The following is a 56726-nucleotide window of genomic DNA, read 5'->3' as shown; positions in this document are numbered from 1 at the left end:
TTCGACGACTTCCGCCCAGCAGTGCACGACAGCGAGGGTCTCCTGGTCGTGAACGGCAACGGCGAGACCCTGTGGCGGCCCCTGGCCAACCCGAACCGCCTGCAGGTCTCGTCTTTTGTCGACACCAATCCGCGCGGCTTCGGCCTGATGCAGCGGGCCCGGAAATTATCGGATTTCAATGACCTGGAAGCCTTTTACCACAAGCGCCCCTCGCTTTGGGTCGAACCCAAGGAAGACTGGGGCAAAGGCGCTGTCACTCTGGTCGAGATCCCGGCAGACAAGGAAATCTACGACAATATCGTCGCCTACTGGCGCCCGCGCGAACCCTATGCGGCCGGGTCCGAGATCAACCTGAATTACCGCCTCACCTGGGGCGAGGAGCCGGTCCTGTCAATGCCGCGGGTGATCAACTCCGCCACCGGCGAGCGGATTTTTGGCGGCGATGGCCGCATCGTGACCGTCGACTTTGAAGCCCACCCGCTGTTTGACGGCGGCCCGGAGACGCTGGATATCCATGTTTCCTCGCCGCAGGCCGAAACCAGCGAGGGCGTCTTGCAGCGCAACCCGGAAACCGGCGGCATGCGGCTGGCATTCTACTTCGACCCGGGCGAACGCACCCACGCCGAGCTGCGCGCGCAGCTGCTGAAGGACGGCAAGCCCGCCTCCGAGGTCTGGCTTTACCGGTGGACGTCATGAGCAAACAGGAGCTGATGCCCCCGGAGCAGCCGCTGGAGATGCCCGCACAAGACTTCTCCGCCGACTTCCGCGATGCGGCCGCACCCGGCGGCCAAGCCCCGCGCCAGGTGGCGCTGTGGCGCATCCTCGCGTTTTCGCCTGCTATGGCAGCCACAGCGGCACTCACTTGGGTGATGCAAGGCTGGTTCATGGAAGGCGGTTTCTCGGCGCTTGAGCTGGTGCTGCTGGCGCTGATTGCCTTCAACTTCTTCTGGATCGCCTTCACCGTTTCTACTGTGCTACTGGGGCTTTACGGACTGTCACGCAGGGAACGCACCACCGCCCGCGGCCCCGCACGCCCGATGAAGGTTGCGCTCTTGATGCCGGTCTACAACGAGGTGCCCTGGTATGTTCTTGGCAATGCCCAGACCATGCTGCAGGAACTGCACGGGCGCGGCGGTTTGCACGACTATGCGATGTTCATCCTGTCGGACACCCGTGACGACGCCATTGCCGAGCAGGAGCGTGCCAGCGTCGAGGCGCTGCGGACCATGCTGCCGCCGGGGGCCGAGCTCTACTACCGCCGCCGCCCGGATAATGAGGGCCGCAAGGTCGGCAACATCTCCGACTGGGTGCGCCGCTGGGGTGCGGATTACGAAGCGATGCTGGTGCTGGACGCCGACAGCCTGATGACCGGCCGTGCGATTGCCCGGCTGGCGGATGCGCTGGCGCGTGACCCCGGCGCGGGCCTCATCCAAAGCTACCCGCAGCTGATTGGCGCGCAATCAGTCTTTGGCCGCATGCAGCAGTTTGCCAATGGCGTCTACGGGTTGTCGCTGGCCGAGGGGCTGGCCCGCTGGGCCGGGCATGAGGGCAATTACTGGGGCCACAACGCCATCATCCGCACCCGCGCCTTTGCGGCCTGCGCCGGCCTGCCGCTGCTGCGCTCGCGTTTCGGCGGCGGCGAGAAGCTGATTATGAGCCATGATTTTGTCGAGGCGGGCCTGCTGCGTCGCGCGGGATGGTCGGTGCGCTTCCTGCCCCGAATCCGCGGCTCCTACGAGGAGACGCCGGCAACGCTGATCGACCACATCCTGCGCGACCGCCGCTGGTGCCAGGGCAACCTGCAGCACCTGAACCTGCTGGGCGCGAAAGGCTTTAGGGCGGTCTCTCGCTTTCATCTGTTCCACGGCGCCATCGGCTATCTGATGGCCCCGGTGTGGTTTGCCCTGCTGGTGCTCTGGGCGGTGATCGGCCTGGGTGAAGAGGCTTCCGTCATCAGCTACTTCAGCGAATCCAATCCCCTGCGTCCCAGTTGGCCGGACATGTCCGAGCCCAAGCATGTGCTGGTGATCCTGCTGATCTACGCCATGCTGCTGGCGCCCAAGATGCTGGCGGCTGCGGCCTTGCCGATGACAGGCAGCCGGTTCTCGGAGTACGGCGGAGCGGTGCATTTTGTGCTCTCCTTCCTGTCGGAAGTGGCGCTGGCGATCCTCTATGCGCCGATCCTGATGGTGCAGCAGATGATCGCCGTGTTCCGCACTGCGCTTGGCCTGCAGCGCGGCTGGGCCCCGCAGGCGCGCGACGGCGGCAGCTACTCCCTGCGCACGCTGGTGGTGTGCCACGCGCTGGAAACGGTGAGCGGCGTGGCGCTTTGGGCGGGGATCCTGTCCGGAACCGTGTCGCTTTGGCTGGCACCGATTGCTCTATCACTTGTCCTGGCCATTCCGCTTTCAGCGCTGTCCGGGGTGAAAACGGTCAACCGCATCCGCAACTGGATGGCCACCCGCGAAGAATTCACCGAGCCGCAGATTACCCGCGCCGCCCGTGCTGCCCGTGCCGATTTAAAAGCGCTTCTGGAGGGCACCGGCGCCCGCGGCACCCCGGCTGAGTAAGCGCCCCCAGTCGCAACGGAACACTCCCGCGCCCGCAGGCTGCCCCGGCTGCGCCGGACCTGCCCTGGCGGCCTTGGGCCCGGCGCCGCGCTGACGCGCGGCGCGGATGCACCCTCACCTCGCCTCAGCTCCTCATACGGCACCAAGGAAACAATAGCGCCGCAGCGCGCCCGCAGGGGGCGCTGCCTGGCCCAACGCTTTGCCGGAAATCTTTGATTTACGGGCAAAGGGGCGGGAGAGCTGCCCTTGCCGCAGCGGTTCGCTTTTCAGCGCACCGCCGGCTCAGCCTCGAACCAATCCGCCATCAGACCAGCCCAGCCTTTTGGCACCGAATGGCCTCCGTCAAACAATACCAATTCGATCGTGGCTCCCGGACCGCAATCCCAGCGGCGGCGCAGCTGATCATCCTCACTCCAAGCCCTGCCGGGGGCATGGGACGCACAGCCATTGGCCTCACGCCAGGTCTCAAGCGCCGCAAAGACGTCGCCCTGCTCCCAACGCCCGCCGCCGAGGATGCGGCCTTCCAAAGGAACCACTTCGTCACGCCAGCCATGCACCTGCAAGAGCCGCACCGGCCCTTCGCAAGCTTCAGGCTGCGGCCGCCAGAAAGCACCGGACACTGGCGCATAAGCCGCAAAAGCTGCCGGGTCGCGGCAGGCCAGATAATGCACCATAAAGGCACCGGCCGAGAACCCAGCCAGCACAGTCTGCGCCGACGAAGTGCCAAACCGCTGCGACGCATCGGTCAGAACCGATGCAAAGAAAGCACCCTCGTCCCGGCCTTCATCAAAGGGGCCGAACCCCCAGTTCTGCGGTCCGGTGCCATCGCGCTTGCGCCCCTCAGGCGCAACCACTGCATAGCCGCGGCCGGTAAGCCCCTCGACCAGAGCCTTGTTGCGCAGCACCTGGCTGCCGCTGCCGCCATACCCGTGCAGGAACATCACCACTGGCGTGCCTTCCTCTGCAGCTTCCGGAAGCACGATATGGTAGCTGCCCTGATCGATCTCGCAGGCCCCCGCTTCGGCACCGCAGGCGGCAGCAGCGGCCCCGCCCCACAAGGCGATCAGACCGGCGGCAGCGCTGGCTTTCAATCCCTTCATCATCCCTCCCATCGGGCCACAGGCAGGTTGCTGGCAATCCAGCCAGGCCCGGCACTGGAGCCAAGCATGCCCTCGGGCACATCAATCACATTGGTGAAACCCGCCTGTGTCAGGGCCAGTGTCAGCCGCGCCGAGCGCACGCCGCGGGCGCAAATCAGCGCCACCGGCGCAGACGGATCCGGTCCTGCCACTTCTTGCAGTGCCGCAATGAAATCCTTGCGCCGCATGTCGATCTGATGACTGCCGACCGGCACGCCGGAGCTGCGCCATTCCTGCGGCGTGCGGATATCCACCAGGGTAATCTCGCCCTTTTGCGCTGCCGCAAAGGCTTCGGCCGTTGTCAAACGCGGGTTGTCGTGATCCGGCGGCTGCCGGCGCTGCCACCAGAGGCCCGCTGCCGCCGCCGCGGCCGCACCGCCCAGCACAACAAACCGCCGGGACCATCGTGGATGTTCCATCTGCGATCCGGCCATGAACCCTCCTAGCCAGCTTGCCGCACCGGCCTGCCGCCAGTGCTTTCCCCTGCTCTAGCAGGCTGCGCCGTTTCATTCACCACCAAGCCGCCGATTCCGCTGGTCAAGTTCTTGTTATTGCGCCGCGCCTGCCCAAGTATGCCGGTGAAAAGCGTATTCGATCCGCGCCAGCCTGCGGCAAACTTGCCGCAACCCGGGCTGCGGGGGTGGTTCTGGGCGCAAAAATTGCTTAGCACTGGTTCAAAAACGACGCGCCAACCCGACAGGAGACCTGCACGTGTCCCTATTCCTGATTGCGGCCCTGCCTTTCCTCGGAGCCGTTTTCCCCGCTCTGCTGATCCGCGCGGGGCGTAATGCCGCGGCCTCTGCTGCCGGGCTGACAACCTTTCTCGCCTTCACTGGGCTGATGCTGCACATCCCTGCCATTTTCAGGGGCGAGACCGTTTTTGCCGCCGTCGACTGGCTGCCCGCCCTTGGGCTTAATGCCCATTTCTTCCTGGACGGGCTGGGCTTCCTGTTTGCGGCAATGATCTTAGGGATTGGCCTGCTGATCATCCTCTATGCACGCTTCTACCTGTCGCGCGAAGACCCGATGGGGCAGTTCTACAGCTATCTCCTGCTGTTCCAGGGCGCCATGGTTGGGATCGTTCTGTCCGACAACATCCTGCTTTTGCTGGTCTTCTGGGAGCTCACCTCGCTCAGCTCCTTCCTGCTGATCGGGTACTGGAAGCATCTGCCCGAAGGCCGACAGGGCGCGCGGATGGCGCTGACCATCACCGGCTCGGGCGGGCTGGCCATGATCGCGGGCATGCTGATGCTGGGCCATATCGCGGGCTCCTACGACCTCAGTGTCATTCTGCAGAACAAGGAAGCGATCCAATCCTCGGACCTATACCTGCCGGCGCTGATCCTGATCCTGCTGGGTGCCTTCACCAAATCTGCGCAGTTCCCGTTCCATTTCTGGCTGCCGCACGCAATGGCCGCGCCGACGCCGGTCTCGGCCTATCTGCACTCAGCCACCATGGTGAAGGCCGGCCTGTTCCTGATGGCGCGGCTTTGGCCCGTCCTGGCCGGCACGCCCGAGTGGTTCTATATCGTTGCAACCACCGGCTTGGTCACAATGCTGATTGGCGCGGTGATTGCGCTGTTCAAAGATGATCTCAAGGCGCTTTTGGCGTTTTCCACTGTCAGCCACTTGGGCTTGATCACCATGCTGTTGGGCTTTGGCACCAAAATCGCCGCCGTGGCTGCCGTCTTCCACATCATCAACCACGCCACCTTTAAGGCTGCGCTGTTCATGACTGCAGGGATTGTTGACCACGAGGCCGGCACCCGCGACATCAAACGGCTGGGCGGTTTGCGTCATCTGATGCCGGTCACTTTTACCATCGGCATGGTGGCGGCGCTTTCGATGGCCGGCATCCCGCCGCTGAACGGCTTCCTCTCCAAGGAAATGATGCTGGAGGAAGCGGCCCATACTGTCTGGAACGGCTCGCACCTGATCGTACCGGTTCTGGCAGGTATCGCAGCGCTGTTCTCGGCAGCCTATTCCTTCCGCTTTGTCGTGCATGTGTTCCTGGGACCCAAGCGCGACGACTACCCTGGCCACCCGCATGACCCGACGCCGGGCATGTGGATCGGCCCGGCCTTCCTGGTGGTGCTGGTGGTGCTGATCGGCCTGGCCTCGGCCTATATTGCCGGCCCCATGGTTGCCACCGCTGCCGGCGCTGTAATCGGCGGTGCAGAACTGCCCTACTACTCGCTGAAGCTGTGGCATGGGCTAACCCCGGCGCTCTACATTTCGATCTTTGCGGTCGCTGGCGGCGCGGTTCTGCTGGCACTGCATAAACCGCTGGAGAAGATCTGGAACGCCCTGCCCCGCCCCGAGGCCAAGACCATCTTCGAGGCGGCTATCCGCGGTTTCACGCTGCTCAGCCGCGCCCTGACCGAAGGGCTGCACAATGGCATGCTGACCCGCCACGCGACGGTGATGGTCACCTTCACCGTGGCAATCTCCTATCTCGCCTATCAAAGCGGTACCCTGGGTGCGGCGACGCGGGCAGTGCAGCAGCCTGGGCTTCTGCCGCTGGTCGGCTGGTTTGCCCTGGTCGTGGCCACGCTGTTCATCGTCGCCAAGCACCGCAACCGCCTGCTGGCACTGGTGCTGATCGGCGTTGTCGGTCTGGTGGTGTCGCTGTCGTTCAACTACCTTTCGGCGCCTGACCTGGCGCTGACCCAGATCTCGGTCGAGGTGGTCACCATCATCCTGATGCTGCTGGCGCTGAACTTCATGCCCAAGGAAACCCCGGTTGAAACACCGGCCTTTATCCGCATGCGCGACGGCGCCTTGTCGATTGTGGCGGGCCTGGGCTCGGGCGGGCTGATCTATGCGCTGATGATGCGCGACTTTGCCTTCCCGACAATCTCGGACTTCCACCTCGCCAACTCCTACAAGGGCGGCGGCGGCACCAATGTGGTGAACGTGATCCTGGTCGACTTCCGCGGCTATGACACCTTTGGCGAGATCATCGTGCTGGGGATTGCCGCCGTGGTGATCTTTGCCCTGACCGAAGCGGTGCTGGGCTCCAAGGTGCGCGCCTATCTCTTGAACCGCGAGCCCGACCTGCCGCAGGCCGGTGATGCGCATCCGCTGATGATGGTGGTAGTGACACGGGTAATGATGCCGCTGGCGCTGATGGTGGCGGCCTATATCTTCTTCCGCGGCCACAACCTGCCCGGCGGCGGCTTTATCGCAGGCCTGATCGCCGCGATTGCAATCATCATGCAGTATATGGCATCGGGCTTCAGCTGGGCGGCGGAACGCCAGCGGTTCTTCTACCACGGTATTATCGGCTCCGGCGTGCTGATCGCTGCGGCCACCGGCATCGGTGCCTGGTTCAACGGCATGCCGTTCCTGACCAGCGATTTCGGCTACATCCACTGGGCGCCGCTGGAGGAGTTCGAATGGGCCACCGCGGCACTGTTCGACCTGGGCGTTTTCCTGGCGGTGGTCGGCGCAGTGCTCTTGGCGCTGGAGAGCTTGTCGCGCTTTGCCTGGCAGCCTGGGATGAGCAGCGAGCACGCGATGGACATCAACCCGGCCCGCGACGACGCGGCTGAAAAGACCGGGACGGAGGGATAAGCATGGAACTTCTCGTCGCCTCTGCCGTCGGCATCCTGACCGCGGCCGGCATCTACCTGATCCTGCGCCGCCGCAGCTTCCCGGTGATCCTGGGGCTGTCGCTGCTGACTTATGCAGTGAACGTGTTCCTGTTCGCCACCGGGCGGCTGGTGTCCGGCGCACCGCCGATCCTCAACAAATACGAAGAGGTCGCCTATACCGACCCGCTACCGCAGGCGCTGGTGCTGACCGCCATTGTGATCTCGTTCGGCATGACCGCGGTGGTGGTGATGGTGGCGCTTGGCGCCTACCTCACCTCGAAGAATGACCGCACCAATATGCCGGCCGAGCCCGAAGGCGCAGGAGACGATCTATGAACCACCTCCTGATCATGCCGGTGATCCTGCCGGCCCTTGTTGCGCCTTTCATCATCATGGTGGTGCGCCATCACCTCGACCTCACCCGCATCTTCTCGGTCGCCAGCACCGTGCTGCTGGCCGCGGTGGCGCTGGCACTGGCGGCACAGGCCGCCGACGGCACTGTGATGGTCTATGAGCTGGGCGACTGGCCCGCGCCCTTTGGCATCGTCCTGGTGCTGGACCGGCTGTCGGCGATGATGATCGTGCTGACTTCGCTCCTGGCGCTGCCGATCCTGCTTTACGCCATCGGCTCCGGCTGGGATGCACGCGGCGCCAACTTCCATGCGCTCTACCAGTTCCAGCTGATGGGCATTATGGGCGCGTTCCTGACCGGCGACGCCTTCAACCTGTTTGTCTTCTTCGAAGTGCTGCTGATCGCCTCTTATGGTCTGATGATCCACTCTGGCGGCGGCCGCCGGTTTCAGGCCGGCGTGCAGTATGTGGTCTACAACCTATTGGGCTCGACCCTGTTCCTGTTTGCGCTTGGCACGCTCTATTCAGTGACCGGCACCCTGAACATGGCCGACCTCGCGGTGAAAGTAGCGCAGATGCCTGCTGAAGACACGGCGCTGCTGCGCGTTGGCGCGGTGATGCTGCTCTTGGTCTTTGCCATCAAGGCCGCCCTGCTGCCGCTGCACTTCTGGCTGCCTTCGGCCTATACCAACGCGCCGATGCCGGTGGCGGCGCTGTTTGCCATCATGACCAAGGTCGGCGCCTATTCGATCCTGCGCATGTACACGCTGGTCTTCGGCCCCGAGGTCGAGGCCACCGCGGGCCTTAGCGAAGCCTGGCTGCTGCCCGCAGCCCTGCTCACCCTGATGGCAGGCGCCGTCGGTGTGGTCGGCTCCAAGAAGATCGGCCGGGTCGCCGCCTTTGGCGCCATCGCCTCGATGGGCACGCTGCTGATTGCGATCTCGCTGTTCACCCAGACCGCCGCAGCCGCCGCTCTGTACTATCTGGTGCATTCCACCCTGGCCGCGGCGCTGCTGTTCCTGGTCGCCGATCTGGTGATGGAGCGCCAGGGCCATTGGATTACCCCTCAGCTGCCAATGCCGCAGATCGGGCTGATCTCAGCGCTGTTCTTTGCCGCCGCCATCGCGCTCACCGGCATGCCGCCCCTGTCGGGCTTCCTGGGCAAACTGCTGGTGCTGGATGCTACCCGCAGCGCCGACCTGGCCACCTGGATCTGGGCGGTGATCCTGATCGGCTCGCTGATCACCATCATCGGCATGGCCCGTGCGGGATCGCTCTTGTTCTGGAAAGGCTACGGCCTGCCGCATGAGGTCGAACCAGAAGGTGAAACCGGCGCAGAAGCCGTTGCCGCCCGCCCGGCACAGCTGCCCTTTGTGGCTTGCTTCGGCCTGCTGGCAGGCCTGGTGGGGCTGACCGTCTTTGCCGGTCCCGCCACGCATTACGCCGAAGAAACCGCAGCGCAGCTTTATGCGCCCGCAGTCTATATCGAAGCCGTACTTGGGGAGGAAGCGCAATGAAACTGCTCAGACGGCTGGTGCCGCATCCCTTTCTGACCCTGCTCCTGACCGGAACCTGGCTGCTGCTGGTCAACGGCTGGTCGCTGAACTCGCTGGTGTTCGGTTTCATGCTGGGGCTGCTCATTCCCTTTGTCACCCAGCCCTACTGGCCCGACCGCCCGCGGATCAGCCGCCCGTTCAAGGCGGTGGAGTACGTCTTTGTGGTGCTCGCCGACATCATCCAGGCCAATATCGTTGTTGCCCGCATCGTGCTGTTCAAGCCAAACAGCCAGCGGCAGCCGAACTGGATCACCGTCCCGCTGGACCTCAAAACGCCTGAGGCGATCACCGCGCTGGCGGGCACCATCACCATGACCCCCGGCACCCTGTCGGCGGATGTCTCGGACGAGGGCCACTGCCTGCTGGTGCATTGCCTGGACGCCCCCGACCCCGAGGCAGTGCGCGATGAGATTAAACAGCGCTACGAGCGCCGGCTGATGGAGATTTTCGAATGATCGAAACAGCTTCCCAACTCGCCTTCGGCTGCTTTGCCCTGGCGGTTCTGCTGAACCTCTGGAAAGTGATGACCGCGCCGGAGATCGCCGACCGGATCCTGGCGCTCGATACCATGTTCATCAACGCCATCGCGCTGATGGTGCTTTATGGCATGGCGCTTGGCAGCGCGATCTTTTTCGAGGGGGCGATGATCATCGCCATGCTCGGCTTTGTTTCCACCGTGGCCTATGCGCGCTTTATTCTGCGCGGCAATATCATCGAGTGAGGACGCACCATGGCAAGCCTGTTTGAATTCCTTGTTGCAGCCTTTCTGGTGATGGCCGGGATCTTCGGCCTGGTCGGCTCTTATGGTCTGATCAAGCTGAACGACCCGATGTCGCGGCTGCATGCCCCGACCAAAGCCACCACTCTGGGGGTCGGCGGCGTCCTGCTGGCCTCAATGCTCAACGCGGCGGCGTTTGGCAAATACTTCTCGGTGCACGAGCTGCTGATCACCCTGTTCCTGTTCCTGACCGCGCCCATCACGGCGAATTTCATTGCAAAGGTGCATATTCACCGGCAAGAGAGCCGCGAAACCATGCCCTCGGCGGGCGAGGATGACCATTGGGCCACCCATGACACGCCTGAGGACGAGGAACAGAGAAACGCAGGCCGTCCCGACGCAGCCCAGTAAGGGCCGCCGCTTTGCAGATGCCGGCCCGCTGCAGAGGCAGATAGAGATATGGACACCTCCCGCTTGCCGCTGACCCGCGATCTGGTGCTGGTGGGCGGCGGCCACACTCATGCACTGGTGCTGCGCAAATGGGGCATGAAGCCGCTGCCCGGCGCCCGGCTCACCGTCATCAACCCAGGCCCCACCGCGCCCTATTCCGGAATGCTGCCCGGTTTTGTGGCGGGCCACTACGAACGCGACGAGCTGGACATTGACCTGGTGCGCCTTGCACGTTTTGCCGGCGCGAGGGTGGTGCTGGGCGCGGCCGAACATATCGACACCTCGGCCCAGCTGGTGCATGTGCCTGGCCGCCCGCCAATTGCCTATGACGCGGCCTCGGTCGATGTCGGCATCACCTCGGCAATGCCAGACCTGCCAGGCTTTGCCGAACACGGCATCCCGGCAAAACCTTTGGGTTGGTTCGCGGCCCAATGGGACATTTTTAGGGGAGGCCATGGTCCGCTGCTTGTTAGGGAGATCGGCAACGGATGGGATACCTACAGGGAAGGTGAAGGCCCGGCTCATGTGGCCGTGATCGGCGGCGGTGTTGCCGGCGCGGAGTTGATCCTCGCCATGGCCTACGCTCTGAAACAGCGCGGCCGGCTGGCCCAGGCAACCCTGATCGACAGTGATGATGCCTTGCGCGCCATTGGGTCTACGGCCCGCGCCAAACTCCACCGGGCCCTGGCAGAGCATGGTGTCCGGCTGGAAGAGAATGCCCGGATCGAGCGGATTGAAGACGGCTTTATCCTTCTTCAGGACGGGCGCGAGATCCTCTCGGACTTCACCACCGGCGCTGCCGGCGCCCGGCCCTATGAGTGGCTGGCGGGCAGCGGGCTGAAGATGCAGGACGGGTTCATTCGGATCAGTGATACCCTGCAAAGCTCTGTCCCCAATGTCTTTGCCACCGGCGATTGCGCCCATATGGACTTTGCCCCGCGCCCCAAGGCCGGCGTTTATGCGGTACGCCAGGCCCCGGTGCTGTATCACAATTTGCGCGCTGTGCTGACCGGCGATCCGCTGCGCAGATACAAGCCGCAGAAGGACTACCTGAAGCTGATCTCTATGGGGTCCAAAGAGGCGCTTGGCGAACGCTTCGGCACCACCCTTGCAGGCCCGTTGATGTGGAGCTGGAAGGACCGTATTGATCAGGCCTTCATGGAGAAATTCCGCGACCTGCCGGCCATGGACACGCCGCCTTTGCCGCCCGAGCACACGCAGGGCATGGAAGAGGCGCTGGGAGATAAGCCCATGTGCGGCGGCTGCGGTGCCAAAGTGGGCCGCGGCGCGCTGCTCTCCACGCTGTCCGGGCTGGAAATTTCCGGCCGCGCAGACATCACGCCCCTTCCCGGCGACGACGCCGCCCTGCTGGCAACCGGCGGCGCTCAGCAAGTGATCACCACCGACCATCTGCGCAGTTTCTGCAATGACCCGGTAATGATGGCACGCATCGCCGCGGTGCATGCGCTTGGCGACATCTGGGCCATGGGCGCCGAACCGCAGGCCGCCACTGCCAATCTGATCCTGCCGCGGATGTCGCCGGATCTGCAGGCCCGCACCCTGCAGGAGATCATGGACGCCGCCTCCGGGGTCATGCAGGCCGCCGGGGCGGCCATCGTCGGCGGCCATACGTCTCTGGGGGATGAGCTGACCATCGGCTTCACCGTCACCGGCCTCTGCCGCCGCCCCGCAATCACCCTGGCAGGCGCCCAGCCGGGCGATGCGCTGATCCTGACCAAGCCGCTGGGTTCCGGTGTTCTGATGGCCGCCGAAATGGCCGGAGAGGCCAAAGGCGGTTGGATTTCTGCCGCGCTGGAACAGATGAGCCAGCCTCAGGGGCAGGCTTCGCACCTCCTGCAAGATGCCCATGCCATGACCGATGTCACCGGTTTTGGCCTTGCCGGCCATCTGCTTGGGCTTTGCGAGGCCTCAGCGGTGGGGGCCGAACTGAGTTTGGGACAAGTTCCGCTGATGCAGGGGGCCGCCGAACTTGCTGAGCGCGGTATCCGGTCTTCGCTGTTCCCGGCCAACCAGGCCGCCCTGCCCGAGCTGAAAACACGGGGCTGGCAGGATCTGCTGTTTGACCCGCAAACCGCAGGCGGGCTGCTGGCGGCGGTTTCTGCTGAGCAAGCGGACCAGCTGCTCGGCCAGCTTAGCGCGGCTGGGTTCCCGGCGGCCATAATTGGCAGGATCACGGAAACTCCGGGCGCCATAACGCTTGGAGCCTAGCGGCAGTTTTATATTGCCCCCGTCTCCAGCTGCGCAAGAACGGTTGCATCAGCGGAACGGATCAAAGCGCTCCCCGGCCGGCGGAAACAGGATCTCGACATTTCCCTCCGGCCCGGAAGCAAGCTCCCTCAGATGGGCAAGAACTTTGCTGTTCGGCTCAAAGAACGTGGGAACCAGCGGCTCGCCCGGCTCAGGAAGCTTCTTTTGGTGATTGTCCCAGTGGATCAGGAAAACACGCTTTGCACCTGCCGCTTTGACAGTGTTGGCCCAATAGGCCGCCCGCTCCTCCCTGTCCTGGCTGCCAAGGCCGCCAATGCTCAGGAAAACCACGTCAGCCTTTACCCCATTGCTGCTGAAGACGGCACCGGGATCGCCTGCACTTCCGGCAAACAGGATCTTCTTGCCATTCGGCGCCTCGGCCAGCACCGAGACGCTGGTGCCTTCGCCCATATCCCAGATTGAGGCCGGAAACTCAAAAGTTGCAGGCGTTTCCGGCTTGATCCTTCTGGAGATAGGGTTCTCGTTGTGCCTGGTTTCGTAGAGCTTAAGACCAATGGTGGAGACCGGCAGCGGTTTCGGCGGGTTGCCCAGATACGCCTTGAGGTCGACACGCCTGTCCGGCTGCCGCTGAAAATCCGCGCCGTTATCGCTCAGCAGTTTCCTGGTCGCCTCCCATTGCACGTCCAGAGAGCTGTCCCTGACAATCGGAGCTCCTGCCCAGGCGGCAAAGTAGGAGGCATCCATGGCATGATCATAGTGGCCGTGCATCGTCAGGACCAGCGCCAGCCCCGGCTTGCCAGGGCTGCTGCACGCCTCGGGTTGGCCCTCTGTATTCCCTGCATCCGGAGATTTGCAGATTCCAAGCAAATCGATCCAGCGGTGGATCTGTTCCGGATTTGGCTCAATCCACCGGAACAGGTAGTGCCATGGGCGGCTCACATACCCGTCAATCAGCACCTGCTCCTGCGCGGTTTCCAGCAAAAAGGATGACGTCCCCAAAAAGGTGACAGTAAACCCGCTGTCCGTCGCTCCGGCCGGAAAGGTCTGTTTGGCGGCACGCCGGAATTCCGCATTGCTGCAGGCCGCAGCGCTCAGCAAAAGCGCTCCAAGCAGCAAAACCCAGCAGGCCGCGCGGCCAGTTGAAAAGACTGTTCCCCTTGATGCCATTGCCGTCCCCGCTTCCCGATCCTTGGGTCAGATTTTGGCCCACCATGAGATATCCTCAGGCCGGAGCGAAGGGTCCCGGTCCGGGTCTCCGGGATTTGCCCGGGGATTGTTTTTGATATCCGGCGCCCTGGCAAAGAACCGCTCCAGCCTCTCAAGATTGGGCGTACCGGGCCGCAAGCCAAAGAGATCAGCAGCCCTTTCCCCCATGATTTGCCGCCGCGGCTCTCCCTTCGGCAGCAGGCTGCGCAGCCGGCCGAAGTAAGCCTTGCCAACCAGTGCCGTCCCCGGCATATGCCAATCCGAACCATAGACAAGCTGCCGCGTCACCTGCGGATTTCCGGCCAGGAAACGCTTGAACGCCTCAGCATAGGCCGCGCCGTTCTTTTCAGAGAAAAAATTCGACAATTCAGACAGGTCGACATAGAAATTCCTGTTCGTCCGGACCAGTTCAGCCGTGCTTTTCAGCCAGGCCGACGGAACTGCGCGCAGGGTTCCGCCGGCGTCGCGTTCCGCAACAAACGAGCCCGAGAAATGGCCGAAGATGACCCGCGAGGCCGGCAGATCAGGCGCCCGGGCATCGGCTGCCTCCATAGCCGCGATCCAAGCCTTGGGCGAGGCGGTGTAATCCTCAGGCGGTCGGTAGTTCACACCTTTGAGCGCCGCCGTTTCCAGCCTGTCCTCAGCCACGCTGGGAACCCGGTGCGCGGTGCCGAACGGATAGAACCACTCCCCTTTGGCGGGATCTCCGATCAGCCCCTCAGGGCGCTTGCGCGGCGTGTCCGCCTGAGACGGGCGCCAGCCGGTCATGCAGCCCTTGTTCGCCACGGTCAGCCCGATATTGCCATGGCTGAGGATCGGAACATTCGCCTCTTTGCAAAAGTCCAGCAGTTCCTCCATGTATTCGTCGTAGGCTGTGAACCGGTCGTACAATTCGCGGTCGGGCTTGTTTTCATACCGGCGGGAGCGGTTGCTGCAGCCAAAGGCAAGGTTGTCGATTGGGGAGAACCCCGAGGACGGGTGCACCTTCACGCCAACAAAGCCCAGATTGGTGATGGCATGTTTCAGCCACCAGAATTGCGACTTTTTACTATCCGTATCCCTCGGCCCTCTGCCCTGGCGATGCCGGTCGTCATACTCGCGTTCCGGGCTGAAGGACGCCAGCGGCAAGAAACGCCCGCGGGTGACCAGGGCAAGATTGGAATAGAACGCGATCTGATTGCGGTAGTTGATCCTGGTTCTGCCTTCGTAGAAATCGACCATCGACGGCAGGAAAAGGTCAACATCTGGAAACAGCAGCATCATCTGTGCTGCGTTGCGCAGCCGGTTGGAAAAGAACCCGGTGATCTGCCGGTCCCGTCCGGCGCGGATCAGCCCGGCCTGATAGCGGTCGGCAAAGGAGCACAGATCGTGGCCCGACGCCCGGGCAGGCAGGTTGTGCGGGTCGCCGAGGGGCTTTCGAAGCTCGTAGTCAATCTGGTTGCTTTCCGAGCGGGCGGATTGAGTTGCAACACCAAGAACAGAGCTCAGCGCCTGCGCCAAGGTCCCGACCATCCAGTCCAGCCCCGGGGCGGTATGCGTCTCATCAAGGTTCAGCACCCGGTTTGCAACAAGTTCACGGGCCGAGCCGTCTTTTTGATTTAGAAGATGGCAATGCGCGTCAATCACCAGTTCGCGGCCGTCCGGCGGATTGCACACCTCATAGCTGCCGTATGATCTTTCCAGGCTTGGGCCGCAGCCGGCCAGAAGCGCCAGGCTGCTGCAGCGGCCAATGAAACCTCGGCGGGAAAATGGCATCTTAAATCTCCTGAAAAATGTGCAGTCAGGCTATTCAGCGGCCGCCACCCGCGCAATCAATAAGTGTACCCGCCTTCGGCCCACGCCGGCCGGGATCGCCTGACCAGTGCCCGCCTTCCAGCCGCACGGCATCCCCGAAGCGCCGCGCCCCGCATCTTTCTGGTTGCAAATACTCCCGCCGGAGGCGCGCTGTGCGCCAGCACAGCGCCATGCCCAACGGCCGCGGCGCATCGGCAGATGCGCCAGCGGCGGGCGGGAGAGCCCGGCCCGGCGCAGCCCGGCTTCAGAGCCCGGCCATAATCCCGGCAATCCGTTCGGCGGCTGCCGTCAGCCCGGCTTCGTCCAGCGAGGCCGCCTCCACACCGGCAATGACCTCAGCGCCGATGGCGGCCCGGGACTTGCGGTAGGCCGGATCATAATGCTCGGCCATCAGCGCCTCGGTCAGCCCGGGCTTGTCGCCCTCGGCAATGCGGGCAAACCAGCCATCCACAACCGCCCCCGAGCGATGTGCCCGCAACGGCCCCAGCTTATCGCGCAGCCGGTCCGCATCCGACAGGATATCGTCATAGGCCTCAACCAGATAGCGGCAGCGTTCCGCCGCCGGAACCTGCAATTCGATCCGCGGCGCGGGCTTCATCGCGTCCCAGACCGCCGGCGGGATGATCCGCTGGCCGATCTTGTTCGACTCCGCTTCGACCAGCACCGGACGGGAAGGATCCAGCCGCATCAGCACCCCCGCCACCGCAGATTCAAAGCCTTTCTGAGAAGGCTGCGGCGACGGCATATCCCCCAGCAGCGAGCCGCGGTGGTTGGCCAGCCCTTCCAGGTCCAGCACCTGCACCCCCAGTTCCCCGGCCCGTTTCAGCACCTCGGTCTTGGCCGATCCCGTATAGCCGTCCAGCGCCACCAGCCGGTGCGGCAGTGCGGTCTCATACATCGCCTTGTGAACCAGGCGGCGGTAGCTTTGATAGCCGCCCTCCACCACTTCGGCGCGCCAGCCGATCTGCTGCAGCATCCAAGTGAAAGACCCCGAGCGCTGACCGCCGCGCCAGCAATAGACCAGAGGCTTCCAGCTGCCCTCGTGATGGCTCAAATGCTGCTCGATATGGTTGGCCGCATTGCGGAACACCAGCGCCGCACCCAGCTTGCGCGCCTTGAAAGGGCTATCCTGGACGTAAATTGTGCCAACCTCGGCGCGTTCGTCATTGTCCAGTACCGGCAGGCTGATCGCGCCGGGAACATGGTCTTCGGCAAATTCCGCCGGGCTGCGCACGTCGATCACGGTGTCGAACCCGTGGCCGTAGAACTCTTGCAGGGATGTGAATTTCAACGCCATGCCCTGCTCTAGCGCGCACCATGAGCAAGGAAAAGCCGCAAATGCCGCAACCGCGGCAATAAGGCTTGCGCGCAATGCGCACCGGGCTTTAAGGCAGGCGGAGCAAACAGACCGGCCCGGGCAGAACGCCCGCGGCGCCACAGCGGCAAGGACCTAGATGCCATGGACATCGACCCTTTGGACATTCACACGCTGCCCGGCCACCTGATCCGGCGGCTGCACCAGATATCCGTCGCCCAGTTCATGGAACGCATGGCGGCGGAAGGCGTCGACCTGACACCGGTGCAGTTCTCTGCCATGGCGGCCATCCGCAGCCATCCCGGGATTGACCAGGCCTCGGTAGCGGGCCTCATCGCCTATGACCGCGCCACCCTGGGCAAGGTGGTGGACAGGCTTGCGGAAAAGGGTCTGGTGGCGCGCAAAGTGTCCAAGGCGGACCGGCGCGCCCGCGAGGTCCGGCTGACCCGAGCGGGCGAGACGCTGCTGGAGCAGATCCTGCCGGTGGTTCAGGCCGCGCAGCCCGGCATACTGACAGGGCTGTCGGACAGCGAGCGCGAGACCTTCATCTCTCTGCTGCAAAAGGCCACTCTGGCCGCCAATGATCTCAGCCGGGCGCCGCAGCGCGACCTGTCGGCCAGCCAGGCCGCCGAATAACCTCAGATCAGCTGGCCGCGCGGGATGTCCCCGTCTTCAAACGGCTCGATCAGCTCAGGCCCTTCAGCCCGGTTTGAATTCACCGCCGGGTCAACCCGGTGCCAGGACAGAATGCCTTCGTCTCCCGGCTGCATCAGCGCGGCGGCGCCATGGCCTTCCTCGCCCAGCCATTTGCCCCAGTCGCGGGGCTCCAAAATCAGCGGCATCCGGTGGTGGATGCCCGAGAGCCCTTCATTGGCTGCGGTCGTCACAATTGCGCAGGTCTTCACTGGATCAGCGCTGCCCCAGCTTTGCCAGACCGCGGCAAATGCCAAAGGCGCCCCGTCGCTGCGGTGGATGTACAACGGCAGCCGGGCACCGCTCTCCGACTTGGTCCATTCGTAAAACCCCGTTGCCGGGATCAGGCAGCGGCGGCTGCGGCAGGCCGCCTTGAAGGCCGGCTTTTCAGCAATGGTCTCCGCTCTGGCGTTGATCAGCAAAGGCCCGGCGGTTTCCGACGCATACCAATGCGGCAGGAAGCCCCAGCGCATGGACACCAGCTGCCGCCCCGCCTCACCCGCTTGCACCGCATGCACCGCCGCCGTCGGGCAGACATTAAAGTCCGGCACCTTCGGCAGATCATTTGCAGGCTTCGCCGCAAACAGCTGCGCCATTGCATCATTGGGCAGGGTTATGGCAAATCGTCCGCACATGCTGATTTTCTAGCCCAGGATGCATACCGCATGCAAAACCTCCTATGGTCAAAAGCAATTCAGCCGCACCGACAGAACGATAGACAGGCCCATGACTCTCCAGAATGATCTCCAGGCAGCCTTGGGCTTTCTCAACCAGGGCAAATTCAAACAGGCGCTGAAACAGGCCAAGGCCGGCACCAAGCGCCACAAGACCCACCCGGATTTTCCAAACATCGCGGGTATTTCCCTGTCGGGCCTGGGCAAGCATCGCGATGCGGTGCCCTATTTCAAGAAGGCGCTGGCGCTGGCACCCGGCTTTCACGACGCCCGTAAGAACCTGGCGCAGACATTGCTGTTCCTGCAGCAGGGTGAAACGGCGATGAAGCTGGTGGAGCGGGTGCTGAAGGATCAGCCCGGCGACCAGGCCGCATTTTACCTGAAAGCCCAGGCTCAGCTGGTGCTGAACGACGCGGAGGCCGCGATCGAAACTGCCACTGCAGCGCTGGCCCGCGACCCGCGCCAGCCCCGCTTGCTGCGCCTGAGGGCAACCGCCTGGAGCACGCTTGGCGACGAGATGGCGATGCTGGAAGACTACCAGGCAGCGCTGAAAGTCGACCCGAACGATGCCGACGCGCTGCAGAACATCAGCCTGCCGCTGGCCCGCCTGATGCGGCAGGAAGAGGCCACAGCAGCGGCGCACAAGGCCGTGGCAGTTGCACCGCAGAACATCGAGGCGCGGCGGCGGCTGGCCAGCCAGCTGATCTCCAACGGCGAAACCGAAGCTGCCCGCGAACAATGCCTGGCGCTGATGGAGCTTGACCCCAAGGACACCCAGGTGCTTGAGATGCTGGCCCGTCTCAACAGCCGCGAACAGAATGCCGAATTGCTGCCGGTGGCGCAGAAAGCGCTGAAGACCGCCCCGTCCCGCTCGCTGGACCGCGCAAATATCAGCTTTGCCCTGGCCCGGATCACCGATCAGGCCGGCGACAAGGAGGCCTTTGCCCCCCATAACGACGAGGCCAACGCCTGCATGGCCGCGCAAACCCCCTATGATTACGAGGAAAGCGAACGCCAGTTCAGCCGGATCATGGCAGCCTTTCCAAGAGAAATCACTCCGGCAGATGCGCAACCCGACGGCCCCCGCCCCATCTATGTCGTTGGCATGCCCCGCTCCGGCACCACGCTGACGGAAACCGTGATCGGCCTGCATCCGGATGTCTTTCCCCTGGGCGAGCGCGGCGTTCCGGCCTTCCTGCTGCACCCTTATCTGGACAAGGATCAGGACTTCACGCCCGAGGCGGCCCGACAGTTCATATCAGAAGACATCCGCCGCCTGCCGGAGATGCCCGCAGGCACCGCAGCTTATGTCGACAAGATGCCCGACAACTACCGCCTGCTCGGCCATCTGCTGACCGCCTACCCCGAGGCGCGTTTCGTCCATCTTTGCCGCGATCCGCGCGATGTCGCGATGTCAATCTGGCGCGGCTATTTCTCCGGCAGTTCGCTCACCTATGCCTATGACCTCAAGGCGATGGCGCACCGGTTCAACCTTTACGGCCGCCTGATGCAGCACTGGCGCCAGGTGATGCCGGGCCGGATATATGATCTGCGCTACGAGGATCTGGTGGCGGACATTGATGGCGAAAGCCGCAAGCTGGCCGCGTTCTGCGGGCTGGACTGGGTCGAGGACATGGCCCACCCGGAGCGGCACGAGGGCCAGGTTCTGACACTTTCCAACACCCAGGTGAGGCAGACGGTGCACACCCGCTCGGTCGGAAAATGGGCGCAATATGCCGATGTTCTGGCGCCGTTCATCGATGGGCTGGACCCGAAAATCTGGCCGGAAATCAAAGCGTAACGCGCACTACCTCGTGTAAGCCTTGCGTGCCAGTTCGATACGCGCGTCCATCATCGACATCTCTTTCAGAATGTCTTGCCGGCGGCTTCGGTCGCCGGTTTCACGCAGCTCCGCCCGCAGCCGCTGCAATTCGCGTGACAGGCTCACGAACTCCGGCACCCCGCCGCTTTCACGCACCAGGCGGTTAACCAGCTCGTTCTCAGGGTCATCGCATTTCGGCAGCGGCTTGCCGGCGCCTTCGAGGTCGTCAAAGGCGCCGTCCTTCTCGGCGGCTTCGATACGGGCGTTGATGAGGTCGATCAGCGGATGGTCCATGGCCCGCATTTTGCCACGGCTGCACGGCAGGTAAAACCCTCGGCTGCAACTACCCGGCGGGACGGAAGTTGCAGGGTGGAACCTGCCCCTCTCCTACTCAGCCGCCTGCGGGGCCGGGTTGGCAATCTGCCAGGCCTCCAGCGCCTCGATCTGTGCAATCCAGCGGTTGATATTGCTATAGCCCTGAACCGGATACTGGCAGGGCTCGCGGTAGCACAGGATTGCCCCGACCGAGACATCAGCGGTGGTCATCTGGTCCCCCACAAGCCAATCGCGCCCCTGCAAATGCCCGTCCAGCACCTTGGCAAACTTATGGAAGTCTTCAGCCGCGGCTTCCATATCAATGTCCTCCCGCCCGAAGAAATGGCGTGAGATGAACTTGCTGCAGGCCGGGGTCCAGTGGCATCCCTCCCAGAACTGCCAGCGCATGATGTCGTAGCGCGCGTTCGAACGGGGCCACAATGACGTATCATGGTCCGTGCACAGGCGGTTGATAATCGCATTGGATTCCCACAGCGATCTGCCGTCGTCCTCCTCCAGCACCGGCACCTTGGCATTGGGATTGAGGGCCAGCAGCTCCTCCTTAAACTGATCCCCTGCCTGCAGGTCGACGATGGTCTGGGGCAGATCCAGCCCCAGGAGACTATTGACCACCAGCAGTTTGCGGGAATTCGGAGAGGGTGGAAAAACATGCAGTTTCATCAAAGGCCTCCCTGGCACCATTATTTAACACTATTGTTAAATATCAAGCCGGGCGCCTCCCGTCAACCGGTTGCCCGGACGCGTCCCACCGATGGCTCCCAACTTTAAGAAACCCGTATCAAAGGTTTCTAAAATATAAAAAAATTACGTCAGCCACTATGTCCCAATGTTTCGCGCGCGAAACATTGGGACAGCAAGTGCGACCTATTCAGACCGGCTGATCCGCCCGTCGGTGTATGGCGCATAAGCCCCTTGTTCGGCGAGGTATTCGGCCAGGACATCCGCCACATCCGGCCCGAAGTCATAGGCGTTCTTGTCATCGCCTTCGAACATCGCAAAACCATCGCCGCCGTTGCGCACATAGTCGTTTGTGACCACCAGATAGGTCTTCTGCGGATCAATCGGCACAAAGCCCGCCCCGCCGGCCACCATCACCTCGCGCACCCGCCCGGCATTGGGTGCAACCGAGGCATCCCAAGTGAACTTCAACCCCGCAACCTGCGGGAAACGCCCTTTGATATCTTCCACCTGGCTGACCCCGTTCTCCAGCGCTTCAACCAGCACCTCCCCGGTGATCTCAAAGGTCGAGAGCGTATTCTGGAACGGCAGGATGGTCAGAACCTCGCCCATGGTCACCTCGCCTGAATCCAGGCTGGCGCGGATACCGCCGGAGTTGGCGATGGCGATGGTCACGCCCTGATCCTTCACCCGGTCCAGCATTGCGTCCGCCACCAGGTTGCCCATCTCGCATTCCCGCACCCGGCAGACCGAGCGGTCCCCTTCGATGGGGGCAGCAGTCTCAGCAACCACCTTGTTGCGGATTTCATCCAGCGGCTGCGCCAGTTCGGCAATCCGGTCCAGAGTGCCCGCATCCTCTGAGACGGCTGCATCCATGATCAGCGGCTCGCCCGTGGCACTGATGACGTTGCCTGCCTCATCAAAGGTCACGTTCAGCTCGCCCAGGAACTTGCCATAGGCGTAGGCCTGCACAATCTGCACCCCGTTCACCTCGGTCGGATACGGGCCCGCAGCCTTGTCCGAGACATTGGACAGGTAGGTATTGGTATGGCCGCCGACGATCACATCAACCCCGGCAGTCTCCGCCGCCACCTTCTGGTCCACGCCATAACCCGAGTGGCTGAGCACGATGATCTTGTTCACCCCATCCGCCATCAGCCGGTCGACTTCAGCCTGCACCGCTGCCACCGGATCGGAAAAGGTGACGTGCTCGCCCGGGCTGGCAAGTTCATGCGTGTCCTCGGGAGTCAGGCCAATGAGGCCGATCCGCTCGCCGCCGCGGGTGATCACCGTGGATTTCTTCAGCACCCCGGCCAAGGCAGGCTCCGCCGAAACATCCGCGTTGGACATCAGCACCGGAAACTCCACCGCGTCCATGAACCCGCGCAGCACCTCGGGGCCGTCGTCGAACTCGTGGTTGCCCACAGTCATCCCGTCATAGCCCAGCTTGTTCATGAACTCAGCCGCCATCCGGCCCTTGTAATAAGTATAAAACAGCGAGCCCTGGAACTGGTCGCCGCCATCCACCAGAATCGAATTGCCGGCCCGCGCACGGGCCTCGGCAATGGCCGTCACAAGCCGCGCGGTACCTCCGAAACACTTGCCTTCGGCCTGGTCTTCCGCATCGCAGGCGCTGTCGTATTTGTTGATCGGCTCGAACCGGGAATGAAAGTCGTTGGTGTGCAGGATAGTCAGTTTGTACTCCGCCGCAGCCATGCCCGCCGAAAGAGCCAGCGCTGCAGCAGATGAAAGAATCCGCGCGATCATGAGATTTGCTCCCGTTGTTTTGGCCTGATGGTGCGCGCAATGGCCATGCCCGTCAAAGGGGAAAAGCCAGACTGCCGCCTCTCCCTGCGTCAACGGGCCTGCCCCGGTTCGCCTGCCAGATCCCCGGCACAGGCCAATCCCCCTTGATTCATCAGCAAACGCAGGGCATCAGGCCCTCATGCTGATTTACAAGATTTTCCGGGCGGACGAATGGGCCGCTTTGCAAGCGGCGGGCGAAACCCAGGGCGCGCCGGTTGATGTCGCAGATGGCTTTGTCCATTTCTCCACTGCAACCCAGGCGGCGGAAACCGCAGCCAAGCATTTTGCCGGTGCCGAGGGGCTCACCCTCCTGGCCTGCGATGCCGGGGCGATGGGGGAAGACCTGAAGTGGGAAGTCTCCCGCGGCGGTGCCGAGTTCCCGCATCTCTACCGCAACATCCGTCTGAGCGATGTGGTCTGGTCCAAGCCGCTGCCGCTGGTGGGCGGCGCGCACCATTTCCCGGAGGAGATGGCATGAAACTGACCGAGAAGCTGGCGCTGGCCGCTCTGCACAAGGTTGATCCCGAGGCTGCGCATGGGCTGTCGGTCAAGGCGCTGACCATGGGGCTGACGCCAACGCCCGGCCCAGTGACCTCGGCGCGGCTGAAAACCTCGCTGGCAGGGATTGAGCTGCCAAACCCGGTGGGGCTGGCCGCAGGCTTTGACAAGAACGCCGAGGCACTGGCACCGCTTTCAAAATCCGGTTTCGGCTTCATCGAGGTTGGCGCCGCGACGCCCCGCGCCCAGCCCGGCAACCCCAAGCCGCGGCTGTTCCGGCTGACCGAGGACAAGGCGGCGATCAACCGCTTCGGCTTCAACAACGAGGGCATGGAAGCCATCGGCGCCCGGCTGGCACAGCGCCCGCGCGACGCGGTGATCGGCCTGAACCTCGGCGCCAACAAGGACAGCGAGAACCGGGCCGCGGATTTCGCCGAGGTGCTGGCTCATTGCGGCGCGCATCTGGACTTTGCCACCGTCAACGTGTCCTCGCCAAACACCGAAAAACTGCGCGACCTGCAGGGCAAGGCAGCCCTGTCGGCGCTTCTGGCAGGCGTCATTGAGACCCGCGAAGGCCTCAGCCGCCGGGTGCCGGTGTTCCTGAAGATCGCCCCGGATCTGGACCGTGCTGGCATTGAGGACATTGCCGCTGTCGCCGTGGAAACCGGTATCGACGCGGTGATTGCCACCAACACCACCCTGTCGCGCGACGGGTTGCAGAGCAAGCACAAGGGCGAGGCTGGCGGGCTGTCCGGCGCGCCGCTGTTTGAGAAATCCACCCGGGTTCTGGCACAGCTGTCGGAACTGCTGGACGGCAAAGTGCCGCTGATCGGCGTTGGCGGCATCAGCACAGCAGAGCAGGCCTATGCCAAGATCTGTGCCGGTGCTTCGGCCGTGCAATTCTACACTGCCATGGTCTATGGCGGTCTTTCGCTGGCAGGGGACATCGCCCGCGGGTTGGACGCGCTGCTGGCGCACGACGGGTTTGACAACGTCGCGCAAGCGGTTGGAACAAAACGGAAGGATTGGCTGTGATCACCTATTGGCATTACCCGAAGTGCTCAAAGTCCCGCGCAGGCCTGGCGCTGATCGAAGAGCGCGGCGCTGAGGTTCAAACCCGCGCTTATCTGGAAGATGCGCCCTCGGTTGAAGAGCTGAAGGCGGTGCAGGCGGCCCTTGGTGTGTCCGCGGTTGAAATGATGCGGACCGGCGAGAAGGTCTTCAAGGAGCTGGGCTTGAGCAAGGACAGCGCCGAGGAAGATCTGCTGGCGGCAATGGCCGCGCATCCGATCCTGATCGAGCGCCCGATTGCGATCAAGGACGGCAAGGCGGTGATCGGCCGCCCGACCGAGGCAATTGAAACGCTGCTGTAAGCAGTTGCGGCGGGCCTGCCGGCCCGCCTAGCGCTATTATGCACCCACCTGCGCTTCAAGGCGCGGGTAGCGCATGCCCAGGGTCACACCGCGGGCCACGTTCAGCACCATCAGTGAGGCCCACAGACCATGGTTGCCGAACACCGGCACCAGCAGCAGCAAGGCCACCACATAAGCCGCGACCGACTGCAGCATTGCCCACCGCATATCACGGGTCCAGGTGGCGCCGATGTAAATACCGTCGAACATATAGCTGGCAACGCTGAGGGCCGGCATCACCACAGCCCAGATCAGGAACACCCGTCCCGCTTCGCGCACGTCGGGTGAGGTGGACATCAGGTCGATCAGCCAAGGGCCCCCGGCGGCAAAGGCTATACCTAGCAGGACTGATCCTCCCACGCCCCATTGCGAAGTGATGACGGATGCCCTGCGAACCCGCTCACGAGCCTTGGCGCCGACGGCCCCGCCCACCAGCGCCTCGGCTGAAAAGGCAAAGCCGTCCAGCGCAAAGGCGGTGATTTCAACGAACTGCAGCAGGATCTGGTTGGCAGCCAGGTTCACATCGCCAACGCCGGAGCCGATGAACAGGAAGGTGGTAAAGGACCCGGTGAGCAGCACCGAACGCACCATGATATCGCCGTTCACCTGCATCATCCGCTTGAGCCTGGCGCGGTCGAACACCCGGCCCCAGTCGCGCCATTGGTCGCCAGCAAAAGCGTCCCGGCAAAGGTACAACCCCAGCGCCAGCCCGGTCCACTCGGCGATCAGCGTGGCAATGGCAACGCCTTCAACGCCCCAGCCGAGGCCCAGCACGAACCATAGGTCGAGAACGATATTCAGCCCGTTCATCCAGACCTGCAGCAGGAACACGCCACGGGTGCGCTCAACCGCAATTAGCCAGCCAGTGACAGCGTAAAGTCCGATGGTGGCAGGCGCCCCCCAAATGCGGATTTCAAGGTAGTCGCGGGCCAGCCCCTCGACCCCGGCACTGGCGGGCGCCAGCGCAAAGGCACCCCAGAACACTGCTCCTTGCGCGATGATGAAGACGGCACCGGCGGCAAAGGCAAGCAGCAGGCCGCGCATCAGCAGCGCGCCGGTTTCGGCCCAGTCGCCCTCCCCGCGGGCCTGGGCCGCCAATCCGGTGGTGCCCATCCGCAGGAAGCCGAAGATCCAGTAGATCGTAGCCAGGATCACCGCGCCGATGCCAACGGCGCCGATCGGGGCGGCCTCGCCCATCTGGCCGACAACACCGGTGTCGACGGCGCCCAGAATGGGCACCGTTGCATTCGACAGCACAATCGGCAAAGCGATCTTGAGCACCCGCTTGTGGGTGATGTCGGTGTTCGCGCTGATCATGTTCTCAGCCTTCGCCGTTCTGGTCCTGCGGCATCAGGAAATGGCCGGTGGCCTGGGCAAAGAGCTTGTCCTTGTGATCCTGCCAGGCCTCCACATGCACCGAGGCATAGCGGCGGCCGGAGCGGTTCACCCGCGCCCGTGCATAGGCATCGCGCGGCAGGCCCGAGCGCAGGTAGTCGACGGTGAAGTCGATGGTCTTGGGCTGGCGCGGCAGGTTGCCCTTGGCCATTTCCGCTGGATCAAGCTCGCCGGATTCGATGCGCGGCCACAGATGCGACCAGTTGAGGGTAATCATCGCGGTGATTTCCAGGAAGGCGGCAGTCACCCCGCCGTGGATTGCAGGCAGGAAAGGATTGCCGATCAGCTTGTCGTCGAAGTTCAGTTGCGCCGTCAGCTCATCGCCGCGGCGGTCGAAGGTCACGTTCAGGAAGCGGATATATGGCACCGAGTCGACCAGTGCCGACAGAGCGGCATCGCGGCGCTGCTTGACCACCTGCATGGGTTCGGGACGGGGGCGGCTCAAAACTTGCTCTCCACGGTAAAGGCGCCGGCTGCTGTGGCGACGGGGCGGTCTTCGTCCTCGTCCATGGCCACGGCGCGGACAAAGGCAACGGTGCGGGTGATCTGGTGGCAGGTGGCGCGGGTGGTGATCGTCTGCCCCGGCGTTGCGGGGCGCATGTAGTCGATGCGCAGATCGATGGTGGCAGTGCCGCCAGGCGCCGAAGGGTGCGCCATCACCGCGGCGCCGCAGCAGGTGTCCATCAGGGCGGAAACCGCGCCGCCGTGGATCACCCCGGTGGCCGGGTCGCCCACCAGCTTCTCGTCATAGGCCATGCGGATCTCGGCCGTGCCGTCGCCCAGCGCGGTCAGCTTCATGCCCAATTGCTTGGCATGGGGGATGGCTTCGATGAACTGGCGCGCGAACTCTGTCTTGTCGGCCATGTGGCTGTCCCTTCGGATTGTCTGCCTCATCTTTGGCCTTGGCATGGCCCAAGCGCAAGTGTGCCGCCGCGGGAGGTTGCCATGTTCGCTGCAAGTGCATAGGTTCCCGGCAAGGGAGAAGATGGATGGCCGACAACAGATTGTCATTCAAGGAAATGTGCGCCGAGTTCGAGGTCACGCCGCGGACGCTGCGCTACTATGAATACATCGAATTGCTGCAGCCGGACCGCGAAGGCCGGTCCCGGTTTTACGGCGCGCGCGAGCGGGCCCGGATGAAGCTGATCCTGCGCGGGCGCAAGTTCGGCTTTCAGCTGGAAGAGATCCGCCAGTGGCTGCTGATCTATGAGGAAGAGGGCAACGACGCCCAGAACCATGCCTTTATGGAAATGGCCGACCGGCAGCTGGTGGAGCTGGAAAAGCAGCGCGAGCAGATCAACGAGGCCATCGATGAGCTGAGCGCTTTGCGCGAGACCACCCGGGCTCTGCTGAAGTAGGTCAGGTCCAAAATTCCAACGTTGCGGCCCCGCCCTTTGAGGCGGGGTTTTCTGTTGCAATGGGGGCAGCTGGATTCGCCGGTTTCCGGACCGCGCCCGCCGCGGGATGCGCTGGTTTTGCGGGCACCGCCGCCGTTACGTTGCGTCACTTTATGTGCGTTTTGCGAACCCCTCACAGTTTCGAAAGTGACGTGACGTACAACTTACGTAAACGTAAAGTCAGTCTTGCAAGCTGCCCCCACCGCGCACAGCTTGTCTTTGCACCAAGCCGTAAGAGTAACGACGATGACCGAAGAAACCATGACCATCCGGGAAATGTGCGAGGCCTTTGACGTAACCCCGCGCACCCTCCGGTTCTACGAAGCCAAGGAACTGCTGTTCCCGATCCGTGAAGGCCAGAAGCGCCTGTTCACCAAGCGCGACCGCGCCCGGCTGAAGCTGATCCTGCGCGGCAAGCGGTTCGGCTTCAGCCTGGAGGAAATCCGCCAGCTGCTGGACCTCTATCATGTGGACACGCAGCGGCTGACCCAGCTGACCAAGACCTATGAGATCGCCCAGGAGCGTCTCGCCGATATGGAACGCCAGCGCGAGGAGCTGACGGAAGCCATCGAAGACCTGAAGGAGCAGCTGGCCTGGGGCGAGAAGATGATCGCCTCGATGAAGGCCGGAGAGACAGCCGCCGAATAGGCCGCCCTGCCCCTGCAGACGACCTGAAACAAGAAACCCGACGAGGACCGAGATGCCAGCCTACACAGCCCCTGCCAAAGACGCCCAGTTCATTCTGCACGACGTGCTGAAGGTCTCCGAAAGCAGCACGCCCGGCTACAGTGAGCTGGAGCGGGACTTCACCGGGGCGGTGCTGGAGGAAGCCGGCAAGGTCGCCAGTGAAGTGCTGCATCCGCTGAATACGGTGGGCGACACCGAGGGCTGCCGGCTGGAGAACGGTGTCGTCTATACGCCCACGGGGTTCAAGGACGCCTTCGAGCAGATGAAGGAAGGCGGCTGGCCGGGTATCGACATGCCGGAGGCCTTCGGCGGCCAGAACATGCCCTATGTTGTCGGCACAGCCGTAGGGGAGTTCTTCTCCGCCGCCAACCAGGCCTTTACCATGTATCAGGGGCTGACCCATGGCGCGGCCTCGGCGATCCTGGCGCATGGCACAGAGGAGCAGAAGGCCACCTATCTGCCCAATATGGTCAGCTGCCAGTGGACCGGCACAATGAACCTGACCGAACCCCATTGCGGCACCGACCTGGGGCTGATGCGCACCAAGGCCGAGCCGCAAGCGGATGGCAGCTACAAGGTCTCGGGCCAGAAGATCTTTATCTCTGCCGGCGAGCACGACATGGCGGAGAACATCGTGCATCTGGTCCTGGCCAAGATCCCCGGCGGGCCGGAGGGCATCAAGGGCGTCTCCCTCTTCATTGTGCCGAAGTTCCTGGTGAATTCGGATGGGTCTCTGGGAGAACGCAACGGCGTTGCCGTCGGCAAAATCGAAGAAAAGATGGGGATCCACGGCAACTCGACCTGTGTGATGAACTATGACGGCGCCACCGGGTATTTGCTGGGCGAAGAGCATAAGGGCATGCGCGCCATGTTCACCATGATGAACGAAGCGCGGCTGGGCGTCGGCATGCAGGGCCTGGCGCAGGCCGAGGCCGCCTATCAGAACGCAGTCGAATACGCCAAGGACCGGCTGCAGGGCCGCGACGTGACCGGCGCCAAGAACCCGGACGGCCCGGCCGATCCGCTGATCGTGCATCCGGACATACGCCGCTCGCTGATGGATCAGAAGAGCTTTACTGAAGGCGGGCGCGCGTTCCTCCTGTGGGGGGCCACCCTGATTGACCAGGCCCACCGCGCCGGTGACAAGGACGCCGACGGGCTGATCTCGCTGATGACTCCGGTGATCAAGGGCTTCCTGACCGATCAGGGCTACGACATGACCGTGCAGGCGCAGCAGGTCTATGGCGGCCACGGCTACATCGAGGAATGGGGCATGTCGCAATACACCCGCGACGCCCGCATTGCGATGATCTACGAGGGCGCCAACGGCGTGCAGGCGCTGGACCTGGTGGGCCGCAAGCTGGGCCAGCATGGCGGCAAATACGTTCTTGCCTTCTTTGATCAGGTCAAAACCTTCTGCCAGGAAAACAAAGACATCTCAGAAGCTTTCACCAAGGACTTCGTTAATCCCCTGAAGGCGGCCTCCAAGGACCTGCAGGCCGCGGGCATGTTCTTCATGCAAAACGGCATGAAGGATCCCAACCACGCACTGGCGGGCTCTTACGACTTCATGCATCTGTTCGGGCAGGTCTGCCTGGGCCTTATGTGGGCAAAGATGGGCAAGGCGGCGCAGGAAGCGCTTGACGCGGGGTCGCCTGACGCGGCGTTCTATGAGACGAAACTCGCAACCGGCCGGTACTATATGGCACGGCGGCTGCCCGCGACCAAACTGCATCTCGCCCGTATCGAAAGCGGCGCGGATGCGGTGATGGCGCTGGACGCAGACGCCTTCTGACGCCATCGGGCGCCCTCCCCCGGGCGCCCGGTCCTAGCCCCGGCCGGTGCCTTTGACATTTTGAGGACCAGATATGCCGAAACGTTTCCGCCTGACCCGCCGCTTGCCGATCGCCATGACCGAGGACGGCTACCGCAGGCTCAAGCGCTTTGCCCATGAGGCCGGGCTGGATGAGGGAGAGGCGCTGTCGTTCCTATTCGAGAACTTCGACAGCGTGACGGATCACGAGAATCTGGGCCACCGGCTGCGGCTGTTCAACGCCGAGCTGGAGGCCCGCAAGAGATAAGCCCCGACGGGCACCAAGGGAGAGCCATGACCAGCACACGTTCCGCATGGATGACGGATGAGCACCAGATGCTCGGCCAGATGACAGCCCAGTTCATCAGCAATGAATGGGCGCCAAGGTTTGAGGCCTGGCGCAAGCAGGGCATGATGGATCGGGAGACCTGGACCCAGGCAGGCGAACTGGGTCTGCTCTGCCCATCGATCCCGTCCGAATACGGCGGCGCCGGCGGCGATTTCGGCCATGAAGCGGTAATCCTGATGGAAGGCAGCCGCGCCAATCTGGCCAGCTGGGGCAACGGCATCCATTCCGGCATCGTGGCGCATTACATCCTGGCCTATGGCACCGAGGAGCAGAAACAGCGCTGGCTGCCGAAGATGGTCACCGGCGAGCTGGTCGGCGCCCTGGCGATGACCGAGCCCTCCACCGGCTCCGACGTGCAGGCGATTAAGACCAAGGCCGTGAAGGACGGTAATGCCTACCGGCTGTCCGGCCAGAAAACCTTCATCACCAACGGCCAGCACGCCAACCTGGTCCTGGTGGCCGCAAAAACCGATCCCGGGGCGGGCGCCAAAGGCGTGTCACTTGTGGCGGTGGAGACAGACGGCGCCGTAGGTTTCAGCCGCGGCCGCAACCTCGACAAGATCGGCTGCCACGCGGCGGATACGTCCGAGCTGTTCTTCAGCGAGGTGGAACTTCCGCCGGAGAACATCCTGGGCGGCGCTGAGGGCCAGGGCTTTTACCAGATGATGCAGCAGCTGCCGCAGGAGCGGCTGATCATTGCTTGCGGTGCCGTAGGCGCAATGGAGGGCGCAGTGGACCGCACCATCGCCTATTGCAAGGAGCGCGAGGCCTTTGGCGGGCCGCTGCTGCAGTTTCAGAACACCCGCTTCAAACTGGCCGAATGCCTGACCAAAACCCGCGTCGCGCGCGCCTTCCTGGATGAATGCATCCGTGAGCATCTGCAAGGCGCGCTGACCGTCGAGAAAGCGGCAATGGCGAAGTACTGGCTCACCGATACCCAGAGCGAGGTGCTGGACGAATGCCTGCAGCTGCATGGCGGCTACGGCTACATGCAGGAATATGCCGTGGGTGAAATGTGGGCCGACGCGCGGGTGCAGCGGATCTACGGCGGCACAAATGAGATCATGAAGGAACTGATTGCGCGGTCGTTTTAGGCGCAAAAACCGCGATGCAGTCGATGGAGGCAGATGATGGCCTTTGAGTATTTGGGGAAAGATGAAGACAAAAAAGTGCCCCTGCCCCCAAGCCTTCGCCAAATGGGCAGGGGCGTCTTCACCTTTCACGGCCATCGGCTCTCCAGCCTGTACCGCAGGTCAAGGTTAGCAAACACCGCATGGATGCGGGTTAATGCAGCATCATCTTTCCAAAAATACTCCACGGGGGTGCGGGGGTGTGAAACCCCCGCTCCAACAGCAGAAACAGGGAACACCAGATGACCATCAAACTTCATTGCTTCGGCGAAAGCGGTAACTCCTACAAGGCCGCGCTTGCGCTTGAACTCTCGGGCCTCGCGTGGGAACCGGTCTTTGTCGATTTCTTCAGCGGCGCGGCCCGCACCCCGGAGTTCCGGGAGTTTTCCGCCATGGCCGAAGCACCGGTGCTGGTGGACGGCGATCTGACTCTCAGCCAGTCCGGCGCGATCCAGCAGTATATCACCGACAAGACCGGTAAATTCGGCGGCCGCCCGGAAGACAAATACGAGGTGCTGCGCTGGGTGCTGTGGGACAATCACAAGATGTCCAGCCAGGCCGGCATGACCCGCTTCCTGATGAATTTCCTGCCAGAGAAACACCGATCGGCTGAGGTCGTGGCCTTCATGCAAGGCCGCTTGAAGGCCGCCTATGCCACGCTGGAGCACCACCTGCAGGGCCGCGACTGGATTGTGGGCGACGGGCTGACCAACGCCGACATCAGCTGCTGCAGCTACCTCTATTATCCCGAGCCTTTCGGTTTTGACCGCACAGAATGGCCTAATATCGACGCCTGGCTCACCCGCATCAGCGAGATGCCCGGCTGGAAACATCCCTATGACCTGATGCCCGGCAAGCCGTCGGACCGCGCCTGAGGAGAAAGCATATGACCGAAGCCTATATCTATGACGCTTTGCGCACGCCGCGGGGCAAGGGGCGCAAGGATGGATCCTTGCATGAGGTGACCTCGGTGCGCCTGTCGGCCTTGACGCTGAATGCGATCAAAGCGCGCAACAACCTGGAAGGCCACGCCGTCGAGGACGTGATTTGGGGCAATGTCACTCAGGTGATGGAACAGGGCGGCTGCCTGGCGCGCTCGGCGGTGCTGGCCTCGGACCTGGATGAACGTATTCCGGGCCTGGCGATCAACCGGTTCTGTGCGTCGGGCATGGAGGCAGTGAACCTGGCCGCCAACCAGGTCAAAGGCGGCGCAGGCGATGGCTATATCGCAGGCGGCGTGGAGATGATGGGCCGGGTCGCCATGGGCTCTGACGGCGCTGCGATTGCAGTGGACCCAAGCCTCGCGATGGACACATATTTTGTGCCGCAGGGCATCTCGGCTGACATTATCGCAACCGAGTACGGCTTTACCCGCGACCAGGCGGACGCACTGGCGGTGGAAAGCCAGCGCCGGGCCAAGGCGGCCTGGGACGACAACCGCTTTGCCAAGTCGGTAATCACGGTGGAGGACCAGAACGGTCTGCCGATCCTCGACCATGACGAATACATGCGCCCGGGCACTGACATGCAGGCATTGGGCGCGCTCAATGCTTCGTTCCAGCAGATGGGCGAAGTGATGCCAGGCTTCGACAAGGTCGCGATGCTGAAGTACCCGCATCTGGAGCGGATCAACCATATCCACCACGCGGGCAATTCTTCCGGCATCGTTGATGGCGCGGCGGCCGTGCTGATCGGCAACAAGGAGTTTGGCGAGCGCCACGGGCTGAAACCGCGGGCGCGGATCAAGGCCACCGCCAAGATCGGCACCGACCCGACCATCATGCTGACCGGCCCGGTGCCTGTGACCGAAAAGATCCTGGCCGACAACGGCATGGCCATCGGTGATATTGACCTGTTTGAGGTGAACGAGGCGTTTGCAAGCGTGGTGCTGCGGTTCCAGCAGGCCTTTGACGTCGATCCGGAACTGGTGAACGTCAACGGCGGCTCGATCGCCATGGGCCACCCGCTGGGCGCCACCGGCGCGATCATCATTGGCACTCTGCTGGACGAGCTGGAGCGGCAGGACAAAGAAGTAGGCCTCGCCACGCTGTGCATCGCCTCCGGCATGGGTGCTGCCACCGTGATTGAGAGGGTGTGATGCCAAAGCTTGATCTTTCACAGCTGCCCTGGCGGACCGGCTCGGGCTACCCTGGCAAACTGGCGGAGCCTTGCGCGGGCCGCAGCGTGCAGCCCTTGGGCGACCCCGGCGGGTTGACGCAATACGGGGTCAATATGGTGCGGCTGGAGCCCGGCGCGGCCTCTTCCCTGCGCCATTACCACATGGAGCAGGACGAGTTCGTGATGGTGACCGAAGGCATCTGCACGCTGATCGACGACGATGGCGCGCATGAGATGATGCCGGGCGACTGCGCCGCCTTCCCGGCGGGCGAGGAGAACGGCCATCACCTGGTGAACCGCTCGGACAAGCCCGCGGGTTTTCTGGTGGTGGGCACCCGCACCCCGACCGAGACCGGATACTACAGCGATTTGGACATGATGGTGAAATTCGCGGGCGGCGATTTCACCTTCACCCGCAAGGACGGCAGCCCGCTGACGGCAGAGCAGACCGGAGAAGACACATGAGCGATTTCAAATACGAAGTGGACGCGGACGGCATTGCCGTCATCACCTGGGACGCCGTGGGCAAGAGCATGAATGTGCTGACCCGCGAAGCCTTTGGCCTGGTTGAGGAATATGTCGACCGGGCATTGGCAGACGAGGCGGTGAAGGGCATCGTGATCACCAGCGGCAAGAAGGACTTTGCCGGCGGCATGGACCTGAATGTGCTGGCCACCATCCGCGAGGAATCCGGCGATAACCCTGCGAAGGGGCTGTTCGACTTCACCATGGGCGGCCACCGCATCCTGCGCAAGCTGGAGCTGGCAGGCATGGATCCCAAGACCAAGAAGGGCGGCAAGCCGGTGGCCTGTGCGATCAACGGCACCTGCGCCGGCATCGGCACCGAGATTGCGCTGGCCTGCCACCACAGGGTGATGACCAGTAACCCCAAGGCCAGGATCGGCCTGCCGGAGATCATGATCGGCATCTTCCCCGGCGGCGGCGGCACCACGCGCTATTCCCGCATGGTGGGCGCGATGGCGGCGGCCCCGGTCTTGCTCGAAGGCAAGATGATGGAGCCGAAGAAGGCCAAAGGTGCGCAGCTGATCGACGCGGTTGAAAATGATGCGCTGGCGGCAGCCAAGGAATGGGTGCTGAACGCCAAACCCGCCGATCTGGTCAAACCCTGGGATGCCAAGGGCTACAAGATGCCGGGCGGCGCGCCCTACCATCCGGCGGGCTTCATGACCTTTGTCGGTGCCTCCGCCATGGTGAACGGCAAGACCCAGGGCGCGTTTCCGGCAGCCAAGGCGCTGCTGTCTTCGATCTACGAGGGGGCGCTGGTCGATTTCGACACCGCGCTGAAGATCGAGGCGCGGCATTTCACTTCGATCCTGATGAACCCGTCGTCGTCGGCGATGATCCGCAGCCTGTTCCTGAACAAGCAGGCGCTGGAGAAAGGCGCGGTGCGGCCCAAGGATGTGCCGGATCAGTCGGTGAAGAAAATCGGCGTGCTGGGCGCAGGCATGATGGGGGCGGGCATCGCACTGGTTTCAGCGCAGGCAGGCATGGAAGTGGTGCTGATCGACCGCGACCAAGCCGCCGCCGACAAGGGCAAGGCCTACTCTGAGGCCTACATGGACAAGGGCATCAAACGCGGCAAGGCAACAGCTGAGAAGAAAGAGGCGCTGCTGGCGCAGATCACCGCCACCCCGGATCTAGACGCGCTGAAAGGCTGCGACCTGATCATCGAGGCGGTGTTTGAGGACCCCGGTGTGAAAGCCGAGATGACCCAAAAGGTCGAGGCGATCATCCCGGAGGACTGCATCTTTGCCTCCAACACCTCCACCTTGCCGATCACCGAACTGGCCAAGGCCTCCAGCCGTCCGGAACAGTTCATCGGCATCCATTTCTTCTCGCCCGTTGAGAAGATGCTGCTGGTAGAGATCATCAAGGGCAAGGCGACGGGAGACCGGGCTGTGGCCAAGGCGCTGGATTACGTTCGCCAGATCCGCAAGACGCCGATTGTGGTGAATGACGCGCGCTTCTTCTACGCCAACCGCTGCATCATCCCCTATATCAACGAGGGCATGCGGATGATCACCGAGGGCGTCTCGCCTGTCCTGATCGACAACGCCGCGCGGCAGCTGGGCTTCCCCGTGGGTCCAGTGCAGCTGACCGATGAGACCTCGATTGACCTCGGCGCCAAGATCGCCCGCGCCACTAAGGCTGCAATGGGCGATGCCTATCCGGAAAGCCCGGCGGACGACCTGATCTTCTGGATGGAGGAACAGGGCCGTCTGGGGCGCAAGGCCAACGCAGGCTTCTTCGACTATGACGACAAGGGCAAGCGGGTTGAGTACTGGAAAGGCGTGCAGGAGAAATACCCGCAAGCTGCCGAGCAGCCGGATCTGATCGCGGTGCAGGAACGGCTGATGTTTGCGCAGGTGCTGGAAGCGGTGCGGGCCCTGGAGGAAGGCGTGCTGATGGATATCCGCGAGGGAGACGTGGGCGCCATCCTGGCCTGGGGTTTTGCGCCCTGGTCCGGCGGCCCCTTGAGCTGGCTCGATATCCTGGGCACGCCCTACGCGGCAGAGCGCTGCGACGCGCTGGCAGCAGAGCACGGCGAACGTTTCGCCTGTCCGGCACTGCTGCGGGAGATGGCGGAGAAAGGCCAAAGTTTCTACCGCCGCTTTTCCCCGGACCAATCAGCGGCAGCCTGATCTACGGAAAATAGGAAAACGGCCAGCGCAACGCTGGCCGTTTTTGATTATACTAAAACCTGTTACCGGAAGTACTTCAGGTTACATCCTGGCGGCAGGACGCTCGGCGCCCACCGCGGCGCCGTCCCCGGGCCAGTATTCCTCTTCGGCCATCATCGACAGCACAAGCCCGCGTGCCTCTTCCGGCGGCAGCACCCGGTAAGGGCTTTCTTCGTTGAAAACGCGGCCGCACATCAGATTGCGCGGCGCAGTGGAAAAACCAAGCATGCCGGCCTCAAGATAGATCACCTGATCCTGGGCAAAGCGCGGCGTCACCAGATCCAGCTGGGCGCCTGGATGCATGCGGCGGATACCACGGTAGCCCTCCAGCGCGCAGGCCGGCACCACCGCAAAGGGATCGCCCTGGGCGTCCTCCACCAGCTCGCTTTCCAGAAGCACACCCTGATCCGGCATCAGCCACAGCGGCACCCGGTTCATCAGCGCATCACGCGGCACAAGCAGCGGACAGCGGGCCGGATCCAGCTCCCCCTCGCCCGGCAGGATCGTCTCGCGCTGCAGTTCCACAATCGGCTGCATGCCATGATCGAAGGTCAGCACCTTGTCGCCAACAGCCAGAGCTTCCACCTCGCGCCAGCCCAGGTTGGACGCCACATGGGTGCCTGCAAGAAATCCGCCCTGCCCGACGGAAACCAGGGAGAAACCGCTGTTCATTGCCCGTCCTTGCGGCAAAAGCGAGCGTTTCAGGAGCCAATCCAGCATCCGGTGTCCTTTCCTGCGGCTGAGGCGGCGAAACCTCAGGCAATTATGGTTAATGCTTCAAAACTGCGGCCGTATCGGCGCGGAAGTGCGGCAAGAACCGGTCATTGTTCACGCAACAGTGCCAATCTGTGCGCGGTCTGCCGGATTACCCGGCCAGCGCACCGCAAAAGCACCGTTTCATGTCACCGGGATAGAACCGAATCGTTAAAAGAGTATTCAAATTGCGCGATGTCGGCGGCACAGGCCTCAGCAATTGCTCCGGCTGCAGCATCATCGTAATAGGGCCGCCAGTCCCGTTCCCGCTCAGTCTCATTGACCCGCGGCAAATCCAGCGTGAAGCCCAAATGCGCGAACAAAGGCTGGGCGTCCTCCTGAAAATGTTCCAGCCGGATATACAGGCTGCACTGTTCACTCCCGTCCGCATGGCGCATGTACGTTGATACGGGGCTGCCGCGGAAGGCCGCGATGATCTGCGGGTGCTGCACAAAAGCGCGGAACTCAAGGGATTGCGCCAATGCGATGGCTGGATGAGCAAAGCGCTGCGACTGCAGCCAATGGTAATAGCTCACCGCCCTGTCCCAGGGATTGCGCACCAGGGTAAAGGCAAACAGGCCATGCATGGTGCCGTCCGGCACCAGACCCTCGATATCAGCCAGTGTAGAGTGCTTCCACAAACGCCCGCGGGTCTGTGCGTCCCGCAGGCGGCGGCGGCGCTTCAGGGCTTTGGGCGTATCGCCGAGCATCATGTCATCCGCCATAGCACGCGCCTCCAGCGCAAGCGCCAAAGCCGTGCCTCCGGTCTTGGGGATATGGATGAAAACGTATTTACGGCCCAGCGACAGGATCATGCCCCGACCCTAGGCAATTGATGCCGCAAAGGAAACACCGGCAACACGCCTGACGGCGCATACCTCCGGCGGGGGTACCTCCGGCAAGAGGAAAAGACTGCACCTTCCCGCTTCTTTCTGGTTCTAAGTACCCCGGGGTGAATTGACCCGCCAGGGTCAAGAGGGGCAGCGCCCCTCTCGGCTGTCACTTCGAACGCAAAGCAATGGTGGAACCGGCCGCAATGATCAGCCCGATCCCCAGCACCTGCCAGAAATCCAGCGCCTGGCCGAAAACAACCCAGGCAAAGGCCGGGCCGACGATCATCACCGAGTATTCGAATACCGAAACAAAGGAGGCCTCTCCCAGCTGATAGGCCTTGGTGATCAAAAACACTCCGCCGACGGCGGCAAAACCCTGCAGCAGAACCAGATGCCAGATCTCCCACAGTGGCCAGACCCAGCTGCGGGTGATGAAACCTTCGGACCCTTCCGGCACCGGTTGCGGCCAGACTTCGAGCCCGGCCAGCGCCAGCCCGCCGAACAGGGCCTGCACCAGCAGATAGGCAAACAGCATGGCAACCGTGCTTTCCCCCTGGCACATGCGGCCCGTCGCGATGGAGCCGAGCGCATAGAACAGCCCGCCCGCCACCGGCAGCAGAATCAGCCAGTCAAAATCTGACGGATCCGGCTGCAGCACCAAGAGCACGCCCAGAAACCCGGCAAAGACGGCAGATACCCGGACAATTCCAATCCGCATCCGCAGAAACAGCACCGAAATCACCACGATCATGATCGGCGAGGTGAACAGCCCGGCCAGTGCCTGGGCAATCGGCATCAGCGCCACGGCTGAGAAATAGAACACCATCGACACCGCCAGCAGCACCGCCCGCAAGGTAACCGGCCAGATCCGCCGCGGTGCCAGGCCGCCCAGCCCCGCCCGCGCCATCAGCCACAGCAGCGGCAGCGCCACGATGGTCCTCAGGATGTAAAACTGCCCGAGCCCGATATGCTCGGCCATTGCGGGCACTGCGTTGTCGGTCATGCCAATGATGACCATGGCCGCAACCATCGCCTGAGCTGCGGCAGCGTTTGAGCCATTTGCGGCAGAAAGAACAGCTGTTTGTTTCATAGGCTTTCCATTGCCCGCAACTTTCCGCAATATCTGTTCTCTAAACGACACCTAAAGTGATTCAGGGGAGGAAACTGATGGGGTGGATGGCGGATGAAACCGGTCTGGAAAAGACCGCCGCGAATTATGTGCCGCTGACGCCGCTCAGCCATCTGCAGCGGGCCGCGCAGGTGTTTCCGGATCATTTGGCCGTGGTTTACGGCAAACACCGCAAGAGCTATGGCGAATACCACGAGCGCTGCACCCGGCTGGCCTCAGGACTGGCAAAGCTCGGCGTGAAGACCGGTGACGTGGTCGCCACTCTGCTGCCCAACATCCCGGCCCAGGCCGAGGCGCATTTCGGCGTGCCGGCCTGCGGCGCGGTGCTGAACACCATCAACACCCGCCTGGACGTGGGCACCGTTTCCTACATTTTCGATCACGGCGAAGCCAAGGCGGTGCTGGTCGACCCCCAGTTCCTGGAGCTGGCGGAGGCCGCGGTAAAGGAGATGGAGGGTCCCGCACCGGTCCTGATTGAAGTGGCGGATGAACAGGCAGGCTGGCCCGCCTCCGGCCGTCACGCGGAATATGAGGCGCTGCTGGCCAGCGGCGATCCGGACTTCGGCTGGATCATGCCCGAGGATGAATGGGAAAGCCTGGCGCTGAATTATACCTCCGGCACCACCGGGCGGCCCAAGGGCGTGGTCTACCACCACCGCGGCGCCTATCTGATGACAACCGGAACCGTGATCTCCTGGCGGATGACGCTGCATCCGGTTTATCTGACCATCGTGCCGCTGTTCCACTGCAACGGCTGGAACCACACCTGGATGATGCCGGTCATCGGTGGCACCCTGGTCTGCTGCCGCGATATCACCGCTGCAAACATCTATGACGCCATCCATGATGAAGGCGCCACCCATTTCGGCGGCGCGCCGATTGTGCTGAACATGATCGTCAATGCGCAGGACGAGGAACGCAAACCTTTTGATCACACGGTAGAAGTCTTCACCGCAGGCGCCCCGCCTGCCCCGGCGACCCTCTCGAAAATCGAGGACCTGGGCTTCAACGTCACCCATGTTTACGGGCTGACAGAAACCTTCGGCCATGTCACCGAATGTTATTGGAAAGCCGATGAATGGGACGGGCTCGACAAGGCGGGCATCGCCGGCAAGAAGGCGCGCCAGGGCGTGGCGATGCCGATGCTGGAGCCGGTGGTTGTGCGCGACAGCGAGCACAATGTGCTGCCGATGGATGGCGAGAGCCAGGGTGAGATCGGCCTGCGCGGCAATGTGGTGATGAAGGGCTATCTGAAGAACCCTGAAGCCACCGCCGAGGCTTTCAAAGGCGGCTACTTCAACTCCGGCGACCTCGCCGTGCAGCATGCCGACGGCTACATCCAGATTGCCGACCGGGCCAAGGACATCATCATTTCGGGCGGTGAGAACATCTCGTCGGTCGAGGTTGAGGGCGTGCTGATGGCGCACCCCGATGTGCTGCTGGCGGCAGTGGCGGCGATGCCGGACGAGAAATGGGGCGAGGTCCCTTGCGCCTTTGTCGAGCTGAAGCCCGGCGCCAAAGAGGACGCTGCGGCTCTGATCGCCTTCTCCCGGGAAACCCTGGCGGGCTTCAAGGCACCTAAGAAAGTGGTGTTCCAGGAGCTGCCGAAAACCTCCACCGGGAAGATCCAGAAGTTCGAATTGAGGAAAATCGCCAAGTCTTTGTAACTTTTCACGGCGAAACAGCATCCGGGGGCGGCAAAGCAAATTGCCGCCCCTGTTTTATGTGATTATTCTGTCCCCAACGATAAGGATGGGGGCCGGGCTGGCTGCATGACGGCATTGAAGGAATTCGAGCGGCTGGAGGCCGCGGGCCTGTGGCGCGCGGATCCTGAGGCGCAGCGGCGGGATGTGATCATCTCGCTGGGCGATGCGACGCTGACCATTTCCGGCACGAATGACAGGCCATTGGCCCATTGGTCGCTGGCCGCTGTCGAGCGGGCCAACCCCGGCGAATTCCCAGCTCTGTTCCACCCTGACGGCGATCCCGGCGAGACGCTGGAAATCACCCAGGACGAAACCGCCATGCTGGAGGCGATTTCCCGAGTGCAAAAGGCCATCGGCCGCTCGCGGGCGCGGCCAGGGCGGCTGCGGGCAGTGAGCATCCTGGGCACCTTGGCGCTGGTTTTGGCACTGGCAGTTTTTTGGCTGCCCGGCGCAGTGACCCGCCATGCAGTGAGCGTGGTGCCCGACATTAAGCGCAAGGCCATTGGACAGGCGCTGCTGGGCCGGATCGAGCGGGTCTCAGGACCTGCCTGCGCCACCCCCGAAGCGGCGCCCATCCTTGCCAAACTGGCACAGCGCACCGGCGTGCGGCAGCTGGCGGTGCTGCGTTCGGGCATTCCCGGCAGCCTGCATCTTCCTGGCGGTATCGTGCTGCTGAACCGGTCCTTTGTTGAGGATTTCGAGGATCCCGCAGTGGCGGCCGGCGCCATCCTGGCCGAGCGTGCCCGCGCCGGCGCCCGCGACCCGATGGCTGAATTGCTGGAGGCCGGTGGGTTCCTTGCCACCTTCAAGCTGCTGACCACCGGTGAGCTGGACCGCCCTGCGCTGGACGCCTATTCCGAGGCTACCCTGGCCAGCCCGCGCCCAGACCTGCCGGATGAGGTGCTGCTGGCCGAGTTCGCCCGGGCCGCCCTGCCCTCGTCTCCTTACGCCTATGCGCTGGATATCACCGGCGAGACGGTCCTGGGGCTGATTGAGGCTGATCCGATGGCAGGCCGCGTGCTTAAGCCGGTTTTGAACGACCGCGACTGGGTGCAACTGCAGAACATCTGCGGCTGATCTCGGCCAGCAGTTTCCCAAAAGCAAAGGCCGGGATTGCTCCCGGCCTTTGCTGTTTCAGAGATTACTGGATTATTTGCTCAGCTTGGCGCCGCTGAAACCTGCGTTCCGGGCCTTGGCCAAGGCCGCTGAGGCTTGGCCGCTGTCGCTGAACGGCCCGGCGAGGACCACCTTGTAGGGCTGCCCCTTGCGGCTGACAGTCCCAAGACGAACCGGCAGGCCGGTGCCCGCCAGCCGGCGCGCGGCGGCTTTGGCTTGATCCGCATCTGCAAAAGTCGCTGCGCGGACATAGCTTGCGGACGCCGCCTGCTTGGGTGCAGCGGCTCCTGGCGCCGAACGGGTCGACAGACGCAGTGCCTGGGTCCGGGTCTCGGCCGGGCTGCGGCGCGCTTCCCGCGGCAGCTTCACCGTTGCACGGTCCAGCGGCAGCTCGACCAGCCGGCGCGGCACCCCGTTGGTCCAGATCTGCGCCATCTGTGCATCCCCTTCCGGCGTGCGCACACCACGCATCGGGTTCAACCGGTTATCCGTGCGCTCCACCTCCTGGTATCCGGCCGGCGCCTGGGCAAAGCTGGTCACCACCGCCGCACGCACCGTGCGCTCGGCGCGCTGCGGGTTGAGGCGGCCGTCGGTCCAGACGGGGCGGTACCCCTCGGGCACCGTGAAACTGTTGCTGAGACGGCGGTCCTGATAGATGTGCTTTTGCACCACCCGGGTGCTCGGTGTCAGCTGCAGCGAGGACTGCGGGCCGCCGTAAGTGACCGGCGAGACCGTCTGCGGGCCGCAGCGGGCGCCTGTGGCATTGGTGTACTGGCGGCTGATCTCCGAAATCCCTTCGCAGCCGCTGGCCGCAGGCGCAACTGCCGGCGCCGCGGGTGCCGGAGCGGGCTTCGGGGTTACACGCACAACTTGCTTGGGGGCTGCCGCCGGTTTGGGCGCCGCCGCAGCCGGCGCCGGGCGGGCGCTGGTGGTTTGCCGTGTGCGGCGTGGCTTGGCTGTGGTGACCACCTTCGGAGGCGTGCTGGCCGCAGCAGCCGCAGGGGCCGCGGGCCTGGCCGGGACCGGCTTGGCAGGCGCGGGTTTTGCCGCAGCTGTTTGCGCTGGCTGCTGACTGGGTTCCAGCGTGATCAGCTCCGGCGGCGGCGCGGTTTGCTGCTGCCGGGTTGCGCCCGCCACCTTGGTCGGTGCAAAGCCGCAAATCTGCTTGCGCGAGCGGGTCACCCGCGGCACCCAGGTAATATTGCCGTCAATCCCCGCCCGAATGTAGATACATCCGCGGCTGTCCACATACTGCTTGCCCTTGAAAGAAGCAGGCGGGTATTCCGCCGGGGGACTGGTTTCGCGCTGGGTTTGTGCCTGTAGACCCGCTGCGCCCGTAGTCCCCGTGATGATGGCCAGTGCAATAATTCTAGTTATTTTCATTCCTGCGCCCCACGATATATGGGTGCAGGATGCCCGAATCCCGCCTGTGAGTAAAGATTCCGTGGCAACAATAAGGCCGGTTCACGGCAATTTTTGCGCCAATTGGAATTAATTTGCGCGCGCTGCTGGGATTGGCCCGCGGGCTGCCAAGGCACTGCGGCGCACCTTGGCAGAGCCGGGTTACTTGGTGCCGAACATCCGGTCGCCGGCATCGCCCAGGCCCGGCAGGATATAGCCCTTCTCGTTCAGCTGCCGGTCCAGGGAGGCGGTGACGATCGGCACATCCGGATGCGCTTCCTTCATACGCTCGACGCCTTCGGGCGCGGCCAGCAGGCAGAGGAAGCGGATATCGGTGGCGCCTGCCTCTTTCAGCAGGTCGATGGCAGCAGCCGAGCTGTTGCCGGTGGCCAGCATCGGATCGACCGCGATCACCAGCCGGTCCTTCAGCCCTTCCGGCGCCTTGAAGTAGTATTGCACCGGTTTCAGGGTTTCCTCGTCGCGGTACAGGCCGACAAAACCGACACGGGCCGAGGGCACCAGCTCCAGCACCCCGTCCAGCATGCCGTTGCCTGCGCGCAGGATCGACACCAGCGCCATTTTCTTGCCCGCCAGGATCGGCGCTTCCATTTCCTCCATCGGGGTATCGATGGTGGTGGTGGTCAGCGGCATTTCGCGGGTGATCTCATAGGCCAGCAGCTGGGTGATCTCGCGCAGCAGGCGGCGGAAGCCCTGGGTGGAGGTTCCCTTATCCCGCATCAGGGTCAGCTTGTGCTGCACAAGCGGGTGATCAACAACGGTCAGGTGGTCGGTCATGGGACACTCCTAAAATTTGGTTTTGCGCGCTTTTACGGGCTTGGCCGCGGCAGGCAAGCGTGTTTTGACCATCGGGTCAAAGAAAACTCTTGCCGGGGCCTTGGGCCGGAACGTTCAGGTGGGCGGCGATGGAGGCCGCCACATCGGCGAATTTGACCTGCCCGACACTGCCGACGTCAAGCCCTGCGATCAGAACAGGCACCTGTTCGCGGGTGTGGTCGGAGCCGGGCCAGCTGGGGTCGTTGCCGTGATCGGCGGTGAGCAGCAGCATGTCGCCCTGGCGCAACTTAGGCAGCAGGCGGCCCAGTTCCGCGTCGAACCACTCCAGCGCGCGGGCATAGCCGGAGATGTCGCGGGGGTGGCCGTAGACACTGTCGAACTCAACAAAATTGGCGAAGGTGAGGCTGCCATCCTCTGCCGTGTCCACTGCATCAAAAAGATGCTGCATCAGCTTGGCATCCGGGCCTTTTTTCAGGGTGTCGATGCCGGACATAGTGAAGATATCACCGATCTTGCCGATGGCGTGGACCGTGCGCCCTGCGTCCTGCACCCAGTTGGTCAGCACCGGCGCAGGTGGCGTGATGGCATAGTCGCGGCGGTTGGCGGTGCGGGTGAACCCCTGCTCCGGCGATCCGGTGAAGGGTCTCGCGATGACCCGCCCCACCTTCATGGCGTGCAGCCGCGGGGCAACCTCCTCGCAAAGCGCCAGCAGCCGGTCCAGGCCGAAGCTCTCTTCATGCGCGGCGATCTGAAAGACGCTGTCGGCGGAGGTATAGCAGATCGGCTTGCCGCTGCGCATGTGCTCGGCACCGAGGTCATTGATGATTGCTGTTCCCGGCGCATGGCTGTTGCCAAGAACGCCATCTGTGCCCGCCTTGGCGGCGACAAAAGCCGTCAGATCTGCGGGAAACGACGGCGCCGCATCGGGGAAATAGTGCCAGTCCCAGGGCACCGTAAGCCCGGCCAATTCCCAATGGCCCGAAGGTGTATCCTTGCCCGGGCTGTACTCGCGGGCGCACCCCCAAAGCCCTTGCGGCTCCCCCTCCAGCCCCGGGAAGGGTACGGAGGACGCCAGCCGCATCGCGGCCCCAAGCCCAAGGCGCTCCAGATTGGGCAGCTTCAGCGGACCGCTGCGGCCTTCCTCCGCCTGCCCGGCAGCGCAGGCCTGGGCGATATGGGCCAGCGTGTTGGCACCGAGGTCCGGCAGATCGCCGTTGAAGAACTTTCCGGCATCCGGAGCACCGCCGATGCCCACGGAGTCCATCACCACTAGGAAGGCTCGGGCCATCAGGAGATCCTTTCGTGAACCAGCGGCGGCAGCTCTGCGGGCTTCTCCTCAATGGCAATGGCGGCAAGGACAGCGGCTTCTGCGGCCTTTGCGTCATCCTCACTGGCGGCATGGATGCATGCGATCACATTCCCTGCCCCGACCTCTTGACCGAGGCGGGCCATGCCGGAGAGCCCGACACCGGGATGGATGCGGTCGCTCTCCACCATCCGGCCGCCGCCCAGGCCGACAACAGCTAGGCCAAGCGCCTCGCCGTTGATCGCCGCAACATGTCCCACGGCCGGGGCTTTGACCTCGCGCTGAACCTCAGCGCCCGGCAGATGGGCCTGCCAGTTTTCGGCAAAATCAGCCGGGCCGCCCATTGCCGCAATCATGCGCCCAAAGATTTCAGCCGCGCGGCCATCGTCAAGGGTGGCGGCAATCCTAGCCGCGCCGTCCTGCGCATCGCTGGCAAGGCCCGCGAGAACCAGCAATTCGCCGCCCAAAGCCGCAGAAATCTCGACCAACCGCCCCTCTGCTTTGCCGGTCAGGAGCCGCATCACTTCCGCCACTTCCAGCGCATTGCCCAACGAGGGCGCCAGCGGCTGATTCATATCGGTGATCAGCGCGGACGTCCGGCAGCCCGCGGCATTGGCCACGTCGCACATGGATTGTGCCAGCGCCCGTGCCTCTTCGGCTGTTTTCATAAATGCGCCCGAGCCGATTTTCACATCCAGCACCAGCGCGTCCGGAGAGGCCGCGAGTTTCTTGGACAAGATCGAAGCGGTGATCAGCTCAATGCTTTCAACTGTCGCGGTGACATCGCGGATGGCGTAGAACCGTTTGTCCGCAGGCGCGATCTGCGCGGTGGCGCCGACAATGGCGCAGCCCACGTCCTGCATCATGCTCTTCAGGCGGTCTTCCCTGACCTGGGTATTGACGCCGGGGATCGCCTCCAGCTTGTCCAGAGTGCCGCCGGTATGGCCCAGCCCGCGCCCCGAAATCATAGGCACATAGGCGCCACAGGCTGCCAAAGCCGGGGCCAGCAGCAGGGAAACACAGTCACCGACGCCGCCGGTGGAGTGTTTGTCGAGCACAGGGCCGTCAAGATCCCACTCCAGCACATCGCCGGTATCGCGCATTGCCAATGTCAGCGCCCGGCAGCCCTCGGTGCCGATGCTTTGGAAACAGGCGGCCATGGCAAAGGCTGCAGCCTGGGCGTCGGTGACGTCGCCATTGGCCAAGCCATTGGCAAACCAGCGCAACTCATCCTCGCTTGGCACCTCGCGGCGCCGCAATTTGGCGTTTATGGCGCGGGCATCCATCAGCTGCGCTCCATGTGGCCCGCGTCGAAGGCACCGGGCAGCAGATCGCCAATGGTGGTTTCCCGCTCGGCGCCGTCGGTGGTGCCCATGGTGACCTTGACGCCGCCCGCGCCGAATTCTTTGAGCTTCTGCCGGCAGCCTCCGCAGGGCGGCACCGGTGCCGGACTGTCGGCGATCACATAGACTTCGGCCAGTTCGGTCTCTCCCGCGGCCACCATCGCGGCGATAGCCCCCGCCTCGGCGCAGGTGCCTTCAGGATAGGCCACGTTTTCCACGTTACAGCCGACATAGATCTGGCCCGAGGCCGAGCGGATGGCCGCGCCAACCTTGAAGTTGGAGTAAGGCGCGTGGGCGTTTTCGCGGACGGCGGTGGCGGCGGCTTTGAGGCTCATGGACGATTCCCCGTTTTTTTGATCATCTGGTCAAGATGTCGCAGGATAGCGGGACGCGCAGGCAAAGGGGAAGCCCTGGAGGACCGATTTCTTGGCGAATTCACGTCCCCCCGGTTCTCAAGCCGACCGGGTTCGCGCCCATTCCTCTGAACGGGCACGAACCCCTGCAAGTGTCAGCCCAATGTTGTGTTAAACTCGCCCGGCAGAGTCACTTCCAGCAGTTCGACGTCGCTTGACGGATCGCTAAGGCGGGTCTTCATGCCCGGCGGAATTACAAAGGCATCCCCCTGCTCCAGCCGGAAAGGCTCGCGCCCCTCCCCCTCCAGCGTCACTTCACCATTCATCACAAAGGTAAAGTGGATGTCGGTGTCATGCGCGGCCCATTGCGGGTCGCCCTCGCCCCGGCGCACCACCTGCACGCCTGCAACGCCCTTGGTGTTCTCGGCAATGGTGGTATCGCGGCAGATGTAACCCGGCAGACGGAACGGTATCCACTCGGCGCCTTCGGCCTTGTTGTAGACAAAACGCTGGCCCTGCCATTCCCGTTCGGGACGGTAGTGCGGTGTCGGCAGTGTCATTTCATGATCAATTTCAGTGACATGCTCGGCTGGCACGCCGATCTCGATCACCTGCACGTTGTCGCTGGCCTCCAGCACCCGGTGACGGATCTCCGGTGGCTGGATGAAGCAGTCGCCCGCGGTCAGGCGCATCTTTTCACCCTGATCCTCGTAAACAACATCAACCCAGCCGTGGATGCAGAAGATCAGCTGGAAGCCAACCCGGTGGAAATGCACCATGTCCGGCACCGGGCCGCCGTCAGGGATGCGGATGTGGCTGGCAATGATCGAGCCGCCCAGCCGGTCCGGCACCAGATCGCGGTAATGCATGCCTGCACGGCCAATGATCCAGGGCGCCTGGTCCTTCAGGCGGCGCACCACAAAGCTGTGCACTGTTTCCGGCATCACCATCGGCGGGTGGCGTTCCTCAATCTCAATCCGAGTGCCATTGGGCGCAGTCAGGCGGCGCTGGCCTTCGGCAAATCCATCAGGATCTTCCGCCAGAATGCGGATTGTGCCGGGGCTTTCCTCTGCCCCCTTCTCAACCCTGAGCCTCAGCCCGTGGCCGGAAAAAACGGCAATGCGCGGGTCATCTGCCGGGTAGATTGAGTCCATTTTCATACCCAACACTTTGGTAAAAAACGGAATATCGTTGCGCAGTTCATCTGTCGGCAGGCGGAATTCGGCGATTACGTCGCTCATTTTTCACTCCCAATTCATTTGGCAGGAGAGTGACGGTGCGGCAGGGTTTATGCAAGAACCCGCCGCCGCCTTTGCCGCCGCGTCCATTTGCGTCAGTTTGGGCTAGGTTTCCGGCAAGAAAAATGGTTTAACGCTAAACAATACCCTTTTCCGAGGAGCGCCAGATGTCCGATTCACAGAACCTGCGCCAAGCTGCGCTCAACTATCACGAGTTTCCGCAGCCGGGTAAGCTGGAGATCCGCGCAACCAAGCCGATGGCCAACGGTCGCGATCTGGCTCGCGCCTATTCACCCGGCGTGGCCGAGGCCTGTACCGAGATCAAGGCGGATGAAGCCAATGCCGCCCGCTATACCTCGCGCGGCAATCTGGTTGCGGTTGTATCCAACGGCTCGGCGGTTCTGGGGCTCGGGAACATCGGCGCGCTGGCGTCCAAGCCGGTGATGGAAGGCAAGGCGGTGCTGTTCAAGAACTTCGCGGGCATCGATTGTTTTGACATTGAAGTAAACGAAAGCGATCCAGAAAAGCTGGCAGATATCGTCTGTTCGCTGGAGCCCACGTTTGGCGCTATCAACCTCGAAGACATCAAGGCGCCGGATTGCTTTGTCGTGGAAAAGCTGTGCCGCGAGCGGATGAACATTCCGGTCTTCCATGACGACCAGCATGGCACTGCGATTGTGGTGGGCGCGGCGGCCAAAAACGCGCTGCATGTGGCGGGCAAGAGCTTTGAGGAGATCAAGATCGTCTCCACCGGCGGCGGCGCGGCCGGGATTGCCTGCCTCAATATGCTGCTGAAACTGGGCGTGAAGCGCGAAAACATCTGGCTCTGCGACATTCACGGGCTGGTCTATGAGGGCCGCGAAGAGGACATGAACCCGCAGAAGGCGGCCTTTGCCCAGGCCTCGGACAAGCGGACATTGGATGAGGTGGTGGACGGCGCCGACCTATTCCTTGGCCTCTCCGGCCCCAATGTTCTGAAGCCCGAGATGGTGGCGAAGATGGCAGCGCGCCCGATCATCTTTGCGCTGGCCAACCCGACGCCTGAGATCATGCCGGAGGCTGCCCGGAAGGTGGCACCGGAAGCGATCATTGCCACCGGGCGCAGCGATTTCCCCAATCAGGTCAACAACGTGCTGTGCTTCCCCTTCATCTTCCGCGGGGCACTGGATGTGGGGGCAACCGAGATCAATGACGAAATGCAGATCGCCTGCGTCGATGGCATTGCCGAGCTGGCGCGCGCCACAACCAGCGCCGAGGCTGCGGCGGCTTATAAGGGCGAGCAGCTGAATTTCGGCGCGGATTACCTGATCCCCAAACCCTTTGACCCGCGCCTGGTTGCGGTTGTCTCCTCTGCCGTGGCGAAGGCCGCGATGGAAAGCGGCGTGGCCACCCGCCCTATCGAAAACATGGACGCCTACCGCCAGAAGCTGAACCAGACGGTGTTCAAATCCGCCCTGCTGATGCGCCCGGTGTTCGAGGCGGCCCGCGCCGCCGCCCGCCGCATTGTCTTTGCCGAGGGCGAGGATGAGCGGGTGCTGCGCGCCGCCCAGGCGATCCTGGAAGAGACCACCGAGACACCGATCCTGATCGGCCGCCCGGAAGTGATCGAGAAGCGCTGCGAGAAGCTCGGGCTTGATGTACGTCCGGGCCGCGATTTCCAACTGGTGAATCCGGAACACGATCCGCGCTACTATGATTACTGGAACAGCTACCACAAGGTGATGCAGCGCAAGGGTGTGACCCCGGATCTGGCCAAGGCGATCATGCGCACCAATACCACCGCCATCGGTGCCATCATGGTGCACCGGGGCGAGGCGGACAGCCTTATCTGCGGCACCTTCGGCGAATACCGCTGGCACATGAACTATGTGCAGCAGGTTCTGGGCGGCAACAGCTATTCCCCGCATGGGGCGCTGTCGATGATGATCCTGGAGGATGGCCCGCTGTTCATCGCGGACACCCATGTGCGGATCGAGCCGACGCCGGAGCAAATCGCCGAGACCGTGATGGGTGCTGCCCGCCATGTGCGCCGCTTCGGCATTGAGCCGAAAATCGCGCTTTGCTCGCAATCGCAGTTCGGCAATATCTCCTGCGACACCGGCAGCCGCCTGCGGGACGCACTGGAGATCCTCGATGATAAACGCCGGGATTTTGCCTATGAGGGCGAGATGAACATCGACACCGCGCTGGATCCTGAGCTGCGCGGCCGGATCTTCCCCAACTCGCGGCTGGAAGGCGCCGCCAACGTGCTGATCTTTGCCCATGCGGATGCGGCTTCGGGCGTGCGCAACATCCTGAAGATGCGGGCTGGCGGGCTGGAAGTGGGGCCGATCCTGATGGGCATGGGCAACCGCGCGCATATCGTCTCGCCCTCGATTACCGCCCGCGGGCTTTTGAACATGGCCGCCATTGCCGGAACCCCGGTGGCGCACTACGGTTAACCCCGCGGCTGGGAATTTCCGCTGGCCGCCCTTCCCGGGAGGCCAGCAAAGGGGACCAGCCATGAGAGGGCATTGCCACTGCGGCGCGGTGCATTGGGAGAGCCAGGCCGAGGCGGCCTGGAGCTGCTACTGCCACTGCGCCGATTGCCGCCGCAATTGCGCGGCGCCTGTCACCGCATTTTTCGGACTGCCGCGTGAGGCCGTGGCATGGTCCGGTGCCGAGCCGTCGGTCTACAAGTCCTCGGAGGATGTCGAGCGGCTGTTCTGCAGCACTTGCGGCACCCAAATGGCCTATCGCAATGCCAAGGACACGGCGAATATCCACCTTTACTCGGCAACCCTGGAAAGCCCCAGCGATATGCCGCCCCGGTTCCATGTCTTTCATTCCGAACATGTCACCTGGCTGGACCTGAAAGACAGCCTGCCCCGTTATGCCAAGTCCTCGGGCGGGTGATTCCCAGACCGGCTCCAGAGTTTGCAGCAGCGGAATTTGCAATTTTGCAAACTCCCCCGTGCGCGCCAGCGTTATTCTGCAGCAAAGCCCGGTTTGCAAAGTGGACAGCCTGCTAACCCTGGCTTTCCTGTAAACATTTTACACACCCCTCGAATTCAAGGCGTGAAGCTGTAAATTCCTTGACCAACCTTGCGTGAGAACGGCTCAAAACTTGCCCGTTTGCCGCATTCTCGCCTACGCAGAGAGCAGGAGGAGATGAACACCATGGGATATCAGGACATTTACGCCGGCTGGAAACAGGACCCGGAAGGTTTCTGGATGGAGGCAGCCCAGGCGATCAGCTGGGACGAGGCCCCGAAGCAGGCGCTGTTTGACAAGGGCGACGGGCTTTACGAGTGGTTTGCCGATGCCAAGGTGAACACCTGCTACAATGCCGTTGACCGCCATGTCGAGGAAGGCCGCGGCGAGCAGACTGCGATCATCTATGACAGCCCGGTCACGCAAACCAAACGTGCTATCTCCTATGCCGAGCTGCGCAACCGCGTTGCCACCCTGGCCGGCGCCCTGCGCGCCAAGGGCATTGAAAAGGGCGACCGCGTCATCATCTACATGCCGATGATCCCTGAGGCGCTGGAGGCGATGCTGGCCTGCGCCCGGATCGGCGCTGTGCATTCGGTGGTGTTCGGCGGCTTTGCCTCCAACGAGCTGGCGGTGCGGATCGACGATGCCAAACCCAAGGCGATCATCGCGGCCTCCTGCGGCATCGAGCCGGGCCGCACCGTGCACTACAAGCCGCTATTGGACGGTGCCATCGACCTGGCCGCGCACAAGCCGGATTTCTGCGTGATCTTCCAGCGCGAGCAGGAAGTGGCCGAGCTGGTCCCGGGGCGTGACGTCAACTGGCACGGTTTCCAGTACGGCGTGGAGCCTGCCGAATGTGTGCCGGTCGAGGGCAACCACCCCTCCTATATCCTCTACACCTCCGGAACCACCGGCCAGCCCAAAGGCGTGATCCGTCACACCGCCGGCCAGCTGGTGGCGCTGAACTGGACCATGAAGAACATCTATAACGTCGATCCCGGCGATGTGTTCTGGGCCGCCTCGGATGTGGGCTGGGTCGTTGGCCACAGCTATATCTGCTATGCGCCGCTGATCCACGGCAACACCACCATCGTGTTTGAGGGCAAGCCCGTGGGCACGCCGGATGCAGGCACCTTCTGGCGGGTGATCTCCGAGCATAAGGTGAAAAGCTTCTTCACCGCGCCGACTGCTTTCCGGGCGGTGAAACGCGAGGATCCCAAGGGCGAATACGTCAAGAAATACGACCTCTCCTGCCTGAACCAGGTGTATCTGGCCGGCGAGCGCGCCGATCCCGACACCATCACCTGGGCGCAGGAACAGCTGGGCACGCCAGTGGTCGACCACTGGTGGCAGACCGAGACGGGCTGGTCGATTGCCGCAAACCCATTGGGGATCGAGGAACTGCCGACCAAACTGGGCTCCCCCGCCGTGCCAATGCCCGGCTATGAGGTCGAGATTCTGGATGAAGGCGGCAACCCGGTGGCGCCGGGCGAGCTGGGCGCAATTGCGGTGAAGCTGCCGCTGCCGCCTGGCACGCTGCCGACCCTGTGGAATGCAGAAGAGCGGTACAAGAAGAGCTACCTAAATACTTTCCCCGGCTACTATGAGACCGGCGATGCCGGCATGAAAGACGAGGACGGCTACCTCTACATCATGGCGCGCACCGATGACGTGATCAATGTGGCAGGCCACCGGCTCTCGACCGGCGGTATGGAAGAGGTTCTGGCAAGCCACCCGGACGTGGCGGAATGCGCCGTGATCGGCGTCGCTGACAGCCTCAAAGGCCAGATGCCTGTTGGTTTCCTGTGCCTGAATGCCGGTGCGGACCGCGACGATGCAGAGGTGGTGTCCGAAGTCGTCAAACTGGTGCGCGAGAAGATCGGCCCGGTTGCCGCCTTCAAACTGGCGGTTGTGGTGGACCGGCTGCCCAAGACCCGCTCCGGCAAGATCCTGCGTGGCACCATGGTGAACATCGCCGATGGCGCGCCCTGGAAGATGCCTGCAACAATCGACGACCCGGCGATCCTGGACGAGATCACCGTTGCGCTGCAGACCATCGGCTACGCAAAAGCCTGACCGATCAAAGAACCTGAGAATTACCGGATCCGGGCGGCCCTGCCGCCCGGTTTTGCTTGCAACTCCGCCCCGCCTGCCTAGGCTGCGGCCAAGGAGGCACAAGCATGGAAAACACCGGCATCTGGCGCCTGAGCGCCACCGAACTGACAAAGCTCACCCGCACCGGCGGCGTCAGCGCGGAAACGGCAGTGCAGGCCTCCATCACCCGGATGAATTCGGTCAATCCGGAGCTGAACGCAGTTGTCGAGGATTTGAGCACCGAAGCGATGGAGCGCGCCCGCGGCTTGGACAAGGCACGCGCGGCAGGCGCCGTGCCCGGGCCGCTGCACGGCGTGCCGGTCACCATCAAGATCAATATCGACCAGAAAGGCCATGCCACCTCCAATGGCGTGACCGCTCTGAAAGACCTCATCGCCCCCGCCGACGCGCCGGTGGTGGAGAACCTGCAAAAGGCCGGTGCGGTGGTGATCGGACGCACCAATACGCCGGAATTCTCCTTCCGCGCCGATACCGACAACCCGCTGCACGGGCGCACCCACAACCCCTGGGGGCGGCATATCTCGCCGGGCGGCTCCTCCGGCGGTGCAGGTTCTGCGGTGATGGCCGGGATCGGCGCCCTGGGCCACGGCAATGACATCGGCGGCTCCTTGCGCTTTCCCGCCGCCGCCAATGGCGCGGTTACCGTGAAGCCGGGCCTGGGCCGGGTGCCGGCCTGGAACCCCAGCCAAAGCGCCGAGCGGGGGCTGCTGGCGCAACTGATGTCTGTGCAGGGGCTGATCACCCGTTCGGCGGAAGACCTGCACTTGTCGATGCCCAGTCTCATTGCGCCGGACCCGCGCGACCCTTTTCATGTGCCTATGCCCTGGCGCGGCGGAGCGCTGGACGGCCCCATCAAAGTAGCCTTCACCAAAAACACCCATGGATACGATTTGCATCCCGAAGTCGGGGCCGCGCTGGATTTCGCCCGCGATGCGCTGACCGACGCGGGCTACGCGGTCGAGGAAGCGGAGCCGCCCAATGTGTTCGAGGCCGGGCGCACCGGGTACCGGGCCCTGATGGGGGAAATCTATGCTCTGATGAAGGGGGACGTGGATGCGGCAGGCTCGCAAACAGTGCGCGATATCTTCTCGGTCTACTTCCAGGAGTTCCCACCATTCGCCGGGGATGAACTGTTGCAAATGATGGCCAAGCGCACCCATTACGCGCGTCAATGGTCGCTGTTTCTGGAAGAATATCCGCTGGTGCTGTCGCCGTTCCTGCCGCAGCCCTTCTTCAAGCCCGACCGGGATACCGAAGGGGCGGAAGGAGTACATGAGGTGCTGGGCTGCGCCGTATATTCATATGCAATGAATTTCCTTGGGCTGCCCGCCGCCTCGGTCCCCGCCCGGCTGGCAGAGCTGCCGGCGGGGCGCCAGCCGGTCAATGTCCAAATCGCCGCCCGCCGCTGGCGTGAGGATCTGGCGGTGGATGCCTGTGCTGCGATCGAGGCCCGGGCGGGCCGTATGTGCCTGCCGCTATGGGAGATGATGGACTCGCAGTCCGCAAGCGGCCGGTAAAACAAGGCAGCCCGGCGGCCGGCCAGGCAGTTCAATTGCTGCACAAATGCCAGAGATGCGACGGATCGAACTGGGGGTCTTACTCCCGGCTCAGCCGGTCTGCCCCAACGGCCAGCAGCCTCGAATCCCGGGCAATTTCGAATGCTCTCAGAGCACATAAGGTCCCGGGGAACGGACTGAACCGCCCCCGGGGAACTTCCAACCCAGATTACTCGTTATAAAACGTGCTCGACTCGTCGCATTCAGCGAACCCGGCATTCTGGCGCGGGTTCTGCGGGCATGACCGGCAAAAACTATCAACTGGAACGAACAAAACACGCCGGTACGGCTCTGTGGCACTTCAGCCCGTTGGCAGGTGTCATCCACATCCGCCTGTGGGTAAATGATTGCACAGAATCGTTACCCCAAAGTTCACAAATTCGTGAAGCCTCCATTAAACCTTCAGGTAAACTGCTCGGAAATAAGCCTTTCCTCCAAGCCGTGGCCGGGGTCGAACAAGATCTTGTGGCGGATTTCCGGGTCGGTCCTAATCTCGACCCAGTCGATATCCGCCACCGAAATCGAATCCGCGTCAGCCATTACGGGGCGTTTGCCCGCCTCCAGCACGTCGAACCGCACCATCGCATTGCTGGGCAGCAGCGCACCGCGCCAGCGCCGCGGCCGGAAGGCCGCAATCGCCGTCAGCGCCAGAACATCCGCGCCAATCGGCAGAATCGGGCCGTGAGCGGAGTAATTATAGGCTGTGGAGCCGGCAGGCGTGGCGACCAGCGCCCCGTCGCAAACCAGTTCCTCCATCCGCATGCGCCCGTCCACCGAGATCCTGAGCCGTGCCGCCTGCGGCCCTGCCCGTAGCAGCGAGACCTCGTTGATGGCCAGCGCCTTATGCACATTGCCGCGGCGGTCCATTGCGGTCATCGACAAGGGGTTGATGATTTCCTGCTCGGCTTCCTCAAGCCGTTCGATCAGCCCGTCCTCGCGGTATTCATTCATCAGGAACCCGACAGTGCCGCGGTTCATGCCATAGACCGGCGCCGGGTGGTTCACCATTGTGTGCAGGGTGCGCAGCATGAAGCCGTCGCCGCCCAGGGCCACGATCACATCGGCCTTTTCCGGCGTCTCCTGGCCATAGCGGCGGCTCAGCGTTTCCAGCGCCTCTTGCGCCACATCCACTTCGCTGGCCAGAAATGCGATTCTCAAACTCATGAAATCTGTTTCCGGTGTTAGGCAACTGGTTCCGAAACAATCACAGCTTTCCGCCAATGACCATAGTTGCCGTTCTGTCGCAGGGATATGTCGTTTTACGGGGTTACGGCGCAAGGAAGTTTCCGATAGGAAATCCCTCAATTCTGATCCCTACTCTAACGGAGCCACCATGACTGAAGCGACCCGTGACCCCGGCTTTTTCACCCAAGCGCTGTCGGAGCGCGATCCTGAGCTGTTCGGCGCGATCACAGCCGAGCTGGGCCGCCAGCGCGACGAGATCGAGCTGATTGCCTCGGAAAACATCGTCTCCGCCGCGGTGATGGAAGCCCAGGGCTCCGTGCTGACCAACAAATACGCCGAAGGCTACCCGGGGCGCCGCTACTACGGCGGCTGCCAGTATGTCGACGTCGCCGAAAACCTGGCGATCGACCGCGCCAAGGCGCTGTTCGGCTGCGAGTTCGCCAACGTGCAGCCGAACTCCGGCTCTCAGGCCAACCAGGGTGTGTTC

At 63.2% G+C, this 56726-nt stretch carries 51 protein-coding genes and 1 pseudogene (1 of these 52 running past the window's edge); 30 read left to right on the top strand and 22 right to left on the bottom strand.

The window, feature by feature from the left end; genetic code table 11:
- Positions 1 to 696, top strand: partial view of a glucan biosynthesis protein gene (locus tag RA19_RS19610; RefSeq protein ID WP_039165942.1) — the final stretch only. It extends 813 nt beyond the left edge of the window; the window shows 696 of its 1509 coding nt (coding positions 814-1509); its start codon lies off the left edge, out of view; it ends in the stop codon at positions 694 to 696.
- Positions 693 to 2570, top strand: a complete 1878-nt coding sequence (gene mdoH, locus RA19_RS19605) for a glucans biosynthesis glucosyltransferase MdoH (RefSeq protein ID WP_039165941.1) — start codon at positions 693 to 695, stop codon at positions 2568 to 2570. Before RA19_RS19610 ends, mdoH begins: the two co-directional genes overlap by 4 nt.
- 266 nt (positions 2571 to 2836) lie before the next feature.
- On the opposite strand, the gene RA19_RS19600 is transcribed toward mdoH, so the two are convergent.
- Complete coding sequence (locus tag RA19_RS19600) at positions 2837 to 3673, bottom strand: alpha/beta hydrolase family esterase (protein ID WP_152615832.1); 837 nt, start codon at positions 3671 to 3673, stop codon at positions 2837 to 2839.
- Positions 3670 to 4128, bottom strand: coding sequence for a rhodanese-like domain-containing protein (locus tag RA19_RS19595; RefSeq protein ID WP_241479108.1), 459 nt, complete (start codon positions 4126 to 4128; stop codon positions 3670 to 3672). Before RA19_RS19595 ends, RA19_RS19600 begins: the two co-directional genes overlap by 4 nt.
- 292 nt (positions 4129 to 4420) lie before the next feature.
- Between RA19_RS19595 and RA19_RS19590 the strand changes: the two genes are divergently transcribed.
- The 7 genes from RA19_RS19590 to selD are packed head-to-tail and all read left to right on the top strand — an operon-like array spanning position 4421 to position 12609.
- A complete protein-coding gene (locus RA19_RS19590; protein ID WP_039165935.1) occupies positions 4421 to 7285 on the top strand; it encodes a monovalent cation/H+ antiporter subunit A in 2865 nt (954 codons plus the stop codon).
- 2 nt (positions 7286 to 7287) lie between these two features.
- Positions 7288 to 7641 carry a Na+/H+ antiporter subunit C gene (locus tag RA19_RS19585; protein WP_039165934.1) on the top strand — a complete coding sequence of 118 codons (354 nt, stop codon included), beginning with the start codon at positions 7288 to 7290 and terminating at the stop codon, positions 7639 to 7641.
- Entirely contained in the window at positions 7638 to 9173 is a 1536-nt protein-coding gene (locus tag RA19_RS19580) for a monovalent cation/H+ antiporter subunit D (RefSeq protein ID WP_039165931.1), read from the top strand. Before RA19_RS19585 ends, RA19_RS19580 begins: the two co-directional genes overlap by 4 nt.
- A complete protein-coding gene (locus RA19_RS19575) occupies positions 9170 to 9667 on the top strand; it encodes a Na+/H+ antiporter subunit E (protein ID WP_039165928.1) in 498 nt (165 codons plus the stop codon). Before RA19_RS19580 ends, RA19_RS19575 begins: the two co-directional genes overlap by 4 nt.
- Entirely contained in the window at positions 9664 to 9933 is a 270-nt protein-coding gene (locus tag RA19_RS19570; protein WP_039165925.1) for a K+/H+ antiporter subunit F, read from the top strand. Before RA19_RS19575 ends, RA19_RS19570 begins: the two co-directional genes overlap by 4 nt.
- 9 nt (positions 9934 to 9942) lie before the next feature.
- Positions 9943 to 10341 (top strand): Na+/H+ antiporter subunit G, encoded by a 399-nt coding sequence (locus tag RA19_RS19565; RefSeq protein ID WP_039165922.1) that lies wholly within the window; start codon positions 9943 to 9945, stop codon positions 10339 to 10341.
- A gap of 48 nt (positions 10342 to 10389) precedes the next feature.
- Complete coding sequence (gene selD / locus RA19_RS19560) at positions 10390 to 12609, top strand: selenide, water dikinase SelD (RefSeq protein ID WP_039165920.1); 2220 nt, start codon at positions 10390 to 10392, stop codon at positions 12607 to 12609.
- A gap of 48 nt (positions 12610 to 12657) precedes the next feature.
- Here selD and RA19_RS19555 read toward each other — a convergent pair whose 3' ends face one another.
- The 3 genes from RA19_RS19555 to mnmH form a co-directional block, all read right to left on the bottom strand.
- A complete protein-coding gene (locus RA19_RS19555; protein WP_152615831.1) occupies positions 12658 to 13590 on the bottom strand; it encodes an MBL fold metallo-hydrolase in 933 nt (310 codons plus the stop codon).
- A 213-nt stretch (positions 13591 to 13803) separates the two neighbouring features.
- Positions 13804 to 15570 carry an amidohydrolase family protein gene (locus tag RA19_RS19550; protein WP_039165913.1) on the bottom strand — a complete coding sequence of 589 codons (1767 nt, stop codon included), beginning with the start codon at positions 15568 to 15570 and terminating at the stop codon, positions 13804 to 13806.
- A 283-nt stretch (positions 15571 to 15853) separates the two neighbouring features.
- On the bottom strand, positions 15854 to 16906 hold the full coding sequence (gene mnmH, locus RA19_RS19545; RefSeq protein WP_039165909.1) for a tRNA 2-selenouridine(34) synthase MnmH: 1053 nt from the start codon (positions 16904 to 16906) through the stop codon (positions 15854 to 15856).
- Between the two features lie 162 nt (positions 16907 to 17068).
- Here mnmH and RA19_RS19540 point away from each other — a divergent pair, with 162 nt between their 5' ends.
- Positions 17069 to 17560, top strand: coding sequence for a MarR family winged helix-turn-helix transcriptional regulator (locus RA19_RS19540; RefSeq protein WP_039165908.1), 492 nt, complete (start codon positions 17069 to 17071; stop codon positions 17558 to 17560).
- Positions 17561 to 17562: 2 nt separating this feature from the next.
- Here the strand turns inward: RA19_RS19540 and RA19_RS19535 are convergent, their stop codons facing one another.
- A complete protein-coding gene (locus tag RA19_RS19535) occupies positions 17563 to 18252 on the bottom strand; it encodes an SOS response-associated peptidase (RefSeq protein ID WP_039165905.1) in 690 nt (229 codons plus the stop codon).
- Positions 18253 to 18343: 91 nt separating this feature from the next.
- On the opposite strand from RA19_RS19535, the gene RA19_RS19530 reads away from it, so the two are divergent.
- Positions 18344 to 20092 carry a tetratricopeptide repeat-containing sulfotransferase family protein gene (locus RA19_RS19530; protein ID WP_039165903.1) on the top strand — a complete coding sequence of 583 codons (1749 nt, stop codon included), beginning with the start codon at positions 18344 to 18346 and terminating at the stop codon, positions 20090 to 20092.
- Between the two features lie 6 nt (positions 20093 to 20098).
- On the opposite strand, the gene RA19_RS19525 is transcribed toward RA19_RS19530, so the two are convergent.
- From RA19_RS19525 to RA19_RS19515, 3 genes are all read right to left on the bottom strand, one after another.
- A complete protein-coding gene (locus tag RA19_RS19525) occupies positions 20099 to 20407 on the bottom strand; it encodes a DnaJ family domain-containing protein (RefSeq protein ID WP_039165901.1) in 309 nt (102 codons plus the stop codon).
- Positions 20408 to 20500: 93 nt separating this feature from the next.
- Positions 20501 to 21109, bottom strand: a complete 609-nt coding sequence (locus tag RA19_RS19520; protein WP_039165899.1) for a glutathione S-transferase family protein — start codon at positions 21107 to 21109, stop codon at positions 20501 to 20503.
- A 204-nt stretch (positions 21110 to 21313) separates the two neighbouring features.
- Entirely contained in the window at positions 21314 to 22894 is a 1581-nt protein-coding gene (locus tag RA19_RS19515; protein WP_039165897.1) for a bifunctional metallophosphatase/5'-nucleotidase, read from the bottom strand.
- 178 nt (positions 22895 to 23072) lie between these two features.
- On the opposite strand from RA19_RS19515, the gene RA19_RS19510 reads away from it, so the two are divergent.
- Genes RA19_RS19510 through arsC form a run of 3 tightly spaced genes read left to right on the top strand, consistent with a single transcriptional unit; the run spans position 23073 to position 24804 of the window.
- Complete coding sequence (locus RA19_RS19510; protein WP_039165895.1) at positions 23073 to 23411, top strand: DUF952 domain-containing protein; 339 nt, start codon at positions 23073 to 23075, stop codon at positions 23409 to 23411.
- Positions 23408 to 24466, top strand: a complete 1059-nt coding sequence (locus tag RA19_RS19505) for a quinone-dependent dihydroorotate dehydrogenase (protein WP_039165894.1) — start codon at positions 23408 to 23410, stop codon at positions 24464 to 24466. Before RA19_RS19510 ends, RA19_RS19505 begins: the two co-directional genes overlap by 4 nt.
- The gene (arsC, locus tag RA19_RS19500; protein WP_039166584.1) at positions 24463 to 24804 is read left to right on the top strand and encodes an arsenate reductase (glutaredoxin); all 342 of its coding nucleotides are present in this window, start codon (positions 24463 to 24465) and stop codon (positions 24802 to 24804) included. The genes RA19_RS19505 and arsC overlap by 4 nt, the downstream gene beginning before the upstream one ends.
- Before the next feature lie 36 nt (positions 24805 to 24840).
- Here arsC and RA19_RS19495 read toward each other — a convergent pair whose 3' ends face one another.
- The 3 genes from RA19_RS19495 to RA19_RS19485 are packed head-to-tail and all read right to left on the bottom strand — an operon-like array spanning position 24841 to position 27102.
- Positions 24841 to 26160 (bottom strand): MATE family efflux transporter, encoded by a 1320-nt coding sequence (locus tag RA19_RS19495; RefSeq protein ID WP_039165891.1) that lies wholly within the window; start codon positions 26158 to 26160, stop codon positions 24841 to 24843.
- 4 nt (positions 26161 to 26164) lie between these two features.
- Complete coding sequence (locus RA19_RS19490; RefSeq protein WP_039165888.1) at positions 26165 to 26683, bottom strand: PaaI family thioesterase; 519 nt, start codon at positions 26681 to 26683, stop codon at positions 26165 to 26167.
- Positions 26680 to 27102: a PaaI family thioesterase gene (locus tag RA19_RS19485; protein ID WP_039165885.1), complete on the bottom strand. Its 423-nt coding sequence runs from the start codon at positions 27100 to 27102 to the stop codon at positions 26680 to 26682. Before RA19_RS19485 ends, RA19_RS19490 begins: the two co-directional genes overlap by 4 nt.
- Before the next feature lie 125 nt (positions 27103 to 27227).
- Between RA19_RS19485 and RA19_RS19480 the strand changes: the two genes are divergently transcribed.
- The 9 genes from RA19_RS19480 to RA19_RS19440 all read left to right on the top strand — a co-directional run bounded on the left by RA19_RS19480 (position 27228) and on the right by RA19_RS19440 (position 36395).
- Positions 27228 to 27596, top strand: coding sequence for a MerR family transcriptional regulator (locus tag RA19_RS19480; RefSeq protein WP_039165883.1), 369 nt, complete (start codon positions 27228 to 27230; stop codon positions 27594 to 27596).
- 285 nt (positions 27597 to 27881) lie between these two features.
- Positions 27882 to 28283, top strand: a complete 402-nt coding sequence (locus RA19_RS19475) for a MerR family transcriptional regulator (RefSeq protein ID WP_039165879.1) — start codon at positions 27882 to 27884, stop codon at positions 28281 to 28283.
- Between the two features lie 52 nt (positions 28284 to 28335).
- On the top strand, positions 28336 to 30117 hold the full coding sequence (locus RA19_RS19470; RefSeq protein WP_039165877.1) for an acyl-CoA dehydrogenase C-terminal domain-containing protein: 1782 nt from the start codon (positions 28336 to 28338) through the stop codon (positions 30115 to 30117).
- A 73-nt stretch (positions 30118 to 30190) separates the two neighbouring features.
- Entirely contained in the window at positions 30191 to 30403 is a 213-nt protein-coding gene (locus RA19_RS19465) for a hypothetical protein (protein WP_039130431.1), read from the top strand.
- Between the two features lie 26 nt (positions 30404 to 30429).
- On the top strand, positions 30430 to 31578 hold the full coding sequence (locus RA19_RS19460) for an acyl-CoA dehydrogenase family protein (protein WP_039165874.1): 1149 nt from the start codon (positions 30430 to 30432) through the stop codon (positions 31576 to 31578).
- Positions 31579 to 31856: 278 nt separating this feature from the next.
- A complete protein-coding gene (locus RA19_RS19455) occupies positions 31857 to 32489 on the top strand; it encodes a glutathione S-transferase family protein (RefSeq protein ID WP_039165872.1) in 633 nt (210 codons plus the stop codon).
- Between the two features lie 11 nt (positions 32490 to 32500).
- On the top strand, positions 32501 to 33712 hold the full coding sequence (locus RA19_RS19450) for an acetyl-CoA C-acetyltransferase (RefSeq protein WP_039165868.1): 1212 nt from the start codon (positions 32501 to 32503) through the stop codon (positions 33710 to 33712).
- Positions 33712 to 34197: a cupin domain-containing protein gene (locus RA19_RS19445; protein ID WP_039165865.1), complete on the top strand. Its 486-nt coding sequence runs from the start codon at positions 33712 to 33714 to the stop codon at positions 34195 to 34197. Before RA19_RS19450 ends, RA19_RS19445 begins: the two co-directional genes overlap by 1 nt.
- Positions 34194 to 36395: a 3-hydroxyacyl-CoA dehydrogenase NAD-binding domain-containing protein gene (locus tag RA19_RS19440; RefSeq protein ID WP_039165863.1), complete on the top strand. Its 2202-nt coding sequence runs from the start codon at positions 34194 to 34196 to the stop codon at positions 36393 to 36395. The genes RA19_RS19445 and RA19_RS19440 overlap by 4 nt, the downstream gene beginning before the upstream one ends.
- Positions 36396 to 36476: 81 nt before the next feature.
- Here RA19_RS19440 and RA19_RS19435 read toward each other — a convergent pair whose 3' ends face one another.
- The 3 genes from RA19_RS19435 to RA19_RS19425 form a co-directional block, all read right to left on the bottom strand.
- Positions 36477 to 37154, bottom strand: coding sequence for a Hint domain-containing protein (locus RA19_RS19435; RefSeq protein ID WP_039165860.1), 678 nt, complete (start codon positions 37152 to 37154; stop codon positions 36477 to 36479).
- A 182-nt stretch (positions 37155 to 37336) separates the two neighbouring features.
- A complete protein-coding gene (locus RA19_RS19430) occupies positions 37337 to 38002 on the bottom strand; it encodes a sulfotransferase family 2 domain-containing protein (RefSeq protein WP_039165857.1) in 666 nt (221 codons plus the stop codon).
- A 184-nt stretch (positions 38003 to 38186) separates the two neighbouring features.
- On the bottom strand, positions 38187 to 39110 hold the full coding sequence (locus RA19_RS19425) for a DMT family transporter (RefSeq protein WP_039165854.1): 924 nt from the start codon (positions 39108 to 39110) through the stop codon (positions 38187 to 38189).
- Between the two features lie 77 nt (positions 39111 to 39187).
- Here RA19_RS19425 and RA19_RS19420 point away from each other — a divergent pair, with 77 nt between their 5' ends.
- Together RA19_RS19420 and RA19_RS19415 are read left to right on the top strand one after the other, a co-directional pair.
- Positions 39188 to 40816, top strand: coding sequence for an AMP-binding protein (locus tag RA19_RS19420; protein WP_039165851.1), 1629 nt, complete (start codon positions 39188 to 39190; stop codon positions 40814 to 40816).
- Positions 40817 to 40921: 105 nt separating this feature from the next.
- A complete protein-coding gene (locus RA19_RS19415) occupies positions 40922 to 41932 on the top strand; it encodes a hypothetical protein (RefSeq protein ID WP_039165848.1) in 1011 nt (336 codons plus the stop codon).
- A gap of 72 nt (positions 41933 to 42004) precedes the next feature.
- Here RA19_RS19415 and RA19_RS19410 read toward each other — a convergent pair whose 3' ends face one another.
- The 6 genes from RA19_RS19410 to RA19_RS19385 form a co-directional block, all read right to left on the bottom strand.
- Positions 42005 to 43354, bottom strand: coding sequence for an SPOR domain-containing protein (locus RA19_RS19410; RefSeq protein ID WP_039165845.1), 1350 nt, complete (start codon positions 43352 to 43354; stop codon positions 42005 to 42007).
- A 180-nt stretch (positions 43355 to 43534) separates the two neighbouring features.
- The gene (upp, locus tag RA19_RS19405) at positions 43535 to 44167 is read right to left on the bottom strand and encodes a uracil phosphoribosyltransferase (protein WP_039130463.1); all 633 of its coding nucleotides are present in this window, start codon (positions 44165 to 44167) and stop codon (positions 43535 to 43537) included.
- Positions 44168 to 44243: 76 nt separating this feature from the next.
- Complete coding sequence (locus tag RA19_RS19400) at positions 44244 to 45455, bottom strand: phosphopentomutase (RefSeq protein ID WP_039165843.1); 1212 nt, start codon at positions 45453 to 45455, stop codon at positions 44244 to 44246.
- Positions 45455 to 46759 carry a thymidine phosphorylase gene (locus RA19_RS19395; protein WP_039165840.1) on the bottom strand — a complete coding sequence of 435 codons (1305 nt, stop codon included), beginning with the start codon at positions 46757 to 46759 and terminating at the stop codon, positions 45455 to 45457. Before RA19_RS19395 ends, RA19_RS19400 begins: the two co-directional genes overlap by 1 nt.
- The gene (locus RA19_RS19390; RefSeq protein ID WP_039165837.1) at positions 46759 to 47151 is read right to left on the bottom strand and encodes a cytidine deaminase; all 393 of its coding nucleotides are present in this window, start codon (positions 47149 to 47151) and stop codon (positions 46759 to 46761) included. The genes RA19_RS19395 and RA19_RS19390 overlap by 1 nt, the downstream gene beginning before the upstream one ends.
- A 173-nt stretch (positions 47152 to 47324) precedes the next feature.
- Positions 47325 to 48410 carry a cupin domain-containing protein gene (locus RA19_RS19385; protein ID WP_039165834.1) on the bottom strand — a complete coding sequence of 362 codons (1086 nt, stop codon included), beginning with the start codon at positions 48408 to 48410 and terminating at the stop codon, positions 47325 to 47327.
- Positions 48411 to 48574: 164 nt separating this feature from the next.
- Between RA19_RS19385 and RA19_RS19380 the strand changes: the two genes are divergently transcribed.
- From RA19_RS19380 to RA19_RS19365, 4 genes are all read left to right on the top strand, one after another.
- Entirely contained in the window at positions 48575 to 50848 is a 2274-nt protein-coding gene (locus RA19_RS19380; protein ID WP_039165830.1) for an NADP-dependent malic enzyme, read from the top strand.
- A 61-nt stretch (positions 50849 to 50909) separates the two neighbouring features.
- Positions 50910 to 51302, top strand: coding sequence for a GFA family protein (locus RA19_RS19375; RefSeq protein WP_039165827.1), 393 nt, complete (start codon positions 50910 to 50912; stop codon positions 51300 to 51302).
- Between the two features lie 264 nt (positions 51303 to 51566).
- The gene (gene prpE, locus RA19_RS19370) at positions 51567 to 53459 is read left to right on the top strand and encodes a propionate-CoA ligase PrpE (protein WP_039166582.1); all 1893 of its coding nucleotides are present in this window, start codon (positions 51567 to 51569) and stop codon (positions 53457 to 53459) included.
- A 104-nt stretch (positions 53460 to 53563) separates the two neighbouring features.
- The gene (locus RA19_RS19365; RefSeq protein ID WP_039165825.1) at positions 53564 to 55015 is read left to right on the top strand and encodes an amidase family protein; all 1452 of its coding nucleotides are present in this window, start codon (positions 53564 to 53566) and stop codon (positions 55013 to 55015) included.
- Between the two features lie 441 nt (positions 55016 to 55456).
- Here the strand turns inward: RA19_RS19365 and RA19_RS19360 are convergent, their stop codons facing one another.
- Positions 55457 to 56218, bottom strand: coding sequence for an NAD kinase (locus tag RA19_RS19360; RefSeq protein WP_039165823.1), 762 nt, complete (start codon positions 56216 to 56218; stop codon positions 55457 to 55459).
- A gap of 169 nt (positions 56219 to 56387) precedes the next feature.
- Between RA19_RS19360 and glyA the strand changes: the two are divergent.
- Positions 56388 to 56726: pseudogene (glyA, locus tag RA19_RS19355) on the top strand (serine hydroxymethyltransferase); the annotation flags it as partial.

Source organism: Leisingera sp. ANG-M1, assembly GCF_000813745.1.
Classification (GTDB): Bacteria; Pseudomonadota; Alphaproteobacteria; order Rhodobacterales; family Rhodobacteraceae; genus Leisingera.
The sequence above is the reverse complement of the archived record's forward strand: the minus strand, read 5'-3'. Positions and strand labels throughout refer to the sequence as shown.

Coding starts and splice junctions, on each gene's coding strand:
- mdoH (WP_039165941.1), top strand. CDS start 693: ATGAGCAAACAGGAGCTGATGCCCCCGGAGCAGCCGCTGGAGATGCCC.
- RA19_RS19600 (WP_152615832.1), bottom strand. CDS start 3,673: ATGATGAAGGGATTGAAAGCCAGCGCTGCCGCCGGTCTGATCGCCTTG.
- RA19_RS19595 (WP_241479108.1), bottom strand. CDS start 4,128: ATGGAACATCCACGATGGTCCCGGCGGTTTGTTGTGCTGGGCGGTGCG.
- RA19_RS19585 (WP_039165934.1), top strand. CDS start 7,288: ATGGAACTTCTCGTCGCCTCTGCCGTCGGCATCCTGACCGCGGCCGGC.
- RA19_RS19580 (WP_039165931.1), top strand. CDS start 7,638: ATGAACCACCTCCTGATCATGCCGGTGATCCTGCCGGCCCTTGTTGCG.
- RA19_RS19575 (WP_039165928.1), top strand. CDS start 9,170: ATGAAACTGCTCAGACGGCTGGTGCCGCATCCCTTTCTGACCCTGCTC.
- RA19_RS19570 (WP_039165925.1), top strand. CDS start 9,664: ATGATCGAAACAGCTTCCCAACTCGCCTTCGGCTGCTTTGCCCTGGCG.
- RA19_RS19565 (WP_039165922.1), top strand. CDS start 9,943: ATGGCAAGCCTGTTTGAATTCCTTGTTGCAGCCTTTCTGGTGATGGCC.
- selD (WP_039165920.1), top strand. CDS start 10,390: ATGGACACCTCCCGCTTGCCGCTGACCCGCGATCTGGTGCTGGTGGGC.
- RA19_RS19550 (WP_039165913.1), bottom strand. CDS start 15,570: ATGCCATTTTCCCGCCGAGGTTTCATTGGCCGCTGCAGCAGCCTGGCG.
- mnmH (WP_039165909.1), bottom strand. CDS start 16,906: ATGGCGTTGAAATTCACATCCCTGCAAGAGTTCTACGGCCACGGGTTC.
- RA19_RS19540 (WP_039165908.1), top strand. CDS start 17,069: ATGGACATCGACCCTTTGGACATTCACACGCTGCCCGGCCACCTGATC.
- RA19_RS19535 (WP_039165905.1), bottom strand. CDS start 18,252: ATGTGCGGACGATTTGCCATAACCCTGCCCAATGATGCAATGGCGCAG.
- RA19_RS19530 (WP_039165903.1), top strand. CDS start 18,344: ATGACTCTCCAGAATGATCTCCAGGCAGCCTTGGGCTTTCTCAACCAG.
- RA19_RS19525 (WP_039165901.1), bottom strand. CDS start 20,407: ATGGACCATCCGCTGATCGACCTCATCAACGCCCGTATCGAAGCCGCC.
- RA19_RS19520 (WP_039165899.1), bottom strand. CDS start 21,109: ATGAAACTGCATGTTTTTCCACCCTCTCCGAATTCCCGCAAACTGCTG.
- RA19_RS19515 (WP_039165897.1), bottom strand. CDS start 22,894: ATGATCGCGCGGATTCTTTCATCTGCTGCAGCGCTGGCTCTTTCGGCG.
- RA19_RS19510 (WP_039165895.1), top strand. CDS start 23,073: ATGCTGATTTACAAGATTTTCCGGGCGGACGAATGGGCCGCTTTGCAA.
- RA19_RS19505 (WP_039165894.1), top strand. CDS start 23,408: ATGAAACTGACCGAGAAGCTGGCGCTGGCCGCTCTGCACAAGGTTGAT.
- RA19_RS19495 (WP_039165891.1), bottom strand. CDS start 26,160: ATGATCAGCGCGAACACCGACATCACCCACAAGCGGGTGCTCAAGATC.
- RA19_RS19485 (WP_039165885.1), bottom strand. CDS start 27,102: ATGGCCGACAAGACAGAGTTCGCGCGCCAGTTCATCGAAGCCATCCCC.
- RA19_RS19480 (WP_039165883.1), top strand. CDS start 27,228: ATGGCCGACAACAGATTGTCATTCAAGGAAATGTGCGCCGAGTTCGAG.
- RA19_RS19475 (WP_039165879.1), top strand. CDS start 27,882: ATGACCGAAGAAACCATGACCATCCGGGAAATGTGCGAGGCCTTTGAC.
- RA19_RS19470 (WP_039165877.1), top strand. CDS start 28,336: ATGCCAGCCTACACAGCCCCTGCCAAAGACGCCCAGTTCATTCTGCAC.
- RA19_RS19465 (WP_039130431.1), top strand. CDS start 30,191: ATGCCGAAACGTTTCCGCCTGACCCGCCGCTTGCCGATCGCCATGACC.
- RA19_RS19460 (WP_039165874.1), top strand. CDS start 30,430: ATGACCAGCACACGTTCCGCATGGATGACGGATGAGCACCAGATGCTC.
- RA19_RS19455 (WP_039165872.1), top strand. CDS start 31,857: ATGACCATCAAACTTCATTGCTTCGGCGAAAGCGGTAACTCCTACAAG.
- RA19_RS19450 (WP_039165868.1), top strand. CDS start 32,501: ATGACCGAAGCCTATATCTATGACGCTTTGCGCACGCCGCGGGGCAAG.
- RA19_RS19445 (WP_039165865.1), top strand. CDS start 33,712: ATGCCAAAGCTTGATCTTTCACAGCTGCCCTGGCGGACCGGCTCGGGC.
- RA19_RS19440 (WP_039165863.1), top strand. CDS start 34,194: ATGAGCGATTTCAAATACGAAGTGGACGCGGACGGCATTGCCGTCATC.
- RA19_RS19435 (WP_039165860.1), bottom strand. CDS start 37,154: ATGCTGGATTGGCTCCTGAAACGCTCGCTTTTGCCGCAAGGACGGGCA.
- RA19_RS19430 (WP_039165857.1), bottom strand. CDS start 38,002: ATGATCCTGTCGCTGGGCCGTAAATACGTTTTCATCCATATCCCCAAG.
- RA19_RS19425 (WP_039165854.1), bottom strand. CDS start 39,110: ATGAAACAAACAGCTGTTCTTTCTGCCGCAAATGGCTCAAACGCTGCC.
- RA19_RS19420 (WP_039165851.1), top strand. CDS start 39,188: ATGGGGTGGATGGCGGATGAAACCGGTCTGGAAAAGACCGCCGCGAAT.
- RA19_RS19415 (WP_039165848.1), top strand. CDS start 40,922: ATGACGGCATTGAAGGAATTCGAGCGGCTGGAGGCCGCGGGCCTGTGG.
- RA19_RS19410 (WP_039165845.1), bottom strand. CDS start 43,354: ATGAAAATAACTAGAATTATTGCACTGGCCATCATCACGGGGACTACG.
- upp (WP_039130463.1), bottom strand. CDS start 44,167: ATGACCGACCACCTGACCGTTGTTGATCACCCGCTTGTGCAGCACAAG.
- RA19_RS19400 (WP_039165843.1), bottom strand. CDS start 45,455: ATGGCCCGAGCCTTCCTAGTGGTGATGGACTCCGTGGGCATCGGCGGT.
- RA19_RS19395 (WP_039165840.1), bottom strand. CDS start 46,759: ATGGATGCCCGCGCCATAAACGCCAAATTGCGGCGCCGCGAGGTGCCA.
- RA19_RS19390 (WP_039165837.1), bottom strand. CDS start 47,151: ATGAGCCTCAAAGCCGCCGCCACCGCCGTCCGCGAAAACGCCCACGCG.
- RA19_RS19385 (WP_039165834.1), bottom strand. CDS start 48,410: ATGAGCGACGTAATCGCCGAATTCCGCCTGCCGACAGATGAACTGCGC.
- RA19_RS19380 (WP_039165830.1), top strand. CDS start 48,575: ATGTCCGATTCACAGAACCTGCGCCAAGCTGCGCTCAACTATCACGAG.
- RA19_RS19375 (WP_039165827.1), top strand. CDS start 50,910: ATGAGAGGGCATTGCCACTGCGGCGCGGTGCATTGGGAGAGCCAGGCC.
- prpE (WP_039166582.1), top strand. CDS start 51,567: ATGGGATATCAGGACATTTACGCCGGCTGGAAACAGGACCCGGAAGGT.
- RA19_RS19365 (WP_039165825.1), top strand. CDS start 53,564: ATGGAAAACACCGGCATCTGGCGCCTGAGCGCCACCGAACTGACAAAG.
- RA19_RS19360 (WP_039165823.1), bottom strand. CDS start 56,218: ATGAGTTTGAGAATCGCATTTCTGGCCAGCGAAGTGGATGTGGCGCAA.